This is a genomic window from Anabaena sp. UHCC 0451, assembly GCF_034931405.1.
GTDB lineage: Bacteria > Cyanobacteriota > Cyanobacteriia > Cyanobacteriales > Nostocaceae > RDYJ01.
Genome location: NZ_JAYGHA010000013.1, coordinates 92,976 through 139,014, shown reverse-complemented (window position 1 = coordinate 139,014; position 46,039 = coordinate 92,976). Strand labels below are relative to the sequence as shown.

Below are 46,039 nucleotides of genomic sequence, written 5' to 3'. Positions count from 1 at the left end.
GATTTTTTCAAAATTCAAATATGAGTCCTATAGTCAAGGGTGATAACTGAAAATTGAATTCAAAACTATTATTTTTAAGTAAAAATCCTGAAATTATCTAAAATTTTAAGTACCAGTACATAATCACTTTAAAAAGTCTCTTATCTGCTCTGATAAGTACAACATCTTGCAAGTAGATAAAGTTTAAAATTTAGTAGCAAAGTCATGTTATAAAAGGGTTTTACGGCTGTTTGTCTAGTTTACCCATGTAACTAATGCTGCTGCCATCAAAAAATTTTTGTTAAATTTGTTGATCAAACAGGAAATTGGGGAATCCTAATAAGTAGAAAATAGTAACCTCTTTTCAGCGGTTACAAAACTTACAGTATCTTAGGAAGTATCAAGGTAGCAGTGGTAATGATAGAGCCGAAAAACACAGTATTTGTCGCCGATGAAGGTTGGAATTCTTTAGAAATCAAAGAACAGCAACGCATCAAAGTATTGTCGTACTTAGGTTTAAAACAACCAGAAACAATTCCGGTATTTGAAGAAGCCACTCAAACCGCTGCCCACTTTTTGGCAGCAGAAATTTCTATTTTGGGATTCATAGATCAAGAAATTCATTGGTTCAAATCATCGGTGGGTTTATCAAGATTAGGACTCATGAATGATTTGGCACAAAGCCGTCAATTGTTGCGGAGTGATTCCTTCTGTACTCAGGTGGTAGAAAGTTCACAAGTATTAGTTATTAATGATACTAAAGATACCAGAAATATACAAGTATCTACCAGTAAGTTGGTGAAAAATTATGGCATTCGCTCCTACTTAGGCGCACCATTAATGGATGCTTCTGGCTACTGCTTAGGTGCATTGGCAGTGATGGATCGCAAGCCACGTAATTTCACAGAGCAAGAGATTGAGTTTCTGCAAATTATTGCTCGTTGGAGCATGAGTGAATTTGAGCGCAACCTATTGTTGCAAGATAAATTACGGAACAACACTATTAGAAGCATTCCTAACTTACCATTTCCTGAAAAACAGGCAATTGACTTGAAAATTTCTCCACCCATTCTAGAAAAAGCTTCTAATCCTACTCAGCATCTGAAACTAGAACTACTAGGCCAGCTAACTCAAGAATTACGTACACCCTTAACATCTGTACTAGGTATGGCTGGTGTTCTAGCACGTGAAATTTATGGACCTTTAACAACTAAGCAGCGAGAATATTTAGAGATTATCCAACACAGTGGACGCTATTTACTTTCTTTAGTCAATGAAATTACTGAACTAGGAGTAATTAGTGCTAATTCAAATGTGCTGAACTTAGCTCCTGTAAATGTAGAAATGCTGTGTCAGCAAGCTATCAACACTCTCTCAGAAGTAGCTGTCCGTCGGGATCAAGATATTCGCTTGTCTATAGAACCAGGACACAATCGCATTTGGCCTTTAGATAAAGATAAGGTGCGACAAATTTTGTATCACTTGTTGTTTAGCATCGTTCAACTTTCTGCTACAGGTAGCATTATTCGTGTTCACATTTCTTACAAAGAAGATACACTCTGCATTACTATTTGGGTTTCCCATCCCTGGTTAGGAGATGGTATCTCTGAGGTTGACCCTTACTTACGCCTCGATTCTTTGTCCATCTTAGAAGTATTGAGTGAATCAGAAAAGTACGATATTTATTCAGAAAATCCAGAGAATGTGCCAAGAATATTGGAAAAGTCACCAAGTTTGAGAGAAGAGCAATTAGGAATATTTGTTGATGCTTTAGACCAGCATTTAGCTGATGAATCCACTAATCTGTCTCGTGAAAGAGTAGGTTTGTTACTTAGCTGTCAGCTAGCAGAACTACACGGTGGGCAAATTTCTATCCAAGGTTTACCAGAATCAGGATACCGCTATGTGATTTCTTTACCACTGCAAACGGTGAATCCCTCGCCAAACATCAATAATGATGTCTAGTAACAAGCGCCTAAATTCTCAATTTTTAATCTTGGTTGTTATCTTTGATAGCGACTCGAATTATGATTAAGGCCAAGTTCTGTATATTGGGCGCTAGTTGATAAAAACATTGTTTATGAATTTAGTTTGGCAAAGATTTACTTTATCCTCTCTACCGCTAAAAGAATATCTAGATAGCAGTTATCTGCACCATTTTCTAGTCGGGATTTTACGTCCTTGGCGGCAAACTAGTCTCTTAATGCAGTGGGGAGATACAATAGCGGCTGCTCTACTCAGCCTGATTTATGCTCTTGCACCTTTTGTTTCTAGTACCCTGTTAGGGTTGTTGCTAGTCGCTGGTGTTGGTTTTTGGTTGCTATTGACTTTATCTGATGAAAAAAGTCTGGCAAATGCCGCTTCAGTTACGCCAATTCACTTGGTAGTATTGCTCTATTGGGGTGTTGCTGTCTTGGCTACAGCTTTATCACCAGTGAAAAAGGCCGCGTTAAATGATTTGGTAACGTTAACACTCTATCTTTTGCTTTTTACTCTATGTGCTAGGGTGCTGAGAATTTCCCGTCTGCGGTCTTGGCTGATTACTCTTTACCTACACGTATCTCTGATTGTCAGTGTATATGGAATTCGGCAATGGTTTTTTGGCGCTAAAGCATTGGCTACTTGGGTAGACCCAGAATCAAGTTTGGCCAAGACAACCAGGGTTTACAGTTATTTAGGTAATCCCAATTTATTGGCTGGATATCTAGTTCCAGCAGTGGTTTTAAGTTTAGTGGCTATTTTTGCTTGGCAGGGCTGGATTAGGAAAGCTTTAGCTGGGACAATGTTGGTTGCAAATACTGCCTCCTTAGTTCTCACTTTTAGTCGTGGTGGCTGGATTGCTTTGGTGGTAGGACTTTTCGCAGCGATGGTATTGTTAGTTTATTGGTGGAGTGTGGAAATGCCCCCATTTTGGCGCACTTGGTCACTGACAATTATTGTAGGCGGTTTGATTGGGGTATTGCTGCTGGCTGTGATTTTTGTCGAACCTGTGCGCCTGAGAGTTGTCAGTATTTTTGCAGACCGCCAGGATAGCAGTAATAATTTTCGTCGTAATGTCTGGGATGCTGTTTTTGAAATGATCCGCGATCGCCCAATTATTGGTATTGGTCCTGGTCACAACTCTTTTAATAAAATATACCCTCTCTACCAACGTCCTCGTTATACGGCTTTGAGTGCTTATTCAATTTTCCTGGAAATAGCTGTAGAAATGGGTTTTATGGGTTTAGCTTGTTTTCTCTGGCTAGTAATTGTTACCTTAAATACGGCATTTATGCAAATGCACCGTTTCCTAGAATCGAGAAGCACAGATGGACTTTGGTTAATTGGGGCGATCGCAACTTTGCTAGGTATGCTCGCTCACGGTACAGTAGATACTGTCTGGTATCGTCCTGAAGTTAATACCCTCTGGTGGCTAATGGTTGCTTTGGTTGCCAGCTACTGGACACCTTTAACTCAACAAAGAAATCAATCTCAGCCAGAACCGACAGTGATCTAGTACAATTTTGGATTTTAGATGGTCAAAGACTTACTCCTCATCTAAAATCCAAAATCCAAAATCCAAAATCTAAACTTGATATTAGTCTCTGTAACCAGCAGTCCCTGGTGCATTGGGGTCTCGATAACGGGTTGGTTCTTCTTCACGCTTTTTACCAGCTAACCCAGCTAGACCAAATAGACCAATTAATCCTAGCCAACCCCAATTAGAATCGTTACGATCATCATAAATAGTCCTGTCGGGTGCAACATCTGTTCGGGGTTGATTAATTTGGGCTTGTAAGGGTAAATTTAAGGGTAAAATTCCCATAATCAACGTTAGCACTCCAGCGCCAACAGTTTTGGTGAAACTAATTTTCATGGTGAAAGTGCCTTATTCTGACTCAGATATTCACCAGTGTATCTAGGGTTTGCTGAGAAAGTCTTTCCGTGAGGGCAGGGAACAGGGAACAGGGAACAGGGAACAGTTTCAAGAGTTGGATGGGAGCGATTTTTCCTTTGAGTAGCAATTAAATGCAAGGTTTTTAAGTTTCCACCTCGTAAAAGCTTGCACTTTTTTTTACTTGAAAACGGCTTAAACCCTTTACCCGTAATCTTTTCATGTTTATTCAGCAAGCCCTATCTATTTCTCAAATTAGCCAAATCAATCTGCGGCCATAAACTAGATTTTGTCTTAAATCAGGCTGAGGTTATATTTGTCTCTGTTTTTTGGAACTATTACCCAATTAAGTATTAAGTATTATAACTTTTCATCGCTCTTTGAATATCGCGCTGATCTTGACGGCGTTTGAGGTCTTCTCGCTTGTCGTGAATTTTCTTACCTTTACATAAACCAATACTGATTTTTACCCAGCCACGTTTAAGGTACATCTTCAACGGGACTAAGGTTAAACCTTGTTGTTCTACTTTACCAATTAGCTTGCGGAGTTCTTGGCGATGCAGCAGCAACTTACGAGTACGCCGTGGTTCATGATTGAAATATTGTCCACTGGAACTGTAAGGAGAAATATGTACATTTATTAACCATGCTTCACCATTGCGAAGCAACGCATAGCCATCTTGAAGATTTACTTTACCCGCACGTATTGACTTTACTTCTGTTCCCGCCAGCTGAATTCCCGCTTCGTAAGTTTCTAGGATTTCATACAAATAACGGGCTTGGCGATTATCGGTGATAACTTTATAGCCTTCGTTCTTGTCACTCATTGAAAATTAGGTTTGTGTTAAATATGCTTTTTTGTGGGCTTGTAATTTGAATAAGAAGTGGAAACTAACTTAAGTTACATTTAATTCGATCTACTATCATAGCATTATTAATTGATTAAATAATGTTAATATTTATGAAGAGTTGCTAAATATTTAAGATTTTCTTTATAAATCATCTCTAATCCAGTCATTAGTAGGTAATCCTGTCATAGTATGAAACATAAGAACACTATTACTGCCAGTGTCTGTTGATGGTGTTCATAACAGTAAAATATTGAGTAACAAAAATGCTAGGGGTGTACTATCCATGCCCTTGAAAATCCTTGTAGTGGATGACGACCTCGGCACTCGTCTGTCTATTGGTGATTATCTTGAACTGTCCGGGTATTTGGTGATCATGGCCAATGACGGTCAAGATGCTTTGTCTATGGTGGAAGAAAACCATCCTGATTTGATGGTGACAGATATTGTCATGCCACGAATGAACGGCTATGAACTGGTGCGTCGAGTGCGTCAACAATTGGAGTTTAGGTTGTTACCTGTAATTTTGTTAACAGCGCGAACCAAAACCCAAGAAAGAATTCTCGGCTACCAATCTGGATGCGATTTGTATTTGCCTAAACCTTTTGAATTAGAAGAGTTGTCCGCAGCTATTCGTAATTTACTAGAGCGATCGCAAATTATTCAATCAGAATACCGCTTTTATTATCAAGAAAATTTAGACGGTTCTAACTTCATCAAAGCAATAGATGGACAAAATTGTGTATCGACTCAAATTGCTAATTCTCAGTTACTCTCATCACTAACTACAAGAGAACAGGAGGTACTAGAACTATTGACTCACGGGTTTTCTAATGCTGACATGGGTAATCAACTACACCTGAGTCCGCGCACAGTCGAGAAATATGTCAGCAGTTTGTTGAGAAAAACTTCTACTAGTAATCGAGCAGAACTAGTCCGTTTTGCCATCAAGCATGGTCTTGTGGAGTAAAAGCATTTTTATGAGAATTGCTGACTTTTAACATGGTCAAGCAGACCTTCACAAGCATCCATGAGGAGGTCAATCACCTGGTTAAATCCCTCTGTTCCGCCATAATAGGGATCTGGAACTTCTTTGAGAGAGTGTCGGGAACAAAAATCACACATCAGGCGGACTTTATGGTGATATTCTCCAGAACGGTCAACAGCCAGGATATTTTCGTAATTTTCCTGATCCATTGCCAAAATCAAATCAAACTCCTGAAAGTCTGATTTTTGAAATTGACGACCTTGACCACGTAGTTTAATGCCTAGTTTAGCAAATGCAGATGCACTCATGCGTCTATCTGGTGGACTACCGATATGATAGCTAGAAGTCCCAGCAGAATCGCAATAAATCTGATTGCTCAAAGCAGCTTGGTCAATGAGATGATTCATGATATTTTCTGCTGATGGCGATCGGCAAATATTACCAAGGCAGACAAATAGTAATTTGTAGGACATTGTTTTGGGGTGAATCCTTTTAGGATTAAAGAAATTGGAATTACACTATACTAAATATAAAAATGAACTTCTTGATAAAAAAGGACAACTTAACCCTGATTTTCTGAATAAGCAGCAGCGATGGAATAACACTCTATCATGTTGGGGTATTAAACGGGCTTTATTGGTTACTCATGATGCTCAAGTGAACAGTCCAAACAATCTACTCAAGTTAGCTGATGTTATGCTAAAAGAGAGTAGCGATGCCTACGGCGAGCGAAGCTATCGCCAAAATAATTTTATTACTGTTATACCCTTCCCTGGATAGTATTATGACTAACGATGTAAAGATTTATAATCAGTCCAGTTCTGAGATAGATTGGAAGTATCTGGAAGCATCCCGACAGTTGCAGCTAGATAAGCAAAATTATGGTGCTGATTATATTCATCTTTATGTTGATGATATAGAAGGTGATTGGCTGGCAAATTGGGATTGGGAAGATGATTTAACAGATTATATTGATGCTTTTTATCATCATTGTGAACAGGGAAATTATCAATTTGCTTTTGATACTTTAAAGGCTGGTGATGATTTGTTGAATCAACCGAAAAATCAGGAAAAGGGTTTAGAGATTTATGGTTATTTGGTTGAAAGGTTAGAAGTAGACTCTACACAAGAGATAAATATCAATAATCAAGAGATTTTCAAAGAAGCAAAGGAGCGTATTTTTATATTACAAAATAATGGACAATGTGAAATATGCCAGATTATGATATAATGTGCAATTATTAGTAAACAAGGAAAATTTATTTTATGTCCTATAAAGTTAGTATTGTCATTGAAAAAGACGAACATGGATATTATGCTTATTGTCCTGAACTTCCTGGTTGTCAATCTGAAGGTGATTCTTTAGAAACAGTACAGGCAAATATTAAGGAAGCTGTTGAATTATATATAGAAACATTATCAGAATTTGAGAAGATGTTTTAAATTTATTTTTGTCTGAATCAGGATTTCCAGGATTTAAGGATTTTCAGGATGGGAATTTTATGAATAATAATCTAGATATGTTTGCTAAAAGTACAAACCCAGTAAATTATGGAGTTAATCGAGAAGAAGCAGAAAGTATTATCGAGAGATTCTTAGATAATGAAAATTATAGAGTTTTAGCTGTTAAGGGTAAATGGGGTGTTGGCAAAACACATTTAGTAAGGAGTGTTTTAGACGAACATCAGAAAAATGATTATTTGTATACTTCTGTTTTTGGTATTTCTTCAATTGAACATTTGAAAGCAAGAATATTTGCTAATTATCAAAGAAATATAAAACCTAATATTAAACCAATTAATAATGTTTTTGAATTTATTAACCGCAATTTCGGAAGGGTAGAAAAAACTCCAAAAATACTAGAATTTCCAAAACTACACTTTGGATTATCAGGTTCATTGCTTGCTATAGGTGGTGATTTGTTACTGGAGATATTTTTTAATTTAAACATTAATGGTAATTCAATTATCTGTATTGATGATCTAGAAAGAAAATCTCAGCTTCCATTAAAAGATATATTTGGATTTGTTGAGTATTTGGTTCAAGATTTTAAATGCAAAATTATTCTCATTTATAATGAAGATAATCTCGATAAAGATTCACAAACTGATTTAGAAAGCTATCGTGAAAAAGTAATTGATAAAGAATTTTATCTAAATCCAACAGTCGAAGAAAATTTAGATTTTATATTTAAAGACTATCCTCATATAGATATAATAGATGTAATTAAAGAAGTATTCAAAAAATCTGGCACGAATAATATTCGAGTTATCCGCAAAACTATATGGCTTATTGATGAGCTTGTTCCCTTAATGAAAGATTGGGAAGAGAGTTTACGTCATCAAATTATCACAAATGTTATTGTTATTAATATAGCAAAATTAGATACTGAATTTTGTAAAAGATTTTCTATTAATGGTGTAGATTCTATGGATACTATATTATCAATGTCCCATAATGCACAAAAATATTATGATCAATATAAAGAGGAAGATGATAAAACCGCTAAGGAAATATTTAAATTGAGGCTAAAAATAGGAGAAATAGGGTATATAAATTTAGAGAGATTAGATACAATTATACTTAAATTTATCGAAACATCTTTATTAAAGGATGAAGAGTTTATTAAAGAAGGGCAGATTTTCAACAAAAAAGAACAAAGAGATCAAATTATTAAAAAACTTGATGAGCTTTCCAATCATCTTTATAGATTTAAATGCTATAATTCATTTGCAGATAATGAGCAAGAGATTACTGATGGAATCCTTAGTTTCATGGAAGAGAATCATCTTCAATTAAGTTGGTCACAATTTGCAGATATTAAAAGATTTGCTTCAATGTTAGAACTTGATATTTCTATTTATGAAAAATCCCTGTTGGAAACAATATTAAAAGAAATTTCAGAAAACCGCCCTTATGATTTAATTGAACTAAGAAACACACTCAGTAAATATCCTGATTTAGAAGCCTCTTTAAACGAAAAAATTAAGGAATATTACCAAACATTAGATATTACTACAACTTTGGAAAATATAATTAATGATGATTCATATTCAAAAATACAAGAATATATTGATTTTTTAAGAAACCGTACTGTTAATGAATACTGTGAGTGGCTAGAAAAAGGTCATCCTAATTTAATTAACATGATTGAATGGTTACTAAATTCTGGTTATCAACCAGCATCCCAAAACTTAGAAACAGCTATATGCATATTAGCTGAATGTAGTAGAATAAATAAAATTAGAGCAAAGTACCTTTACAATATAGATATAGATAATCAACCCCATCCTGAAAATCCTTAAATCCTGGACATCCTGATTCAGACAAAAAAATATTAACAAAATCGAATAATTGTTATATTTATTTACCTGAATAAAACATATATAATTATATTAGTTATTCCATTAAAAAAATACTTGAACTATGGTAACAATAAAATCTCAACGGAAAGTGCTATTATCTCATGGTGAAGATGGGTATTTTGTTGTCGAAGTCCCAAGTTTACCCGGTTGTATAAGTCAGGGTAAAACTCGTGATGAGGCTTTAGCTAATATTGAAGAAGCAATATCTCTCTACATTGAAGTTTTGCAAGACAGAAATGAACCTATTCCAGAAGATACGGTTGAGGTAGTGCTGGTGTGAGTAAATTACCTATTATCTCAGGTTTAGAGTGTGTGAAAGCACTAGAAAAAATCGGCTTTTTTGTAGATAGACAAAGAGGAAGTCACATTATATTGGTTCGTGAAGAACCTAGAACCATAATATCCGTACCAGATCACAAAGAATTAGATAGAGGTACTTTGCGGGGAATTATTCGACAAGCGGGTTTGAGTGTAGATGAATTTATTGAATTATTGTGACACAGCAACAAAGGCATGATCTCTGGTGCAACTCCATGTAAAATACATATTCCGGTCTGTATTTCCTCAACAACATGGGTAGCACATTTGGTCATCTTTTCCGAATTACGACATTTGGCGAATCTCACGGCGGCGGTGTGGGTGTTATCATTGATGGTTGTCCCCCACTATTGGAAATTTCCCCCGAAGAAATTCAATTTGAACTAGACAGAAGACGGCCAGGACAAAGTAAAATCACAACTCCTCGCAAAGAAGCGGACACCTGTGAGATATTATCAGGGGTATTTGAAGGTAAAACCCTGGGAACACCTATTTCTATCTTAGTCAGAAATAAAGATACCCGTTCCCAAGATTACGATGAGATGGCGCAAAAATACCGTCCTTCCCATGCAGATGCTACCTATGATGCAAAATATGGGTTTAGAAATTGGCAAGGTGGTGGAAGATCGTCAGCGCGTGAGACAATAGGTAGGGTAGCTGCTGGTGCGATCGCCAAAAAAATTCTCCGTCAAGTCGCAGGTGTAGAAATTATTGCTTATGTTAAACGCATCAAAGACTTAGAAGGAACTGTTAATACAAACACCGTCACCTTGGAAGATGTAGAAAGCAATATCGTCCGTTGTCCAGATGGTGAAATTGCCAACCAAATGATAGAATTAATTGAAAAAACTGGTAGAGATGGTAATTCTATCGGTGGTTTAGTTGAATGTGTGGTGCGGAATGTTCCCAAAGGTTTAGGAGAACCTGTTTTTGATAAATTAGAAGCAGACTTAGCAAAAGCGGTAATGTCACTTCCTGCAAGTAAAGGTTTTGAAATAGGTTCAGGTTTTGACGGAACATTATTAACAGGTTTTGAACATAACGACGAATTTTATATTGATGAAAACGGCGAAATTAGAACAATAACCAACCGTTCTGGTGGTGTTCAAGGCGGAATTTCCAACGGCGAAAATATTATTATCAGAGTTGCTTTCAAACCAACTGCAACTATTAGGAAAGAACAAAAAACCGTAACTAAGGAAGGTGAAGAAACGGTTTTAGCAGGAAAGGGAAGACATGATCCTTGTGTTTTACCCCGTGCTGTTCCTATGGTTGATGCGATGGTAGCTTTGGTTTTATGCGATCATCTATTAAGACATCATGGACAGTGTAAAATATTGTAGAGATTTGGAAATTCAGAACTTACAAAATAACTGCAAATCTCTCTAAAACTTTCTTCTCTTCGCTTCCTTCGTGTCTTCGTGGTTCAATAAAATAAAATATAAGAAAACGAACCACAGAGGCACAGAGAACACAGAGAAATAAGAAAAGAGGAGAGTTGTTTATTTTTAATTTTGTCGTTTTTCAACAATCTAAAATCCAAAATCTAAAATCTAAAATATGATGATTGTATGTCTAAAATCATTTTACCTCCTCCTTTAAAACCAGGTGATTTATTGCGGGTTATTGCTCCTAGTGGTGCGTTACGGGAGTTTGCAGCTTTTGAACAAAGTTTGGAAATTTGGAAAGCGCATGGCTACAATATCCAAGTTAGCGATCGCATAGAAAGTAGACATGGTTATCTTGCTGGTACTGATGATCACCGTCGTCAACAGTTAGCAGCAGCATGGCATGATCCCGAATGTCGCGGTATTATCTGCGCTAGGGGTGGTTTTGGTAGTACCCGCATTTTGGAAGATTGGACTTGGGAACAAAAGACGACAGATCCTAAATGGTTGATCGGTTTTTCTGATATCACAGCCCTGCTTTGGAGTCTCTATAAGGCTGGTATTTCCGGTGTACATGGTCCCGTCCTCACTACCCTGATAGATGAGCCAGAATGGTCACTAAAGCGGTTATTTGATATTTTAGCAGGTCGAGCGATCGCACCTTTAAAGGGTAAGGGTTGGGGTGGTGGAACAGTCACAGGTGTGTTACTTCCTGGTAATCTCACAGTGGCTACTCATCTTTTAGGTACACCGCTTTTACCGGATCTAGATGGTGTCATCTTAGCTTGGGAAGATGTCACAGAACCACCCTATCGTATTGATCGGATGTTAACTCAATGGCGGTTAAGTGGTATGCTATCCAAAGTTCGCGGTATTGCTTTGGGAGGTTTTACCAAGTGTGAAGCACCTCCGAATATACCAAGTTTGAGTATAGAGGAAGTTTTGAGGGAACGGTTGGGTGATTTAAATATTCCCATTGTTTCTGATTTACCCTTTGGCCATGATAACCCGAATGCAGCTTTACCCGTTGGAGTACAAGCAACATTAGATCCAGACCAGGGAATATTAGAAATTAAACCATAAATTGATTAGGAAAAACTTATTATCTATGGATAAAAATTTAATAATAGATGTTGGTGTTCATCAGGGTGAAGACACTGAATACTATTTAAAAAAAGGTTTTCGAGTCATTGGGATAGAGGCAGATCCTCAGCTTTATGAAACTACAAAAAAGCGACTACAATCCTATATAAATGATGGTCAACTCCAACTTCTTAATCTGGCCATAGCCCCACAAAATGGCGAAATTACTTTCTATACTAACCTAAATCATAGTGTTTGGGGGACAATTTCTCCAGATTGGGTGAAGAGAAATGAGGAATTTGGGACAAGTTCCCTGGGAATTACCGTAAAAGGTTCTAAATTTGAAAACATTTTGCAAGAATTTGGCATTCCCTACTATCTGAAAATAGATATTGAAGGTGCAGATTTGTTGTGTGTAGAAGCATTAAGGCATTTTGACAGCAAACCACAGTTTCTATCCATAGAATCAGCAAAAACTTCTTGGAATAACTTGCTAGAAGAATTTAAGTTATTAAAAGAACTGGGTTATCAAAAATTTAAAGTTATTAGCCAACAGAATATATCAGAACAAATTTGTCCCTTTCCAGAACGAGAAGGCAAATATATTGAACATCAATTTGAATTTGGTTCTAGCGGACTTTTTGGAGAAGAAACAGCAGGAACTTGGCTTTCCCAAAGTGAAGCAATCAATCTCTACAAACGCATTTTTTGGTACTATAAAATATTTAGATTGAATGGGTTTATTTATGATATTCCTCTAGGTAAGAGGCTCTTAGAAACACTCAAGATTATAGAACCGTGGTATGATACCCATGCCAGTCTGTGAATATCTGATAGGTGAAAAACTATAAACACAGACTATTGACATCCAGATCCCCGACTTCTTTTATTTATGATCTCCATAAATGATAAATTGATCTCAGAAGTCGGGGATCTTATAGCCATTCCCATTCAAGTGAGGTACAAACATTAATAATTGAACGCAGATGGACGCAGATAAACGCAGATAATTTTGTACTTCATTAGGCTGGGAAACGCTATATCTCCTCGAATGCAGAAGGTAAGAAAGCTTGTTTTATCAGCTTTTTCACCTTTTTAAATTGGATAGTTATTTTCTCTCCAAGCTGCACTAGGTCAACAACTAAATTTTCAGATTTTAAACTAACTTACGGTAACAACGAGATGTTATTTGGTAAGGGTGAAAAATTTCTAAGAACTTACTTTGAAGTGTGCGATAGAAAATATCTACTAAATAAGGATCATCAAGATGAAAAGGATGTTCTTGATTAACACCTTTAAAGAAACACCAATTCAGGATAATTTTACCCTCATCTGTCAGAACTTGATGGAATTTTAACAACTGCTGGCTAGGGTCTGGTAAATGTTCTAAAACATCAAAAGAAATAATAGTGTCAAAGGTTTCGTTAGCAGCTATCTCCTGACAAAAAACGATTTTTTGACTCAAACCCATCTGTTCAGCCCGATATTTCACAAAATCACGATTAATCGGATTAATATCACAATATACAACTTGCTCAACCTGCGGACACAGCGCAGTACCCAGAGTATGTGTCCCAATTCCACCACCAAAATCCAAAACTCGACCTTGAGCATGATTTGAAATCAGCAACAAGGTATCTTCAATATATTCATGACTTGCTAAATGCCAAGCTCCCAAATCAAATAAGTAAAATTCTCCTACCTTGTCACGATAAAAAGCTGTTGCTTCTTCCCAATCAAAATCTTTATGACCTAACTCAGCCATCTGCTGCTGACTTGTCTCTAACCTATTCTCTACTATTTCTGAATCCAAATGCAAAAATTCCTGTATATGGTGCTTTAAATTAAATGAAGCTGTATAGTAAGAGCTTAAGGAAGAAGGAAGTGGTAATCTAGGCATAAAGGGGATTTATTTTTATTAATTTACTCAACACGTTAACAAGATTACCAAATTTCATGTAGATAAACTTGCATTTAATAAAATTTTTATTTTGTTAACTGACTAACTGATTTTTTAAGATCACCTCCTCAATAATATCAACAGCACGACCTACTCCTCCTGCTTGATTCATTGCCATTTTTAGTCTCAAAGCATTCTTTTTGTAAGATGGTTGCGTCAATACTTCTTGAATAGCTTGACGTAATCTAGGAGTAGTTAACCGAGAAGTGGAAATAAACTTTCCTGTACCAGACCAGACAATACGTGCGGCTACTCCTGGTTGGTCATTAGTAATAGGAATAGTTACCAAAGGTACACCATAAAACAATGACTCTAAGACAGTATTAGTTCCGGCATGACAAATAGTTAAACTTGCTTTTTGGAGCAGTTCTAACTGTGGTGCATATTTCACAACTATGGGATTTCCTGGTAAGTTTGGTAAGTCTTGAGGTTCTAGTCCACCTCCCAGGGCAAGAACTAATTGAGCATCTAGACCTACACAACTTTCCGCAATATGATGGAAAATATTATGCAGCCGATTTTGTAATGTTCCCATCGAAGCATAAATAAGAGGCTGTCCATTTAATTTTTCAAAGGGGAAATCAACGGATTTTCTAGCTGTAGCATCAAAATGAGGTCCTGTAAAATGAAGTAATCCAGCTAAATTCGGTCTTGGGTACTCAAACTCGGCTACTTGTTGACTAATAATTGCTAATTTGGAAACAGAGTAAAAATCATTAATATTAGTACAAGGTGGTAAATTCCATTCACGACGAAATTTTGAAATTACCTGTCGGATAGGTTTACTAAAACTCAACAACATTAACTCATAACCTGCACGATTTCTTAACCTTGCCCACCATGCTGGGTTATATTGCCAAGTTTTAAAATATGGCGGAATAGAATGATCAAAACCATTGACTAGGGCGGAACAAACCGTCACAAAAGGTATATTCACAAAGTCGGCTACTGTGCTTCCTCCAAATATACATTCATCAATTATTAGTGCCTCTATTCCAGCATCTTGAATAACTTGTGGTGCATCCCGCAAAAATAAAGCCGTGGTTTGTTCTGATAAAGAAGTTGTGTAACGTAATGCTGCTAACCCATTAAGTTTGCCCAACTCCTCATAAAATTTAGCTGTTGTTCCCACCGGCAATTCATCCCCAGAAATAGGACGAAATTCCAAGCCAGCAGCTTTGGCATTGGGTTCTGCATCAGCCATCCCCAAAACAGTGACACGATGACCTCGTTTTTTGAGTTCGCGTCCTAAAGCAGTCATTGTGTTTAAGTGACCAGTAGCGGTGGGGCAAATCGTACCAAAATGAGTCATAAGCTGAAAAAATATATTTAATTAATATTGAACTAAGGGACTTCCAAAAAATAAATTATCCGGATTAACTAACCGCAGAGGCGCAGAGAACGCAGAGGAATGAGGGTTTGAGAGATTTTTTGCTTTAGGTGGTTGAGTGTTGTTTATTTGGAAGTCCCTAACTGTAAAATGTTTTAGCAGATTGCTTTTGACTGCATTCTGAGGTTTGTAAATATTGCAGAATATTAGTTATCATTGTTACTAAGTATTTAAGGTAATGATCACTAACTTAGTCATGTTACCATGTTATGCGATACTAGATATTAGTTGATACGCCATTAACCTACCTTTTATCTGTAAATAACTCACTATGAGTCCTATCGCTTTTGATATCAGCCCAGAAATTAGCATTATTGTCTGTACCTATAACCGCGCTCATTACTTAAATAAAGGTATTGATAGTGTCCTCAATCAAACTTTTACAAATTGGGAACTTTTAATAGTAGATGATGGTAGCAGTGATAATACATTTGAAATTGTCAATCCCTATCTTGGTAAATACAATAATATCCGTTATTTAAAGCATCAAAATAAAAAACAATGTTATGCCAAAAATGCAGGGATACAGGCATCATTTGGTAAATATATCACATTGCTTGATAGTGACGATTCATATAAACCCAATCATTTAGAGTCGCGATTAGAATATATGAAAGCTAATCCAGAAATTGACTTGATTGAAGGGGGATTTTTCAGTGAAGAAGAAATTTTAGTTGCAGATTATTTTCAACCAGGCAAATTAATCAATTTGCGTGAATGTGTTTTGGGTCCTACATTTTTTGGCAAAAGAAAGGTATTTTTTGAATTACAGGGATTTAATCACATGACTTATGGAGAAGATACAGATTTATGGGAACGAGCCGAAAAAATATTCAAAACACAAAAAATAAAAGAGCCAGAAACTTATGTTTATACGAGAGCAGAAACTAGCGTTAGTAAGAATTTTACTACTAATTTCTCCTCATCTATGTAATTGATTGACATGAAAATCCCCTTTTTTTTCAAACCAATCAGAAGTTTTTGCCGTCAGTTATTTAATTCTGCTGGGCAAATTTCACTTTTAATCCTTGTATTTGGTCTTTGTGTCATATTTTTATCTAGTTGTCAAGAAGCTGCACATAAAGACAAAGAAGTAGTTCATTTATCACTTTGGCAAGGAATTAATCCCCCTAAAAATCGAGATGTTTTTAATAAGTTAGTAGACAAATTTAATCAGACTCATCCTGATATTCAAGTAGAGTCTATTTATGCAGAAGGATTGCCTAAAATATTAACAGCAGTTGTGGGTAATGCACCTCCAGATATTCTCGCATTTGATCCACAACTTACTGGTCAATTTGCAGAACTAGGGGCAATTGTACCTTTAGAAGATTGGTTAGATAAATCACCTGTTAAATCAGAGGTTAGCCCGAATTTATTTGAGCAATTAACATTAGATAATCACATTTGGTCAATCCCATTTTACACCAGCAATATCGGCATTTTTTACCGTTCTGATTTGTTTGAAAAAGCGGGAATTACTCAGACTCCTAAAACTTGGCAAGAATTGAGAGAAGTTGCTAAAAAATTAACTGTTGATAAAAATGGCGACAAGCGACCAGAACAATATGGAATGTTACTACCTTTAGGTAAGCAAGAATGGACTGTCTTTACTTGGTTTCCCTTTTTATTGAGTGCTGGAGGTGAAATAGTAACTAATAACAGTCCAAATTTAACTAACACAGGAGCTATTACCGCTTTAAAATTTTGGGAAGATTTAATTAAAGATGGTTCAGCAACTCTTTCTCCCCCCGAAAGAGGTTATGAAGAAGATGCTTTTTTTGAAGGTCGTGCAGCAATGCAACTCACAGGTCCTTGGACTTATATTACTAAGTCTAAAGTTGATTATCAGGTATTTCCCATTCCGGCTAATGTTACTCAATCTACAGTCGCAGGTACTGGTGGTTTTTTTGTGATGAAAACAACCCCAGAAAGAGAAAAAGCTGCATTCAAGTTTTTAGAATTTGTGCTGAGTCAAGAATTCCAAACAGAATGGAGTATAGGTACAGGTTTTTTACCTGTTAATTTCAAATCTGCCGCAAGTCAAGAATATAAAAAATATCTCAGTGACAAACCTTGGTTAAAAGTGTTTGTAGAACAAATTCCCGTAGCTGGATCTCGTCCAATTATAGCTGGATATAGTCGCATTTCTGATAGTTTGGGTAGAGCAATTGAAGCCACGTTATTAGGTAAATCTTCTGCTGAATCTGCTTTAAAAGAAGCTCAGGAACGGTTAGAAGTGATTTGGGGGGAAAACAGGTGATTGGTGACTGGTGACTGGTGACTCGGTTATTAGTTTCCCCTACTTCTTCCTGACTCCTGACTCCTGAACTCCTCAATTTTAACGTTTTATTAAGTTAGGTAACGCAATCCTAAGAGCTTTTGAGATGTGTTGATAAAGCGTAATCTGAGGATGATAAGCTAAACAGTGAAATATGAAAGTGACTTAGGATGAAGTGTTAAATGGGTGTTTCCTCAACGGCTCCTCTCCTCCTTCGGGCTGCACGCGGTGAACAAGTAGATCGTCCCCCTGTATGGATGATGCGACAAGCGGGACGCTATATGAAAGCGTATCGGGACTTACGGGAGAAATATCCTTCTTTTCGGGAACGCTCAGAAATTCCAGAAGTAGCGATCGAAGTTTCCCTCCAACCCTGGAGAGCTTTCCAACCCGACGGAGTAATTTTGTTTTCCGATATTGTCACCCCCCTACCAGGGATGGGAATTGACATGGATATTGCGGAAGGGAAGGGACCGATTATTTTTTCGCCCATACGCACTCAAGAGCAAATTGAAAAACTGCGTCCCCTAGATCCAGAGGCTTCTTTGCCATTTATTAAAACGATTTTGGGATCGTTACGGGAAGAAGTAAAAAATGAATCAACGGTGTTAGGCTTTGTAGGCGCACCTTGGACATTAGCGGCCTATGCGGTGGAAGGTAAAGGTTCTAAAACCTATTCCATCATCAAAAACATGGCCTTCTCAGATCCGACTATTCTGCATCAGCTATTAACTAAATTAGCTGAGTCCATTGCCGATTATGTGCGCTATCAAATTGATTGTGGCGCTCAAGTGGTGCAGATGTTTGATTCTTGGGCGGGACAATTAAGCCCTCAAGATTATGATACCTTTGCTTTACCTTACCAAAAAATGGTGTTTGAGAAAGTCAAAAAAACTCATCCTGACACACCATTAATTTTGTTGGTGACAGGTAGTGCGGGACTTTTAGAAAGAATGCCTGCTTCTGGTGCAGATATCATTACTGTAGACTGGGCAGTAGATATGGCAGATGCCAGAGCAAGATTAGGTAAGCACGTGAAAGTACAGGGTAATCTTGATCCGGGTGTGTTATTTGGTTCTAAAGAATTTATCCGCGATCGCGTTTTGGACACCGTTCGCAAAGCCGGTAACTGGGGACATATCCTCAACCTGGGACATGGTGTATTACCAGAAACACCAGAAGAAAACGTTGCTTTCTTCTTTGAAACTGCGAAAAATCTCAACGCTTTGGTTTAATTTGTTGGGTGGGTTTTTTACCCACCTGATCATTATTGATAAACTTTTGATAATTGCACGTAGTTGCTGATCATAAACCTATATTTTGTTATGATTATTTTTAAAGGTTGAAGGAAAAACCATGCAATTTACTTTAGATATTCCTGAAGAATTGGTAACTAGACTGCAATTATTTGAGCATCAACTCCCACAAATTTTAGAATTAGGAATCAGAGAATTAAATGCTGCATCTCAACCTGGTTTTGCAGGTATAGCAGAAGTGTTAGAATTTTTAGCACAGTTACCAACATCAGCAGAAATTATCGCTTTACGTCCATCAGCAGAATTACAAACCCAGATTAGTAGTTTATTAGAAAAAAATCGCACTCAAGGTTTAACTGCTGCGGAAGAAATGATTTGGGAACAATATCAATATTTAGAGAATTTGGTGAGGATAGCAAAAGCCAAAGCTTTATTAAAATTACAAGCAGGGGAATAAATAATTTAATCAAAAAATACAGATGTTTGTTTTCTCTCTGTGTCCTCTGCGTCTCTGCGGTTCGTTAAAAAAAATATATAACTTAACTAACACCCAGATCCCCCACTTCCTTAATAAATATGGGATCTATATCCTCAAATCATGCTATAATTATACACCGTTATCAACCATCCCCAAAAACCCCAACATCAAACATCAATGACTAAACAACGAATTTTAATCACAGGTGCAAGTGGCTGTATCGGTCATTATATCAGCGAAACATTAATAAAAAACACTGAACACGAACTTTATCTATTAGTCAGAAACCCCAACAAACTACAAATTAACACCGCAGAACGTCCAGGAATCACCATTTTACAAGGTGATATGCAGGAAATTGGTAAATTTTCCAATTTACTTAAAACCATTGATATCGCTGTTTTAACAGCTACTTCCTGGGGTGGTGAGGGTATTTTTGATATCAATGTTTCCAAAACTCTAGAATTAATGAGTTTGTTAAATCCTGAAAGATGTGAACAGGTAATTTATTTCTCGACAGCCAGTGTTTTAAATCATGGAAATCAACCACTCAAAGAAGCGGGAGAAATCGGTACAGATTATATCCGTTCTAAATATGATTGTTTACATAAAATCGAAAAGTTAGATATTTTTCCCAAAATTACCACCGTTTTTCCGACCATTGTTTTAGGTGGTGATGACAACAAACCTTATTCCGCTGTTACAACAGGCATTCCCGAAGTTACTAACTATATTAATATCATTCGTTTTTTACAAGCAGATGGCAGTTTTCACTTTATTCATGGTAAAGATATTGCTACAGTTGTGCAGTATTTAATTGATTATCCACCACAAGCAGGAGATCCAAGAAGATTTGTATTAGGTCAATCTTCATTAACTGCTAATCAAGCAATAGAGGAAGTTTGCACTTATTTAAATAAAAAGATTTTCTTCCGCATTCCTCTATCTTTGTCATTAGCTAATGTGATTATTAAATTGTTTAATATTCAAATGGCTGCATGGGATAGATTTTGTATGAATTATCGTCATTTTAACTATGCTAATGCTATTAATCCTAGCAGCTTCAATTTACCAAATTACTGTGCAACTATGAGTGATGTTTTGAAAATTAGCGGTGTGAAATGTGGGAAATGAATATGTGAGGAGTCAGGAGTAAGAAATATGGTGATTTACCAATTGACAACAGTTGTACTACTGCCAAAATATTTTTCGGTGAAAACTTCCTCATAAATGCTTTTAGTTGCCACCCAAAGATGTTCTATGGGGTTAAATTCAGGTAAATACGGTGATAAATAAACTACCCTCGCGCCTACAGACTCGATCATTTCAATAATCCCATTCATTTTATGTGCTTTGAGATTATCCATTACCACTACTGCCCCTTTCCACAATTTTGGTAATAGCTGTCTCCCTTTTTACTTTTGCCCATTGGCAGTTATCAAAAATCATTGGTCAAAATTTAGCAGTATCTTTACTCAAAGGTGCAATTACACACAATCGAATTGTCCCCGCTTACTTGTTTGCTGGTGTTTCTCCTGGAATAGCGATCGCTCTATTTAATATTTATATTTTTCTATCAACGCTCATACTCCCAATAATATATGCAAATATCTGTATAGTATTTATAGTAAAAGAGTATTTACTGAAATAGTTATAAATAATTTTATCTATGCTGTCAGTTATCAGTTATCAGTTGCTAACGACTAATAACTAATAACTAACGACTAATAACTAACGACTAATAACTAACGACTAACGACTATAATCCTGGCAGTTCCAGTCCACTAGTCAATTCTTCCATCCGTTCCCGCATGGTAGCAGTGGACTGATTGTAGGCATCTTTCATCGCTGCTGTCACGAGATCGGAAAGTAGCTCTGGACCTTGTGCTATGGCCTCTGGGGAAATTTCCACTCGCTTCGGTTCTTGATTCCCACTGACAATTACCTTAACAAGTCCACCGCCCGATTCTCCTTGAATCTCCATTCGCTCTAATTCTTCTTGGAGAAGCTTTGCACCTTCTTGAACTTGCTGTGCTTTTTTGAAAGCGTCAGCCAGTTCTCTCATTTTTCCTAAGCCAAAGCCAAATCCCTGTCCTTTTCCTGCTGTCATAATAAATTGTCCACTTGTGCTTTGAATAACAAATCAAATTCAATTATAGTTGGGGTCGGTAATTGGTAATTGGGGATTGAGGATTGGGGATTGGGAAAGAATTTTCTCCCCTGCTCCTCTGCTCCCCTGCTCCCCTGCTCCCCTGCTCCTCTGCGCTCTTCCCAATCACCTATTAACAAAAAGCTTGAAATTCACCAATCATTTTAACTTCTGGCTCTAACCAAATTGACCAACGTTGTTGTACTTCACGTTGAATATGACTAATGAGACAGAAAATATCGCTGGCTTTAGCCCCACCACGATTAACGATAAAATTGGCATGAAGTTGGGCGACTTGCGCTCCACCAATTTGGTAGCCTTTTAATCCAGCTTGTTCAATCAACCATCCAGCAGTATAAGGTTTAGGATTGCGGAACACACTACCACAGCTAGGAAAATTGTAAGGTTGGGTAGAAAGCCGATGCTGTTTATTTTCCTTGGTTGTAGCTACAACTTGTGCGGGATCTGCACCTGGTTGGAGTTGGAAAGTAGCTTGAGTAACTATGCGATCGCCCCCTTGTAATAATGAAGTCCGATATTTGTAACCTAATTCCGCCGGAGTGAGAGTTTCTACTTTACCATCGGGAGAGAGTAATTCCGCGCTAACTAACATCTCTGCTATACAGCTATTATGCGCCCCTGCATTCATCACAACTGCACCACCAACCGTTCCAGGAATACCAACAGCCCACTCTAAACCTTGCCATCCCAATTCTGCTGCTTCCCATGCCAAGCTAGGAATAGATTCTCCTGCGGCGATAGTTAATTGACCTGTTTGTGGGTCAAAACGTTTAGAGCGGAAATGACGAGTAGCAATCACTAAGCCTGGTATACCTTGATCACTTACCAATAAATTAGAACCTGCTCCCAGTATTGTAACTGGTAAATCTAGTTCTTTGGCATACTCAATACTTGCTTGTAATGCTTTTAAGTTGCGAGGAGCAACATACAATTCAGCCTCTCCTCCAACCCGATAGGAAGTAAATGCTGATAAAGAAGCCTGGGATTTAATCACACAATCAGTACCTGGTAAGTAAATTAATTTACTATCGACTGAATTAATTGTTTGCTGTTTATTTGCAGTCAAAGCAGAAATCGTACAGACGTTTCCAGCTGCCTGGGAGGTTGTCATCGTTGCTTTAATTGGTAATTTTTTATCAACGTATTTACCGTAATATTCCGGTATTAATGAAACTATTGCTAGATGGGAAATTTGCTCACAAATAAAACCTAGCAGTGTGCTTCACTTAGGATGTAACTTTAGCTGGTTCACGAAGTGTAGCCAGGATTTCAGGAATTGCTTGATTCAAATTACCAGCACCTAAAAATAATGCCAAGTCACCAGGACGCAGGGTTGATAATAACAACTCGCACACTGAGGATAAAGTAGGTTGATAAATAACTTGTTGGTGATGCTTGGCAATTTCTGCTGCCAATTTTTCACCACTAATCTGCCCTAAATTGGGTTCTCCAGCACTGTAAATGTCAGTCAATACTACTACATCAGCATGAGCAAAAGACTCGGCAAATTCTTCTAAAAAGGTCAGTGTCCGACTGTAACGATGGGGTTGGAAGATAGCAACTACCCTTTGTCCTGGTCTAGCTTGTAAACGTGCTGCGGCAAGAGTAGCACGAATCTCACTAGGATGATGGGCATAATCATCAATGAAGGTAATACCAGCCGCTTCACCCCGGAACTCAAAGCGCCGTCTTGCACCTTCAAAGGTGGCAATACCTTTGGCAATTTCTCCAAATTCTAAACCCAGAGAGCGTCCTACAGCTACTGCTGCTAGAGCATTACTGAGGTTATGCCGACTCAAAAGTTGTACATTCAACACACCCAAGGCTTTACCTTTTTCCCACACCAACGCTGTTGTCCCATCAGCACGATAGTCAATGTTAGTAACAGTGTAGTCAGCGCCCGTATCTGGGTGTAAACTATAGCTGATTGTTGGTTTTAGACGTTCTCGCACTGTTTCACAATCAATGCTGCCGATCAGAATTTGGCAACTTTGAGCAAATTTTTGGAAAATCTCTACTACTTCTTCTAATGTTTCATAGTGGTCGGGATGATCGAGTTCAATATTGGTAATAATTCCAATTGCTGGGGCGTGTTTAATCAAAGAACCATCCGATTCATCGGCTTCAGCTACTAGATACTTACTTTCCCCTAATCGAGCATTCCCTTCCCAAGCGTTGACTTCTCCACCCACCAAAATTGTTGGGTCAAGTCCCGCTTGCAATAGCATATAACCTATCATACTACTAGTTGTAGTTTTACCATGAGTTCCTGCTACAGCAATGCTATAGTAATCAGCAATCAAAGCCGCTAGGACATCGGAACGATGTAAAATTGGGCAGCCTAATTCAATAGCTGCTTTGTATTCCAAGTTACTAGTGTTAATAGCTGTTGAACAAATTACTTGGGGTAGAATTGTCTTTTCTACAGGCAATTGTTCTGGTGAATTTAATAATGTTTCCCTAGCTAATACTTGAGGACGAAAGAACTCAAGATTGCTGGCTTCTTGTCTACTAAAAATGTGAGCGCCCAGAGATTCCAACTTACGGGTAATTTGGCTAGGTCGTAAATCAGAACCGGATACTGGTAATTGACGTTTTGTCAATACATACGCCAGAGCAGACATTCCGATACCGCCAATCCCAATGAAATGAAATGGTCTACCACTAAAATCTATATACTTATTCATCTTTTGTTCCTCTGACACCACACCACAAAATGTTCACATAAGACACGCGTATCATAACAGGATTTTGATTTTTACAGATACTGCTCCTGTAAGATTTTCATATCTGAATAAAGAGTTAATTTTTTACTTTGTTTGTGCTTGTTTAGGAAGATATTCCCTCGGTGAGAGAATAGATCTATTTCTGTTATCTTCTTATGATTATTCTGAAAACTGTAGTGACATCGGGAAAAAAATTCCTGTAATCTTAAATACATATCCTTTGTTGCTTTACTACAAGTGACTACGGAGGTGTTTGAATTGTAAATCTGATTTGAAACTGTATCTGCCCAGTTGGTGAATTGACTACAATAGTACATTGGCAGTGAAAATATTATTCAACTAGTTGCAGCATGAAGTTCCCAGACTCAACATAGTAGTCCGGGTCAAGATGTTTTAACTGGATATTTTACTGACATTTAACCGAATCCCTAATTTCTGGACTGGATGCAGCAACTTGCAATTTTTGGAGGTACATTTGACCCAGTTCACTGGGGACACCTGCTCGTAGCCAAAACGGCTTTGGCTCAATTACATCTTGAACAGGTAATTTGGATACCCTCAAAAAATCCTCCTCATAAACAAGCTTCACTGTTTGAGCATCGGGTAGCAATGCTAAAATTAGCCACGAGAAATGACCCAGCCTTTACTGTCTCACTCATGGAGAGTGAACGCTCTGGGACTTCTTACGCTATCAACACCCTGATCAACTTATCTGCTTGTTATCCAAATACTCATTGGTACTGGATTGTAGGTTTGGATACTTTCCAAACTTTGCCCCGTTGGTATCGTGGCTATGAACTAGCGCAAATGTGTGATTGGCTAATTGCACCCCGACTAGTAGGTGGTGAGACTATAGCTCAAAGTGAGATAATCTGCAAGCAAGTTGAAAAAAAATTTAGAGAAAAATCTCATATCATTCATTGGCAATTACTGCATACACCTTTAGTTAGAGTTTCGTCAAGTATTATCCGTGAACTTTGTCGTCTAGGCCATTCAACTGATGATTTATTGCCAGAACAGGTTGGACTTTACATAGCCACTCACAACCTGTACTCAAATAATTCTGAATAAATTCTGTGTTTTTTTTTGGATCTAACACTTTATAGTTATAAACACTCCCCCCCTTTGCGATATGATTGGGGTCAACGATATCAACTTATAGGCATAAATACAGAGGGCAAGACACTGTGATTAGAGTTGCAATCAACGGTTTCGGGCGCATTGGACGGAACTTCGCACGCTGCTGGGTAGGTAGAGAGAATAGCCAAATTGAGCTTGTGGCTATCAATGACACCTCCGACCCTAGAACCAATGCTCACCTCCTTAGATATGATTCCATGCTAGGGCGGTTACAAAATGCCGACATTAGTGCTGATGATAATTCCATCACCGTTAACGGTAATACCATTAAATGCGTATCTGATCGCAACCCAGATAACTTGCCCTGGAAAGAGTGGGACATTGACCTGATTATTGAATCAACTGGTGTTTTTACCAGCAAAGAAGGGGCAATGAGGCACGTCAATGCTGGTGCTAAGAAGGTTCTGATTACTGCCCCTGGTAAAAATGAAGATGGTACTTTTGTGATGGGTGTGAATCATCATGATTATGATCACAACCTACATAACATCATTAGTAATGCCAGCTGTACTACTAACTGTTTGGCTCCCATTGCTAAGGTGTTAAATGAGAAATTTGGCATCATCAAAGGCACAATGACTACTACCCACAGCTATACTGGAGACCAGCGTTTATTAGACGCTTCTCACCGTGATTTGCGTCGGGCAAGAGCAGCAGCTATTAACATTGTTCCTACTTCTACTGGTGCAGCAAAAGCAGTAGCTTTGGTATTACCAGATTTAAAGGGTAAGTTGAACGGTGTGGCTTTACGGGTACCTACCCCTAATGTGTCAATGGTGGATTTTGTCGTTCAGACCGAGAAGCGCACTATTACTGAAGAAGTTAACCAAGCTTTGAAAGATGCTGCTGAAGGTCCACTTAAAGGCATTTTAGGATATAGCGAACTTCAACTTGTATCTTCTGATTATCAAGGTACAAATGAGTCTTCTATTGTTGATGCCAACTTAACTATAGTCATGGGTAATGACATGGTAAAAGTCATGGCATGGTATGACAATGAATGGGGTTATAGCCAACGCGTTCTGGACTTGGCTGAATTAGTAGCTTCCAAGTGGGCGTAGTTAGGTGACAGGTGACAGTAAGAAGGCAAAAGGCAAGAGGCGAAAGGCAAAAGACACTCATGCCAGAGTTTATTCTTAGCAATTACCAATTACCAATTACCCATTACCCATTACCTATTACCTAAGTAAAATGTTGAAATCCCTGACTGAGACTTAATCCTTGGTCGGGGATTTCTTCATTTTTATGGTGTAATATTACCGCTGATCCTGATATAATTGTGCCGATAATAGCTGCACCTGTACCTAATTTCTGAACTAATATTAATGCGGCTTCTGGTGGTAAACACAGGACTAATTCAAAATCTTCACCACCGTATAGGGCATAATGTAGCGATCGCTCTGGTGTGAGCCATTGATGAAAAACTGATGGTAAAGGGATTTTGCTTGGTTCTAAAATAGCGCCTACTTTACTCGCACAGCAAATTTGTAATACAGCATCGGCTAAACCATCGCTGCTGTCCATACCAGCAATTTTAGATTTTAGATTTTGGATTTTGGATTGAGATTCTACGATTTCCCACAAGATAGGTATGACATCTAAACGGGGGTTGGGGCGCTGGTGTGCTGTGATTAAAGCCGTCTTTTCTGCGGTTGTGAGGTTCTGACCTATTTCCGGCTGTAAGAGCAATTCTAAGCCCCCACGGGAAGCTCCATGAATACCTGTGACGACAATGGCATCTCCGACTTGAGCAGTGGCACGACGGATAATAAAATTGGGGTTGACTTGACCAAAGGCAGTAATTGCTAAAGTTGTGATAGGCGATCGCACAATATCACCACCAACTATTGGCACATTGTACTTTTGCAAACATTCTGTCATTCCTTGATACAGTCTTTCCACCCATTGAACGGTAACATCTCCAGGTAAACCCAGTCCGACGGTGATACCCAAAGGAAAAGCACCCATAGCCGCTAAATCTGATAAATTCGCTGCTGCTGCACGCCAACCAGCATCCTCTGGGGAAGTGGTGACATCACTAAAATGCACACCATCAACCAACATATCCGTGGTGACTACCAAAGATTGTTCTGATTTTGTCACCAAAACTGCTGCATCATCACCAATCACCTCTGAAGGACAGAAGTGTTGTAATCTCTCTAAAAGACCTTGTTCGCCAATATCTCGGACTCGTAAATGTTCTGCTGGTAAGTTAGACATCATTTTGTATTAATTAAAGAGGCAGTAGGCAGGATTTCTGAATTTTGGATTTTGGATTTTCTTTAATTAGTTCCAATCTAAAATCTAAAATCTAAAATTTTCTTCCCCTGTTCCCTGTTCCCTGTTCCCTGTTCCCTGTTCCCTGTTCCCACTGATAAAAATGCGAACCATTGCCGAAATTAATGAAAAAATCAGCCAGAAACGTGCCGTAGTGTGGACGGTTGAAGACTTAAAAACACGAGTAACAGAAATCGGTGTCACCAAAGCTGCAAAAGAAGTTGATGTTATTACTACTGGCACCTTTGAACCCATGGAATCAAGCGGTGCAATTATTAATTTAGGACATACAGACCCACCTATTAAAATTCGGCGTTGCTGGTTAGATGGTGTGCCAGCATACTCTGGTTTTGGGGCGGTAGATTTATACTTGGGTGCTAGTTGTGCTGTAGAAACGATGGATGGGGAAGAACTGCGAGAACGTGGTGGTGGCCATGTGATCGAGGATTTAATTGCTGGTAAACCTGTACAAGTACGAGCTTTAGGACAAGTTACCGATTGTTACCCCAGGGCAACTTTTGAAACCAGTGTGACTCGTGATACCATCAATCAGTTTTATTTATTTAATCCGCGCAATCTTTATCAAAATTTTATTATTGGGGTCAATGGAGGCGAGCGCCCACTTCATACCTATCTAGGACCGCTCCAACCCCGCTTAGGTAATGCAGTTTACTCAAACCCTGGTGCAATTTCCCCCTTATTCAATGACCCCGATTTACAACTGATCGGCATTGGCACAAAAATATTCTTAGGTGGTGGAATTGGTTATGTAGCTTGGGAAGGTACGCAACACTTCCCCTTACAAAAGCGGTTAGCCAATCGCACACCCATTGGACCTTCTGCCACTTTAGCCTTAATTGGTGATGCTAAACAAATGGATGCTCGTTGGGTACGGGGTTGCTACTTCAAAAGTTATGGACCTGCTTTAATGTTGGGTGTCGGTGTACCACTTCCAGTTTTAAATGAAACCGTAATTGAACATTGTGCTGTCCTAGATAAAGACTTAGTAGCGCCAATAGTAGACTTTTCCATTCCTCGACGCGTTCGTCCTACCTTTGGTTTAGTCAGTTATGCTCAACTCAAATCGGGAAAGATCACCATAGAGGGTAAAGCTGTGCGTGTTGCTCCTTTAGCCAGTATGTTTCTCTCACGGCAAGTTGCTTTAGAGTTGAAACAGTGGATAGAAGCAGGCACATTTACCCTCACAGAGCCAGTTTCCCCCATTCCAATGGATCGTGCTTTTTTACCCCAAGACCGTTGGACTGACTTTTAATGGGGATTGGGGATTGGTGATTGGGGATTGGTGATTGGTGATTGGGGATTGATTGGGAAAGATAAAATTGATTACCCAGTCCCCAGTTCCCAGTTCCCAGTTCCCAGTTCCCAGTTCCCAGTCCCCAGTCCCCAGTCCCCAGTCCCTACTCCTGGGGTTTCGGCTTCTTCACTGGCTTGGGAGCAGGGGCTTTTGGTAAAGGTTTAGAAACCGCAACGGGTTCACCACCTATTTTCTTGATCGGACGTGGAGTTTCTTCCCCACTGCGTCTGGGAGGGAATGGCCTTCTCGAAGGACCACCACCAGATCGAGGACCACTTCTGAATGGAGGTTTACGTTTTTTGGGCAAATCAGCGATCGCTTCCGCATTTTCTACCACTAATACATCAGCTTCGCGCTTAACTTTGAAATCCCAAAACTTGCCTACCGCTTTGGTAGCCAGCACACCCCGCATTTTCAACTTAAAATATTTAGGTTTGTCAGTTGGTTTCCGTGCAGCCTGTTTAATTTTAACCACCAAACTTCTAGCGTCAAAAGATTGGTAGACTACCTCACCACGCACGGAAAAGTCACCATCAGGAAGTTCTGATGATGTTTTTGGGGGTTGGGAAATTTCTTCTTTAGCTGGCTTTTGGCGAGCAGATTTCTTAGCGATACCATTTTCGGGTCTCTCTAAAACTTGTGAACCCGAATTTTTGCCATCCTCGTCTGGAGAATTTTTAGCCAGATTTTCTGGCTCCCAAACTCCGACGATTTGGATGTGCAGTGAGTCATTTTCTTGTCTAGTACGGGGATAAACTACCCATAGATGTTCTTTTTCCAGGTCTAGGTGATTTTTGACCAAACTCATAATTCGACCTAAAAGGACGGCATTGAGTTCTACACCATCAGCAGTTATCAATGTTCCTTGGGTAAATTGTTCACTGCTGGCAGAGTAGCGCCCCCGGACTAACCCGATTGCTCGATACTGCATTGGTTCGCTGGGAGGTGGAATCGGTTGTTGCCGACTGGCTAAATTCCCATTGGTATCAGTCTCGCTAGGGTTAACGGGTGAACGATCAGGTTTCGATGACCTATCTGTTAAGTCAATTTTAGTTGGAGCCTGGTTAGAGGCTGTAGAATTAGCGGATTCAGGAGACGGCATCAGGTCGGAATTCATAAAACTCCTTGAGGCGGAGACACATCCCATTATTGTGGGATTTTACAAAGGCAGATGGAAAGAGCGTTTGTATGGCTGAATAAAAGTATATTTCCTTTCAATCTAGCCATTCTAGAGTGCGCTGTGCGAACACAAAGGCGCGAAATTTCGCATTTAGAGACTAAATGTGTCATTTAACGCCTTTACACTAGTTTCGGAAGCATAGCATAGCTACAATTCTGAATGCTCCTCCTAAAGTCATCACTTACTTTAGCAGTCTAGATAGTTATTTGTTATAAAATTCACAGTCAAATAACCGTATTCCGCAAAGTTTTGGAAAATTTTAACTTTGTGATTTGTGTAAATATTGATTTCGATACATCTTGTTCAAATTTATCAAAAGGGAAAAAACTGTGTCTCAACCTCGTAATCGGTGGATAATTCAGGTTGTCTTAGTTCTGGCAGTTGCCGCTTTTATTGGGGTTTCTCTGATACCCATAATTGGGGCTTTCAATGATTCCCAACAACAAGTAGGGCAAAATACGACCAGCAACCCTACTAATTCTAGTTCATCTGAGCAAAAGTCAAAATTGGCAGATGAAGTTCGGGGTTATGAACTGGTTTTGCAACGAGAACCAGAAAATCAAGCCGCACTCAAGGGACTTTTACAAGCACGGTTACAATTACTCAGTCAAAAAGGCAGAGGTGAAGTTAAACCCGCTGATATTCAAGCGGTAATTGAACCTTTAGAGAAGTTGGCTAAATTGAATCCACAACAGTCGGAGTATGCTGTGTTACTGGCGCAAGCAAAGCAGCAAATTGGCGACAAGGAAGGAGCAGCACAAACTTATCGCTCGATTTTAGCAACAAAACCTGGTGATCTCAAAGCTTTACAGGGAATGGTGAATTTACAACTCAATCAGGAACGCCCAGAAGCTGCTATTGGCTTGTTGCAGGAAACTCTATCTACTGCTGCCCAAGCCAATACAATTCAGCCTGGAAGTGTTGATATAGTTGCTGTACAAGTGCTTTTGGGTAGTGTGTACGCTTTACAGAAAAACGATACTCAAGCTATTTCTATATATGAACAAGCAATTAAGAAAGATCCCCAGGATTTTCGTCCCGTGTTAGCAAAGGCTATGCTTTTAAAAGAACAGGGTAAGGTTGATGAAGCAAAACCTTTATTTGATAGCGCCACAGCTTTAGCTCCTGCTCAGTATAAAGATGAAATTAATAAAGCAGCTGCAATACCTACTCCTACTCCCACAGCTTCACCAACAAGTACACCGTAAATCTATGAAGGTGGGGAGATGGGGAGATGGGGAGGAAATTTAATTCTACCTCCTGCCTTCTGCCTCCTAGCTTCCTTCTATGGCGGCGATGATACCGAAGATAATAAATAAAATGCCTCCCAGGAGGGTTATTTGTTTTTCGGAAATTTTACCTGCAATTAATTTACCACCGATGACGGCGATCGCTGTACAAATTGCGTGTCCTAAAGTTGCTCCTAACGTTACACCAATGGGGTTGTTACTAGCTGCTAGGGCAATGGTGGCTATTTGTGTGCGATCGCCCCACTCTGCTATAAATGTCAATACAAACGATTTAAGTAATATTGACCATAAGCTTTTCTGCTGACTGTCTAATTCTGCCTTTTCTACTGCTTCTTTTGCTTCTTCTATGACTTCTTTTTCAGCTTTAGCGGTCATTTTACTGGCATCATAGAGCAGTTTTAAGCCAAAGGCTATAAATAAAACTATTTTGGCATAATGAACATAAATTTCTGAACCCTGTGTTAAAGCTGACAGAATCTGCCCAAATATCACTGATAAAACTGTCATTGCTGCTAATGCTGCTGTCACACCAGCAAACACTACCCGTCGTGGGTGCTGCATTGACAAAATTACAGCGATAAAAAAGGTTTTATCACCTAACTCGGAAATGGTAATTAAAACTAAACCTGCCGTAAATGCTGTTAACACTCTCTCTAGCTCCTGTAGGATTTTTTACCTGTGTGGAGCTTCTAATGAGTGTTTTATGACCTCACTGAAGCTCACACACTCTTTTTGTGTGAACTCAGTGAAGGTCTCGCTTTCAAATACTTTGTTATTCGCCATCTGAACCAGGCTCATCGCCAGTATGTTGATTCAAATGTACTGGCTTTTTTGCCAGCAGCTACTCCCCTTCTATTCGATGCTTATTATACTTTGATGTTCGTTGGGTGTCAAGATTTTGGAATAACGAACCGCAGAGGCGCAGAGGACGCAGAGAAAAGAGGGTTTGAGAGAGATTTTTCGTGAGTCATAAATAAATGGAAAAATTACCTCTTGACATTTCACTCTCAAAATGAGAGGATAATTACACCCGCTAAGGAGAAAAATCACATGAATTTAGGAATCACAATAAACAGGACGTATATCAATGCATTTAATTCACATTCGCGACCTCCGCGATGAAGCAGCTAAGTATCCCAATATCAAAAAACAAATTGAAGATTGGAATGCAATTGTTAAGAAAGCAGAATGGCAAACTTTAGATGATGTTAAGAAAATTTACCGTGATGCTGAAGCAGTTGGTAATTTTACCGTCTTTAACATCAAAGGTAATAATTACCGTCTCATTGTAGCAATAGATTATGAAGATCAAACGGTGTACTACAAATACTTGTTAACTCACGCCGAATATAGTAAAAATAAGTGGAAAAATGACCCTTACTTTTGATACTGATGCTTATATTCAATTACTAGCAGAAATCGTTCCTAAAGTAATTGAAACAGAAGAGGAGTATGAACGTTTTTTAAAAGTTGCCGAATTTCTAACTTTTAAAAATAATCTTACTCCAGAGGAGCGACTTTTAGACAAATTGATTGTCAAACTAATTGAAGATTATGAGGAAGAAAATTATCCTATGGATAAATCTACTCCTCATGAAATTTTGCAACACATCATGGAATCTAGCGGAATTCGTCAAGCTGATTTAGTACGTATTCTTGGTTCTAGCAGCGGTGTGATTTCAGAAGTTGTCAACGGTAAACGTTCAATTAGTAAAGCACAAGCAAAAGCTTTGGGAGAATATTTTAAAGTTTCTCCAAGTTTGTTTATTTGAATTGGTTAAGGAGATTTTAAAAATACGGTTTTTTAAGGGTTTAGCATTGCTAAACCCTGTTTGATAAAAATAAATTACACGGCTTTCAAAATCTCATCATCTACGGAAAAATCAACTTCTATTTTATCTGCACCACTGGCTAAAAAGTCATTTTGCCAAGAATCTTGTAAACCGGAAATTAAATCATATTTCGGTTGCCAATTTAATTCTGTCATGGCTTTATTTACTGATGCAAAAAAGTGTTGTACGCGCATGGGGAAAGCTTTACGTTTGCCGAAATCAAACTTTTTCGGATCGTAATGGACGATTTTCAGATCATCGGCAGATTTACCAGCAGCAACAGCACAAGCACGGGCTAAACCATCGAAAGTGACAAAGCGATTGCCTGAAATATTATAAATCTGTCCAATGGCTTTTTCATTACCAATTACCTGCACCATGGCCTGTGCTAAATCCTGAACATGACCTAGTTGGGTAAAGTGCATCCCATTTCCAGGAATCGGAATTGGGCGATCGCGGACAATTCTATCAAAAAACCAGCTTTCTAAAGGATTATAATTCTGTGGTCCGTAAATATAAGTCGGACGAATCGAAGTAAAAGGTATTCCCAACTGTTGTAAGTAAGCTTCCGTCTCATGCTTACCCTTGTGACGACTCTTCGGATCAACAGTATCACCTTCAATATGGGGCATTTGATCAGATTTCAGATATACCCCCGCCGAACTCATATAAACAAAATGTTTTACCCGTCCGTGAAAAATTTCCGCCAACGGTTGAGTATCAGCAAGTTCCCGACCATTATTGTCAAAAATGACATCAAAGGTTTCTTGTGATAACTTGGCTTTTAATTGGCTAGAGTCAGTGCGATCGCCTATAATTTGTCCTACACCATCAGGTGCTGGATGATTACCACGGTTGAACAACACCACCTCATGTCCAGCTTCCACCAGTAGCTGAGTCAAGTAGACACCAATAAACCGAGTTCCACCAATAACCAGAATACGCATAAAATCCCAATTCCTCAGTAACTTGGGTGGCAAAATCACCCTTGTCTTTGAGGTTATCAGGTTGCAGTATCATCGTGGAACATCTTTTGGTAGGATAGCTTCTCCTACTTAATCAAGAACAACAGGGAATTGGTGATTGGTGATACAATTTTGGATTTTGGATTTTGGATTTTGGATTTTGGATTGTATTTCACGAACTCCAATCTAAAATCTAAAATCTAAAATTTTTGTCCCCAGTCCCCAGTCCCCAATCCCCAATCCCCAGTCCCCAGTCCCCGTAAACTTAGTTGTGCCTTTGAAATATGCTTTAGTTCATGAGTGGCTTACACCCAAAGCCACAGGAGGTTCAGAACTCGTAGTCAGAGAAATTTTAAATCACATTGATGCTGATTTATATGCCCTGATAGATTTTGAATCCAGCAATCCTGAAAGTTATCTCTACAAGCGTCAGATTGGTAAGACCTTTCTTCAGCATTTACCATTAGCCCGCCAAGGTGTACAAAAATACCTACCTTTGTTGCCATTGGCAATTGAACAACTAGATTTGCGCCAATATGATGTCATTCTGTCTTCATCCCATGCAGTAGCCAAAGGCATTCTGACCAATCCTGATCAACTGCATATCTGTTACTGCCATAGTCCAATGCGTTATGCTTGGGACTTGACCTTTGATTATCTCAACCAAAGCAAACTAGGAAAAGGCGGGATGGGATGGATAACAAGATATTTGTTGCACAGTTTACGTCAATGGGATGTATTGAGCGCCAACCGCGTTGATTACTTTATTGCCAACTCCCAGCATACAGCCCGGCGGATTTGGCGTTGTTATCGACGAGCAGCAAAAGTCATTTACCCACCAGTAAATATCGAAAACTTGCCGTTTTCCCCTGACAAGGAAGATTTTTATCTGATCGTTTCCCGATTAGTTAGTTACAAACAAGTATCCTTGATTGTCCAGGCTTTTAATCAGCTAAAACGACCATTGGTTGTGATTGGTACAGGACCGGAAATGAAAAATCTGCAAGCGATCGCAAATCCTCATATCCAAATACTTGGATGGCAACCAGAGAATGTGGTAAAAACATATATGTCTCATGCTAAAGCTTTCATATATGCAGCCTGTGAGGATTTTGGCATTGCTTTGGTAGAAGCACAAGCTTGTGGCACTCCAGTTATTGCTTACGGTGCTGGTGGTGCTTTAGAAACCGTGCGAGATATTCGTACTTGTATGGAGACAGGAACAGGTATATTCTTTAAAGAACAAACCGTAACAGCTTTAGTTGATGCGGTAGAAAAATTTGAAGCCTATCAGGATTGTTTAAAATATGAGTATATAAAATTGCACGCAACTCAGTTTTCTACACAGGTTTTTGCAGATCGCTATCTAGATTTTCTTAATCAGTGTCAAGAAGAAAGACCTTCCCTGAGGTAATAGTCAGGATTTTTGGATTTATTTTCCAGGCTTTTGGGAATTTTACCCCAGAATCACTGCCTTTTAGCTTTAAGATCGGGACTATGTGTGGTGTGGATTATTAAGGAGTATGATGACTGCCCAGAGTTCACTCCTCTCCGGCAAGCGATATCCACGTAAAGATGCTAGTGCCTCAACGCGTACTTTAGCAAAACGTGGACAAAAACCTAAACCTCCCCAGTTACAACCTAGAGGTTTGGTTTTACAAGGTTTAAACGGAGAGTTTGCCAAACGACTGTTCGATATTGCGTTTTCACTGTCGGTTTTGATCTTGTTTTTCCCGATATACATAATCTTGGCCTTACTGATTGCTATCAGTTCAGAAGGTCCGATTTTTTATATCCAAGAACGGGTTGGTAAAAACTATCGCCGTTTTAAATGCATTAAATTCCGCACAATGGTGACTAATGCAGACGAAATCCTTGCTCAAATGATGGAAACATCCCCGGAGTTGCGCCAGGAATTTACCACCACTTTTAAACTCAAACAAGACCCTCGAATTACTAAAATAGGTCACTTCCTACGAATTACCAGTTTAGATGAATTTCCTCAGTTTTGGAACGTTTTAAAAGGGGATATGAGTGTTGTTGGCCCACGCCCTTTAGTATCTGAAGAATTACCAAAATATGGCTGTCACATTGATGAAATTTTAACCATTCGTCCAGGAATTACTGGATTGTGGCAAGTTTCTGGACGTAATGATATTCCTTACCCCCGGCGAGTTCAAATAGACCTACAATATGTCAAATTCAGGAATTTTGGGCTGGATTTACGGATTATCCTGAAAACAATAGATGTAGTCATCATACCTAAAAATAACGGAGCATATTGATAGAGTATGGCTTACGCCACGCTCCGCTATCAGGAGTATGGCTTACGCCACGCTCCGCTATCAGGAGTTCAGTCTTTCCTCCGGCTTTCTTTTTCTAAGGACTACTGACTGCTGGCTTCTGTTGTAAATTTTATGGAATCTTCATAAAAATCTATAATTAATGAAATTTGGGACAAAATTCAGAATAATTATCAAATTATACTAATAATTTTGATTTAGATAATCAGAAGCTTACTTGTTAAAGTGCTTTTTATTCAGTATATTGGTTTACATTTAAGTTTCGATAGCAATTAAGGCTTGTATATTTATCATCAGGCAATTTTAGTAATGACTTGCTGATTTGCCTGAGATAGTCTGTAAATTTTACAACATCAAAATCAAGGAATAATTAGATATGACTGAACAAAAACGAGCCTTGATTACTGGTATCACCGGTCAAGATGGTTCATATTTGAGTGAATTTTTACTAGAAAACGGTTATGAAGTTCACGGGATTATTCGCCGTACCTCCACATTTAATACAGACCGCATTGACCATATTTACGAAGATCCTCATAAAGAGGGTGTAAAATTGTTACTTCACTATGGTGACTTGACAGACGGTACTACACTGCGCCGGATTTTAGAAGAAGTTAAGCCTACAGAAATTTATAACCTGGGCGCTCAATCTCATGTCAGAGTCAGCTTTGATTCACCAGAATATACAGTAGATGCGGTAGGCATGGGAACTCTACGCTTATTAGAAGCTATCCGTGACTATCAACAACGCACAGGGATTCAAGTCAAATTTTACCAAGCCGGTTCTTCAGAAATGTATGGCTTAGTGCAAGCAGTACCCCAAAATGAAACCACACCTTTTTATCCCCGCAGTCCTTACGCGTGTGCTAAAGTTTACGCTCACTGGCAAACAATCAATTATCGAGAATCTTACAATTTGTTTGCTTGTAATGGCATTCTTTTTAATCATGAATCTCCCCGACGTGGTGAAACATTTGTGACTCGAAAAATCACTAGAGCAGTTGCGCGTATTGTCGCTGGTAAACAGAAAAGTATTTATATGGGCAATCTGGATTCCAAGCGGGACTGGGGTTATGCCAAAGATTACGTCAAAGCCATGTGGCTGATGTTGCAACAAGAACAGCCAGATGATTACGTGGTTGCTACTGGTGAAACTCACTCAGTTAAGGAGTTTCTGGAATTAGCATTTGGTTATGTGAATCTCAACTGGGAAGATTATGTGGAATTTGATCAACGGTATTTAAGACCGGCGGAAGTAGATTTGTTAATTGGTGATCCTACTAAGGTACAGCAAAAGTTAGGCTGGAAACCTTCAGTAACCTTTAAAGAACTGGTAGCATTGATGGTAGAAGCTGACTTACAGGCATTGGGTCACACTTCGCCTAATGGCAATGGTTCACTACAACCCCAAGATATTGCTACTATCCGTCAGGAATTAGGCGCTCTCCACTTTTGATTTAAACCACCAGGGGTAAAACTATGATTGATAGTTCATTGATGTTAATCAACCCCTCTAACTTCCGCAGAATGAATCCAAAATCTAAAATCCAAAATCGAATGACTGGCTTAGAGCTAAAAAATAAACGCATTCTTGTCACTGGTGGTTCAGGCTTTCTAGGCCGTCAAGTGATAGATCAACTATCCAAAGCTGGGGCTGACCGTGATAAAATTACAGTCACGCGATCGCATGATTGTGATTTGCGAGTTTGGGAAAATTGCCAACGTGCAGTTGACCAACAAGATATTGTCATTCACTTAGCTGCCCATGTCGGTGGAATTGGTCTAAACCGCGCAAAACCCGCAGAGTTGTTTTACGATAACTTGATGATGGGAACTCAGCTAATTCATGCTGCCTATCAAGCAGGTTTAGAAAAATTCGTCTGTGTTGGTACTATCTGCGCTTATCCTAAATTTACCCCAGTCCCTTTTAAAGAAGAAGACCTGTGGAATGGCTATCCAGAAGAAACTAATGCTCCCTATGGAGTAGCTAAGAAGGCTCTTTTAGTACAACTGCAATCTTACCGTCAGCAGTACGGTTTTAATGGTATTTATCTACTACCTGTGAACCTATACGGTCCTGAAGATAACTTTAACCCCAGTAGTTCTCATGTTATTCCAGCTTTGATCCGCAAGGTTCACGAAGCGCAAGTTAAGGGAGATAAGCAACTTCCTGTTTGGGGTGATGGTTCTCCTACCCGCGAGTTTCTCTATTCTACAGATGCTGCACGGGGTATTGTTATGGGTACGACTTCCTATAACGACTCTGAACCAATTAATTTGGGGACAGGTTATGAAATCTCGATCAAGGATTTGATTAATCTGATTTGTGATTTGATGGAGTATGAAGGGGAAATTGTTTGGGAAACCGACAAACCCAACGGACAACCACGACGCTGTTTAGATACTGAGAAAGCTAAGGAAGCTTTTGGTTTTACTGCTCAGGTAAGCTTTGAAGAAGGGCTAAAAAATACCATTGAGTGGTATCGTCAAAACGCTGCTTAGTTCAATATATCTCGTTATCTCGTTCCCAGTCTCCGACTGGGAATGTCATCACAGAGGCTCTGACTCTGGTATTATCAAAGGCAGAGCCTTGAGAATTCATTCCCATACAGAGTATGGGAACGAGATATATAGCAGATATTAAAAACATCGAAAACTTCACATTGCTAAAAATAGATTCACAACTAAACAAAACGGAACTTCGCCGTAAGTTGCTCAAAACACGTCAATCTATGACTGTTCAAGAATGGAAACAAAAGAGCGATCGCATTTCTGAACAACTCCAAAATTCACTTTTATTTACCCAAGCAACCACCATACTGGCCTATTTCAGCTTTCGTCAAGAACCTGATCTTAGTCCCGTGTTTACCGACTCTCAGCGTCGTTGGGGTTTTCCCCGTTGTGTTGGTAAGTCTCTATCCTGGCACTTATGGCAACCTGATGATATACTTCACATTGGTGATTATGGTATTACTGAACCACACCCAGAAGCACCAATTATAGACCCTACAGAAGTCGATTTAATTCTTGTTCCCTGTGTGGCTTGCGATCGCCAAGGATACCGTTTAGGTTATGGTGGTGGATATTATGACCGTTTATTGAGTTCTCCCGCTTGGTCTAAAATACCAACGATGGGAGTAGTTTTTGATTTTGCGTATTTCGCCCAACTACCCTGTGATAATTGGGATAAACCATTACAGGGTGTTGTCACTGAAACAATTCTTTATTAATTTTCCAAATCGGAGCGGCGGGATTCGAACCCACGACCTCCACTACCCCAAAGTGGCGCGCTACCAAGCTGCGCTACGCCCCGTTCACTTAATTTTTAGATTCTCAATTTTAGGTTTTAGATTGGGGATTTTCTCCAAATTTGTGAATCTAAACTTAATTAAGTCACTCTTACGAGAATAACACAAGGTTCTAAAAAATAGCAAGCCTTTTATCAAAAAACTTTCAGCATTCCTGTAGCTTGCACTAAACCCGGTATAGCATTAGCATCCCATTGTCCTTCTGCACATCGCCCTGTATTAACGATGAAACGCAGACTATAGGAGTGGGGATAGCCTTCTACCTCCATCCATAATAAATCGCTTTCGGCTTCACAGGCGATTTTTTCTTCATCCATTAATTCTGCGGACAAATGCTTCATGGTATCTGCAAGCTGATTTAATAAGCGGCAAAAGTCGTTTAATTCAATTTCGGTTAATTCAATTGCCCAACTATCTGTACCAACTAAACCTTTAAATTCTGGTGCGTCTGGGTTCCACCCTATACGCCAACCAGTTCCGCTTTTAATCACTTTTTGCATTAGTTATTAGTCATTAGTCATTAGTCATTAGTTATTAGTCATTAGTTATTAGTTATTAGTCATTAGCTATTCTCCCCCAGTCACCTGTTCCCTGTTCCCTGTTCCTTGTTCCCTGTGTTAAATATATCAACCAAGGTTTGTACCAGGTTATTGCGTTGATTGCGAGTAAGTTTTTTTATGGTGGTGCGATCGCCGTCTAGCGGATTTTGCTTTAAAGAATCATTACCAGGATAAGATGCTTCATATATTGTTTCATTTGCATCCAAATAATCAGCCAAAGTTAGTTTCCAATCTAAGCGATATATAGGGGATCTACCTTTAACATAAATGTGATAGCGAATCAATCGACTAGCTAGGGTGTTATTTTCGGCAACCTTCCCAGTATCTTTACTGCTATATTGGTTTTGTTTTGGTAAGTCTGGTAACTGCTGATACACTAATCGCCAAACATCACTAGGGCTAATTCTTTGCGCTACAGCAGGTGGAATGCTATGAAAATGTGAGTTTCCTAAACCCAAAACTATTACACTCACTGTTATTAAGGTGATGATCAGTCCTAAATTGAAGCGTAAAAATAAAAGTTTTTTCTTTTTCATTTTTTTATACTAAATACGGTTAGGACTTGGACTTTTCTAAAATTAGGAAAACCCTGGATGTGTAGGGGTAATTCATGAATTACCCCTACCTATAGAATCAAATGATTAAGCCGTTTGGAGTATAACCATCAAGAAGCTAGGAACTGGAAATTAATACCCAATTCCCAGCATCAATAAATTACAATTCTCCGATAATTTCTGGCTGAGTTAGTTCATCAGACATTTCAATAATTGCTCTGAGTACAGGTTTCATCATGCCATCTTCATTATTTTCAAAGTCTTCATAACGCCGACGCTTGGCACGATTTGCTACTTGAACTGTAATCCGATAGCGATTTGATGCGGCGCTAATAAGCTCCTCGGATTTGTGCATTATCTGAGACTGTGTTGTCTCGAATTTAGAGCGTTTCAGCATAATTAGTGATTGTTGGGATTCTACAACAGTTTAGCAGTATATCTAGTTAGCTATCAGAAATCAGCATTTTCAAAGTCCTCAAAACAAAGTCCACCACCTTTATAGAAAAAAGGATATACAGGACTGACGCAACTGGCATATTGGTATGGTGCGTCAGATATCAAAAATAAGTTTATTTGTAGGATTTATGCAGTCTGACGCACCCTACAACAGATTTTTGGTGTGGCACTTGCGTAAGTCCTAATATAAATCAAATATATTATAAATACATACAATAGTTTTTTCAAATTTACTTATGTCTAGAAACAAGCTCATTACTCCCCAGCAATCCCTGTCACTAACACTCAGTTTGACTCTAGCTGCTTTTTCTATGTTACCCATCCTAGCCTCACGGGCTGATGAAAATATACCCCTTCCTTCCAATGCACCACTAGAACTAAATTTATTAACTCAGCCCAAAGGTTCTGTAATCACAGCTAATACTATTAACCCAGAAACTTTAACCATCCCTAGTTTATGGTGGGCAAAAGAAACCTCTGAAAACAAACTTTTAGATAACTGGATAGCATATCCAACTTCTAAACAAGAATTAGCTCGTGTGGACTTGATCGTGAATCAGCAAATTTGGAGTTTATTAGATTACCTGGAAAGGTATAGATTTGTCAACCGCTTAGGTCTCACAGCTAGGAACTTCGGCTATAATATCCGAGTTTTCAATTATCAAAAAGAAATGTTAGCAACTTACACTTGTAATCTGGATATAATGCCAGATTTATGCAATATCCAAATGAGTAATCAGAGTAAAATAGGTTTACGTCAAACTCTAGATAAATTTGGTAATTAAAAATCAGTTTTTAGCAGCATTAGGCTGGATTTTTCATTTTTGCAAATAAAGATTCATATTGCTTTATTGCTGTTGCTGATAATGGTAAGATAAATTCACTTTTATCAAACAATTCCTGATTAGTTAATAAGAGGTTTTGTAAGGGTTCTGAAATATCAGAAGCAGTAATATTTGTGACAATTGGCGTATTAGTTTTAGTCAAGATAGTAATTTCCTTAGCTGTTTTTGGTTGCCAGCAAAAATTGACCCATTCAGATAGTAAATTATTTTTATCAACTCCTGCCGGTCGTACCCATAAGTCTGCCCAAATTGCTGTTCCTGATTGGGGAATTACTGCACTAAGTTTGGGATAACGACTGAGTGCAGGTATAACATCATTTGACCAACCCACTGCTAACCAAGTATCTCCAAGGATGAGAGGTTCTAGGTAGGTAGTAGAATCATAAAATTTTACTTGTTCATTTAATGTTTGTAATTCCGTTTCTAAGGAAGTAATTTCAGCAAGATTTTCTGTATTATAGGATTTTCCGAGTTTCTTTAAAACCAAACCAATTACTTCTCTGGGGTGATTGAGAAGAGAAATTCGCGATCGCAACTCACTCCGCCATAAATCATCCCAATCTTTTAACTGCCAATCAAATTTTTGCAACTTTTCGCGATTATAAACAATGACTGTATTACCCCAGCGATAAGGTGCAGCCCAAACTTGTCCTTGAGGATTTAAATTACCTTGCTCATCCCGTTTTACTAGTTGTTGCCACTTTTGATTTAAAGCCGACCATTGTTTAATTTGTTCTGTTTCTAGTGGTTGAATTAGTTTCTGTTCAATAGCTGCTTTTAACCAATAATCTCCCAATGTCACCAAGTCAGATTTAGATACTTTTTGATTTTGACTAAGTGGAATAAAACTCCTCCATCCTTCTTTACTATTAGCTGCTGGTTGTTGCCAAGTTTGTAACTGTTTAAATAAATCATCAATCTGATTAATGGGGACAAACTTTAAATTTAATTCTGATTGCAAACTTTTACGAAACTGATTAACCACATGACCAGGTATCGAACCTTTTAATAACTTGACATTGAATGCTATCTGTTTATTACCAGCACATCCAATCAGCATTTGAGAAATAGCTAGTCCGCTTGTACCCAGTAAAAAAGATCGTCGATCCATTGATGTTTAATTGTCAAACGATTCATATCTTGCCCCACTATTTTATTGTACTTATTGCCAAAATTACATTTCCAAAACTTGCTTATTTCCGAGCAGGGGGCTATGCTTGATCTAACTTATTAAGGGATAATGAAGGACGGGGCTTTAAACCCAGTTTTTTGGTAATACTTTTACCATTTATAAATTTCTATACATAACATATAGAGGGATAATATTTGATTTATGAAACGATACGTAGGGTGCGTCAGATATAACAAATCTGTTTATTGATAGAATTTATGCAGTCTGACGCACCCTACAAATACTTAGATTTTTTCAAAATTCAAATATGAGTCCTATATAATAATTAATAATTTATTGAGCATCTCAGCAAAAAAATATGAAAGATTAAATAAATCATAAGTATTTTTAACATTAGCAGTAAATTGAATAACATAGAGAAACTATTTTAGAATCAAGGTATTAAATGGAGTCACTACAAAAACAAATACTGACTTTAACAGATAAAGTAGATGCTCTATATCATGTGATTGAAAACCTTGACAGGAAACTGTCTCAGGGTTTATCTGACTGCTTTTTAGAGCAAAAACAACTAGCAGATAACTATCCCGAAAATCTTGAAATTGAACCTTTAAACTTAAAACATCCGCTGAGGTTCACTTCTGATTTAGAGCATAAGGATGTCTTAATGGATGGGATTTATCCAGAGATGAATCTGCAAGCTGGAGATAAGCAAATAACGCCAGAAATTCAACTCCAACGACTAACAGCGCAATTAACAGCAGCATATAATCGCATTGCGGCTTTAGAAGAACAATTAATGCGACAAAGAATTAATTAATTCTTTAAATTGCGATTCGATAGCTGTTAAAAGTTGTTCTTGCTGCCAATTTTGACTTAGATAGGCGGCTATACAGGCTGATCCTGCACCAACACCTTCTTTAACAAAACCCTGCTCATAAGCTTGAAGTTGGGGATAACGAGAATTAGCAAAACTTAACTGTGTAGCTAGTAGGGGCGGAGTTTCTTGACCTCGAATCATGCTATTTGTGCCTAAGCTGAGGGCTAAATCAACCGTAGCTCCAGTAGTGTCTTCTGCTACCCAACGAGTTGTACCAATAACTATTGCTTCTGGTTGCCAAGATAAATCGTAAGCTTGAGCGATCGCTTGCAATAAAGCATAAACAGCCAGCATTTGTGTGCCACCAGCCAGCAAAACTCCACAACGACGACTAGCCGCGATCGCCATTCCAGCTACCACAACTTGCATAGGATCACCTACCGCTGCCACAAGTTCCAGAGGATTAGTAAACCTGTTAAATTTTTCCAGACCAGCTTGTACTACAGAAAGTTTCTGTACATGATTACAAACAGCATGACTGCTGTTAACTTTTCCTGCGGCATCAATACCTAACCCAGTTAAAATTGCCAAAGCCGTTGTAGTCCCACCGACAACGCACTCACTTAAAATTAGATATCCCTGTGGATTATTAGCACTGAGTTGAGAACCCCAAAGTAAACCTTGTTCTAGCAAATGTTTTACCGTGCCTATTTCCATAGCTGCACCTGTACTTAAACACCTAGCCACCGTGCCACCCAAATCAATTAATGGTACAGATGGAATTGAGGCTAAACCCGCATTAAATAAATAAACAGGTATATTTAGTTCTGCTACCACAGCACGAGAAATTAGCACCGGGGAAGCGCCAGCAGTCAAAGGTGGCAGGGGATATTGAGGCTGATGTGCTGCACCATAATACAAAAACTCCGCATCAGCACAAGCTGTATATTTTCGATCATCTGGAGTCAAACCAGCTGCGGAAATACCTGGAATTAAACAAGTTTCTGTAAAACCTAAAACACAAGCAAACACAGGTAAACTACCACGATAACGTCTTACCCATGCTTCACCCTGTGCAAGTTGTGTATAAATCTTAATCATAGGGGATTGGGGATTGGGGATTGGGAATCGGGAATCGGGAATCGGGAATCGGGAATCGGGAATCGGGAATCGGGTGAAAGTTATTCACCCCAGTACCCAGTACCCAGTACCCAGTCCCCAGTCACTAACCTTCATAATCCATAAGCACTTGTACCCAGCGTGGGGGGCGGGGAATGGGATTTCCCAGACGATCTAAAAGCAACCATGCTACCAGATGTACGACAAACAAGTAAATCAAGTTGTTAAATGCAATCAAGAGCATTGCCCCTACTTGAATAAAAAACACACTTGGAGTTGCCAATATTTGCAATTTTAGAAATAACCATTCAATAATTTCTGTCACCTGGTTAATCACATAAACCCACAAATCTTCACCAGATAGCACCGACAGTAACCATAAACGGAAAAACACACCTAAAGTCCCCAAAAGCATACCTAAAGTAATTGATGCTATCCACGGTACACGACGATGCCACGTTGCTCCCAATAGCACACCCATCAAGCCAAAAGGCATCACAAACAACATACTACGAACTGGTCCCATCAGTACAGCCAACAGTAACCCAGAAGTAATAGCAGCCATCCATGCAGCACGTTTACCCCAGCGCAAGTAAACTAAAGCGATGGGGACTGGAAAAAATATTCGTAGCACTGGGCCAAAAGGAAAATAGAAATTAATGAACCAAATCAAGCTGGCCGTACTGGCTAAAAAAGCCGTTTCCACCATTCTCAACGGTGTCTCAACCTTAAGTTGGGAGTGCTTTAATTGTTTTTGTGGTTCTAACTGATGACTAAGATTTGATGATTCAGGGGATGGATCTTCTTCCGGTTCATCTGGCAGAGAATCTAAAATACTCATATCATGTTTGTTTAAACACCTATCATGTCTGTTTTGGC

The 46,039-nt window shown here is 38.7% G+C and carries 49 protein-coding genes and 1 tRNA gene; 30 read left to right on the top strand and 20 right to left on the bottom strand.

Translation table 11 applies throughout. The annotated features are described in order from the left end of the window. Window positions 1–396 precede the first annotated feature (396 nt). Together VB694_RS11225 and VB694_RS11220 are read left to right on the top strand one after the other, a co-directional pair. Window positions 397–1,944: a GAF domain-containing sensor histidine kinase gene (locus tag VB694_RS11225; RefSeq protein ID WP_323360394.1), complete on the top strand. Its 1,548-nt coding sequence runs from the start codon at window positions 397–399 to the stop codon at window positions 1,942–1,944. 115 nt (window positions 1,945–2,059) lie between these two features. Further along, complete coding sequence (locus VB694_RS11220; RefSeq protein ID WP_323360393.1) at window positions 2,060–3,475, top strand: IctB family putative bicarbonate transporter; 1,416 nt, start codon at window positions 2,060–2,062, stop codon at window positions 3,473–3,475. Between the two features lie 81 nt (window positions 3,476–3,556). Here the strand turns inward: VB694_RS11220 and VB694_RS11215 are convergent, their stop codons facing one another. Continuing rightward, window positions 3,557–3,835, bottom strand: coding sequence for a WGxxGxxG family protein (locus VB694_RS11215; RefSeq protein WP_323360392.1), 279 nt, complete (start codon window positions 3,833–3,835; stop codon window positions 3,557–3,559). 371 nt (window positions 3,836–4,206) lie between these two features. After that, the gene (gene smpB / locus VB694_RS11210; protein WP_323360391.1) at window positions 4,207–4,680 is read right to left on the bottom strand and encodes an SsrA-binding protein SmpB; all 474 of its coding nucleotides are present in this window, start codon (window positions 4,678–4,680) and stop codon (window positions 4,207–4,209) included. A gap of 307 nt (window positions 4,681–4,987) precedes the next feature. Between smpB and VB694_RS11205 the strand changes: the two genes are divergently transcribed. After that, window positions 4,988–5,671 carry a response regulator transcription factor gene (locus VB694_RS11205; RefSeq protein ID WP_323360390.1) on the top strand — a complete coding sequence of 228 codons (684 nt, stop codon included), beginning with the start codon at window positions 4,988–4,990 and terminating at the stop codon, window positions 5,669–5,671. An 8-nt stretch (window positions 5,672–5,679) separates the two neighbouring features. On the opposite strand, the gene VB694_RS11200 is transcribed toward VB694_RS11205, so the two are convergent. Then, on the bottom strand, window positions 5,680–6,162 hold the full coding sequence (locus tag VB694_RS11200; RefSeq protein WP_323360389.1) for a low molecular weight protein-tyrosine-phosphatase: 483 nt from the start codon (window positions 6,160–6,162) through the stop codon (window positions 5,680–5,682). Between the two features lie 34 nt (window positions 6,163–6,196). On the opposite strand from VB694_RS11200, the gene VB694_RS11195 reads away from it, so the two are divergent. The 9 genes from VB694_RS11195 (at window position 6,197) to VB694_RS11155 (ending at window position 12,669) form a co-directional block, all read left to right on the top strand. Continuing rightward, window positions 6,197–6,469 (top strand): hypothetical protein, encoded by a 273-nt coding sequence (locus VB694_RS11195; protein WP_323360388.1) that lies wholly within the window; start codon window positions 6,197–6,199, stop codon window positions 6,467–6,469. Window positions 6,470–6,473: 4 nt separating this feature from the next. Then, entirely contained in the window at window positions 6,474–6,920 is a 447-nt protein-coding gene (locus VB694_RS11190; protein ID WP_323360387.1) for a hypothetical protein, read from the top strand. A gap of 35 nt (window positions 6,921–6,955) precedes the next feature. Next, window positions 6,956–7,132 carry a type II toxin-antitoxin system HicB family antitoxin gene (locus VB694_RS11185; RefSeq protein ID WP_323360386.1) on the top strand — a complete coding sequence of 59 codons (177 nt, stop codon included), beginning with the start codon at window positions 6,956–6,958 and terminating at the stop codon, window positions 7,130–7,132. A 59-nt stretch (window positions 7,133–7,191) separates the two neighbouring features. After that, entirely contained in the window at window positions 7,192–8,994 is a 1,803-nt protein-coding gene (locus VB694_RS11180; protein ID WP_323360385.1) for a P-loop NTPase fold protein, read from the top strand. Window positions 8,995–9,115: 121 nt separating this feature from the next. Continuing rightward, window positions 9,116–9,334, top strand: a complete 219-nt coding sequence (locus VB694_RS11175) for a type II toxin-antitoxin system HicB family antitoxin (RefSeq protein ID WP_323360384.1) — start codon at window positions 9,116–9,118, stop codon at window positions 9,332–9,334. Beyond that, window positions 9,331–9,552 carry a type II toxin-antitoxin system HicA family toxin gene (locus VB694_RS11170; RefSeq protein ID WP_323360383.1) on the top strand — a complete coding sequence of 74 codons (222 nt, stop codon included), beginning with the start codon at window positions 9,331–9,333 and terminating at the stop codon, window positions 9,550–9,552. Before VB694_RS11175 ends, VB694_RS11170 begins: the two co-directional genes overlap by 4 nt. Before the next feature lie 74 nt (window positions 9,553–9,626). Next, window positions 9,627–10,715: a chorismate synthase gene (aroC, locus tag VB694_RS11165; protein WP_323360382.1), complete on the top strand. Its 1,089-nt coding sequence runs from the start codon at window positions 9,627–9,629 to the stop codon at window positions 10,713–10,715. Between the two features lie 228 nt (window positions 10,716–10,943). After that, on the top strand, window positions 10,944–11,843 hold the full coding sequence (locus VB694_RS11160; RefSeq protein WP_323360381.1) for an LD-carboxypeptidase: 900 nt from the start codon (window positions 10,944–10,946) through the stop codon (window positions 11,841–11,843). Window positions 11,844–11,868: 25 nt separating this feature from the next. Next, entirely contained in the window at window positions 11,869–12,669 is an 801-nt protein-coding gene (locus VB694_RS11155; protein ID WP_323360380.1) for an FkbM family methyltransferase, read from the top strand. Window positions 12,670–12,999: 330 nt separating this feature from the next. Here VB694_RS11155 and VB694_RS11150 read toward each other — a convergent pair whose 3' ends face one another. Further along, window positions 13,000–13,743, bottom strand: coding sequence for a class I SAM-dependent methyltransferase (locus tag VB694_RS11150; RefSeq protein ID WP_323360379.1), 744 nt, complete (start codon window positions 13,741–13,743; stop codon window positions 13,000–13,002). Between the two features lie 94 nt (window positions 13,744–13,837). Beyond that, entirely contained in the window at window positions 13,838–15,115 is a 1,278-nt protein-coding gene (locus tag VB694_RS11145; RefSeq protein WP_323360378.1) for a glycosyltransferase, read from the bottom strand. 349 nt (window positions 15,116–15,464) lie between these two features. Here VB694_RS11145 and VB694_RS11140 point away from each other — a divergent pair, with 349 nt between their 5' ends. The 5 genes from VB694_RS11140 to VB694_RS11120 all read left to right on the top strand — a co-directional run bounded on the left by VB694_RS11140 (window position 15,465) and on the right by VB694_RS11120 (window position 20,342). Then, entirely contained in the window at window positions 15,465–16,127 is a 663-nt protein-coding gene (locus VB694_RS11140; RefSeq protein ID WP_323360377.1) for a glycosyltransferase family 2 protein, read from the top strand. 9 nt (window positions 16,128–16,136) lie between these two features. After that, complete coding sequence (locus tag VB694_RS11135) at window positions 16,137–17,456, top strand: ABC transporter substrate-binding protein (RefSeq protein ID WP_323360376.1); 1,320 nt, start codon at window positions 16,137–16,139, stop codon at window positions 17,454–17,456. 200 nt (window positions 17,457–17,656) lie between these two features. Next, window positions 17,657–18,709 carry a uroporphyrinogen decarboxylase gene (gene hemE / locus VB694_RS11130; RefSeq protein WP_323360375.1) on the top strand — a complete coding sequence of 351 codons (1,053 nt, stop codon included), beginning with the start codon at window positions 17,657–17,659 and terminating at the stop codon, window positions 18,707–18,709. A 121-nt stretch (window positions 18,710–18,830) separates the two neighbouring features. Next, entirely contained in the window at window positions 18,831–19,187 is a 357-nt protein-coding gene (locus VB694_RS11125) for a hypothetical protein (RefSeq protein ID WP_323360374.1), read from the top strand. Between the two features lie 198 nt (window positions 19,188–19,385). Continuing rightward, complete coding sequence (locus VB694_RS11120; RefSeq protein WP_323360373.1) at window positions 19,386–20,342, top strand: NAD(P)-dependent oxidoreductase; 957 nt, start codon at window positions 19,386–19,388, stop codon at window positions 20,340–20,342. A 35-nt stretch (window positions 20,343–20,377) separates the two neighbouring features. Here VB694_RS11120 and VB694_RS11115 read toward each other — a convergent pair whose 3' ends face one another. The 4 genes from VB694_RS11115 to murC all read right to left on the bottom strand — a co-directional run bounded on the left by VB694_RS11115 (window position 20,378) and on the right by murC (window position 24,065). Next, window positions 20,378–20,599 (bottom strand): transposase, encoded by a 222-nt coding sequence (locus tag VB694_RS11115; RefSeq protein ID WP_323360372.1) that lies wholly within the window; start codon window positions 20,597–20,599, stop codon window positions 20,378–20,380. Window positions 20,600–20,967: 368 nt separating this feature from the next. After that, complete coding sequence (locus VB694_RS11110) at window positions 20,968–21,318, bottom strand: YbaB/EbfC family nucleoid-associated protein (protein ID WP_323360371.1); 351 nt, start codon at window positions 21,316–21,318, stop codon at window positions 20,968–20,970. Window positions 21,319–21,490: 172 nt separating this feature from the next. Beyond that, window positions 21,491–22,489 carry a UDP-N-acetylmuramate dehydrogenase gene (murB, locus tag VB694_RS11105; protein ID WP_323360370.1) on the bottom strand — a complete coding sequence of 333 codons (999 nt, stop codon included), beginning with the start codon at window positions 22,487–22,489 and terminating at the stop codon, window positions 21,491–21,493. Between the two features lie 115 nt (window positions 22,490–22,604). Then, window positions 22,605–24,065 (bottom strand): UDP-N-acetylmuramate--L-alanine ligase, encoded by a 1,461-nt coding sequence (gene murC, locus VB694_RS11100; protein ID WP_323360369.1) that lies wholly within the window; start codon window positions 24,063–24,065, stop codon window positions 22,605–22,607. Window positions 24,066–24,548: 483 nt separating this feature from the next. On the opposite strand from murC, the gene nadD reads away from it, so the two are divergent. Continuing rightward, window positions 24,549–25,175: a nicotinate (nicotinamide) nucleotide adenylyltransferase gene (nadD, locus tag VB694_RS11095; RefSeq protein WP_323360368.1), complete on the top strand. Its 627-nt coding sequence runs from the start codon at window positions 24,549–24,551 to the stop codon at window positions 25,173–25,175. A gap of 116 nt (window positions 25,176–25,291) precedes the next feature. After that, complete coding sequence (locus tag VB694_RS11090) at window positions 25,292–26,305, top strand: type I glyceraldehyde-3-phosphate dehydrogenase (RefSeq protein ID WP_323360367.1); 1,014 nt, start codon at window positions 25,292–25,294, stop codon at window positions 26,303–26,305. 121 nt (window positions 26,306–26,426) lie between these two features. On the opposite strand, the gene thiL is transcribed toward VB694_RS11090, so the two are convergent. Next, entirely contained in the window at window positions 26,427–27,467 is a 1,041-nt protein-coding gene (gene thiL, locus VB694_RS11085; protein ID WP_323360366.1) for a thiamine-phosphate kinase, read from the bottom strand. Between the two features lie 157 nt (window positions 27,468–27,624). On the opposite strand from thiL, the gene VB694_RS11080 reads away from it, so the two are divergent. Then, entirely contained in the window at window positions 27,625–28,794 is a 1,170-nt protein-coding gene (locus VB694_RS11080) for a homocysteine biosynthesis protein (protein ID WP_323360365.1), read from the top strand. 145 nt (window positions 28,795–28,939) lie between these two features. Here VB694_RS11080 and VB694_RS11075 read toward each other — a convergent pair whose 3' ends face one another. Beyond that, window positions 28,940–29,953: a hypothetical protein gene (locus tag VB694_RS11075; protein WP_323360364.1), complete on the bottom strand. Its 1,014-nt coding sequence runs from the start codon at window positions 29,951–29,953 to the stop codon at window positions 28,940–28,942. Between the two features lie 392 nt (window positions 29,954–30,345). On the opposite strand from VB694_RS11075, the gene VB694_RS11070 reads away from it, so the two are divergent. Further along, window positions 30,346–31,224, top strand: a complete 879-nt coding sequence (locus VB694_RS11070) for a tetratricopeptide repeat protein (protein ID WP_323360363.1) — start codon at window positions 30,346–30,348, stop codon at window positions 31,222–31,224. 66 nt (window positions 31,225–31,290) lie between these two features. On the opposite strand, the gene VB694_RS11065 is transcribed toward VB694_RS11070, so the two are convergent. Next, window positions 31,291–31,914 (bottom strand): TMEM165/GDT1 family protein, encoded by a 624-nt coding sequence (locus VB694_RS11065; RefSeq protein ID WP_323360362.1) that lies wholly within the window; start codon window positions 31,912–31,914, stop codon window positions 31,291–31,293. 439 nt (window positions 31,915–32,353) lie between these two features. Here VB694_RS11065 and VB694_RS11060 point away from each other — a divergent pair, with 439 nt between their 5' ends. Both VB694_RS11060 and VB694_RS11055 read left to right on the top strand, forming a co-directional pair. Beyond that, entirely contained in the window at window positions 32,354–32,653 is a 300-nt protein-coding gene (locus tag VB694_RS11060; RefSeq protein ID WP_323360361.1) for a type II toxin-antitoxin system HigB family toxin, read from the top strand. Continuing rightward, window positions 32,637–33,038, top strand: coding sequence for a helix-turn-helix domain-containing protein (locus VB694_RS11055; RefSeq protein WP_323360360.1), 402 nt, complete (start codon window positions 32,637–32,639; stop codon window positions 33,036–33,038). The genes VB694_RS11060 and VB694_RS11055 overlap by 17 nt, the downstream gene beginning before the upstream one ends. A 74-nt stretch (window positions 33,039–33,112) precedes the next feature. On the opposite strand, the gene VB694_RS11050 is transcribed toward VB694_RS11055, so the two are convergent. After that, window positions 33,113–34,045 (bottom strand): NAD-dependent epimerase/dehydratase family protein, encoded by a 933-nt coding sequence (locus VB694_RS11050; protein ID WP_323360359.1) that lies wholly within the window; start codon window positions 34,043–34,045, stop codon window positions 33,113–33,115. 289 nt (window positions 34,046–34,334) lie between these two features. On the opposite strand from VB694_RS11050, the gene VB694_RS11045 reads away from it, so the two are divergent. The 5 genes from VB694_RS11045 (at window position 34,335) to VB694_RS11025 (ending at window position 39,596) form a co-directional block, all read left to right on the top strand. Beyond that, a complete protein-coding gene (locus tag VB694_RS11045; RefSeq protein WP_323360358.1) occupies window positions 34,335–35,477 on the top strand; it encodes a glycosyltransferase in 1,143 nt (380 codons plus the stop codon). Between the two features lie 112 nt (window positions 35,478–35,589). After that, window positions 35,590–36,348: a sugar transferase gene (locus VB694_RS11040; protein WP_323360411.1), complete on the top strand. Its 759-nt coding sequence runs from the start codon at window positions 35,590–35,592 to the stop codon at window positions 36,346–36,348. A gap of 394 nt (window positions 36,349–36,742) precedes the next feature. Beyond that, window positions 36,743–37,822, top strand: coding sequence for a GDP-mannose 4,6-dehydratase (gmd, locus tag VB694_RS11035; protein ID WP_323360357.1), 1,080 nt, complete (start codon window positions 36,743–36,745; stop codon window positions 37,820–37,822). Window positions 37,823–37,923: 101 nt separating this feature from the next. Next, window positions 37,924–38,868 (top strand): GDP-L-fucose synthase, encoded by a 945-nt coding sequence (locus VB694_RS11030; protein WP_323360410.1) that lies wholly within the window; start codon window positions 37,924–37,926, stop codon window positions 38,866–38,868. Between the two features lie 113 nt (window positions 38,869–38,981). Beyond that, window positions 38,982–39,596 (top strand): 5-formyltetrahydrofolate cyclo-ligase, encoded by a 615-nt coding sequence (locus VB694_RS11025; protein WP_323360356.1) that lies wholly within the window; start codon window positions 38,982–38,984, stop codon window positions 39,594–39,596. A gap of 9 nt (window positions 39,597–39,605) precedes the next feature. On the opposite strand, the gene VB694_RS11020 is transcribed toward VB694_RS11025, so the two are convergent. The 4 genes from VB694_RS11020 to VB694_RS11005 form a co-directional block, all read right to left on the bottom strand. After that, window positions 39,606–39,679: transfer RNA gene (locus VB694_RS11020), tRNA-Pro, on the bottom strand. 129 nt (window positions 39,680–39,808) lie between these two features. After that, window positions 39,809–40,174 (bottom strand): DUF1818 family protein, encoded by a 366-nt coding sequence (locus VB694_RS11015; RefSeq protein WP_323360355.1) that lies wholly within the window; start codon window positions 40,172–40,174, stop codon window positions 39,809–39,811. Between the two features lie 80 nt (window positions 40,175–40,254). After that, entirely contained in the window at window positions 40,255–40,770 is a 516-nt protein-coding gene (locus VB694_RS11010) for a hypothetical protein (protein ID WP_323360354.1), read from the bottom strand. Between the two features lie 178 nt (window positions 40,771–40,948). After that, complete coding sequence (locus VB694_RS11005; protein ID WP_323360353.1) at window positions 40,949–41,185, bottom strand: DNA-directed RNA polymerase subunit omega; 237 nt, start codon at window positions 41,183–41,185, stop codon at window positions 40,949–40,951. 295 nt (window positions 41,186–41,480) lie between these two features. On the opposite strand from VB694_RS11005, the gene VB694_RS11000 reads away from it, so the two are divergent. After that, a complete protein-coding gene (locus VB694_RS11000) occupies window positions 41,481–42,029 on the top strand; it encodes a hypothetical protein (protein WP_323360352.1) in 549 nt (182 codons plus the stop codon). 19 nt (window positions 42,030–42,048) lie between these two features. Here VB694_RS11000 and VB694_RS10995 read toward each other — a convergent pair whose 3' ends face one another. Next, a complete protein-coding gene (locus VB694_RS10995) occupies window positions 42,049–43,200 on the bottom strand; it encodes an extracellular solute-binding protein (protein ID WP_323360351.1) in 1,152 nt (383 codons plus the stop codon). Window positions 43,201–43,666: 466 nt separating this feature from the next. On the opposite strand from VB694_RS10995, the gene VB694_RS10990 reads away from it, so the two are divergent. Then, on the top strand, window positions 43,667–44,041 hold the full coding sequence (locus VB694_RS10990) for a hypothetical protein (protein WP_323360350.1): 375 nt from the start codon (window positions 43,667–43,669) through the stop codon (window positions 44,039–44,041). Here VB694_RS10990 and cobT read toward each other — a convergent pair. Both cobT and VB694_RS10980 read right to left on the bottom strand, forming a co-directional pair. Beyond that, the gene (gene cobT, locus VB694_RS10985; protein ID WP_323360349.1) at window positions 44,018–45,142 is read right to left on the bottom strand and encodes a nicotinate mononucleotide-dependent phosphoribosyltransferase CobT; all 1,125 of its coding nucleotides are present in this window, start codon (window positions 45,140–45,142) and stop codon (window positions 44,018–44,020) included. The genes VB694_RS10990 and cobT overlap by 24 nt on opposite strands. A 124-nt stretch (window positions 45,143–45,266) precedes the next feature. Continuing rightward, entirely contained in the window at window positions 45,267–46,001 is a 735-nt protein-coding gene (locus VB694_RS10980) for a DUF2232 domain-containing protein (protein WP_323360409.1), read from the bottom strand. Window positions 46,002–46,039 lie beyond the last annotated feature (38 nt).

Coding starts and splice junctions, on each gene's coding strand:
- VB694_RS11225 (WP_323360394.1), top strand. CDS start 397: ATGATAGAGCCGAAAAACACAGTATTTGTCGCCGATGAAGGTTGGAAT.
- VB694_RS11220 (WP_323360393.1), top strand. CDS start 2,060: ATGAATTTAGTTTGGCAAAGATTTACTTTATCCTCTCTACCGCTAAAA.
- VB694_RS11215 (WP_323360392.1), bottom strand. CDS start 3,835: ATGAAAATTAGTTTCACCAAAACTGTTGGCGCTGGAGTGCTAACGTTG.
- smpB (WP_323360391.1), bottom strand. CDS start 4,680: ATGAGTGACAAGAACGAAGGCTATAAAGTTATCACCGATAATCGCCAA.
- VB694_RS11205 (WP_323360390.1), top strand. CDS start 4,988: ATGCCCTTGAAAATCCTTGTAGTGGATGACGACCTCGGCACTCGTCTG.
- VB694_RS11200 (WP_323360389.1), bottom strand. CDS start 6,162: ATGTCCTACAAATTACTATTTGTCTGCCTTGGTAATATTTGCCGATCG.
- VB694_RS11190 (WP_323360387.1), top strand. CDS start 6,474: ATGACTAACGATGTAAAGATTTATAATCAGTCCAGTTCTGAGATAGAT.
- VB694_RS11185 (WP_323360386.1), top strand. CDS start 6,956: ATGTCCTATAAAGTTAGTATTGTCATTGAAAAAGACGAACATGGATAT.
- VB694_RS11180 (WP_323360385.1), top strand. CDS start 7,192: ATGAATAATAATCTAGATATGTTTGCTAAAAGTACAAACCCAGTAAAT.
- VB694_RS11175 (WP_323360384.1), top strand. CDS start 9,116: ATGGTAACAATAAAATCTCAACGGAAAGTGCTATTATCTCATGGTGAA.
- aroC (WP_323360382.1), top strand. CDS start 9,627: ATGGGTAGCACATTTGGTCATCTTTTCCGAATTACGACATTTGGCGAA.
- VB694_RS11160 (WP_323360381.1), top strand. CDS start 10,944: ATGTCTAAAATCATTTTACCTCCTCCTTTAAAACCAGGTGATTTATTG.
- VB694_RS11155 (WP_323360380.1), top strand. CDS start 11,869: ATGGATAAAAATTTAATAATAGATGTTGGTGTTCATCAGGGTGAAGAC.
- VB694_RS11150 (WP_323360379.1), bottom strand. CDS start 13,743: ATGCCTAGATTACCACTTCCTTCTTCCTTAAGCTCTTACTATACAGCT.
- VB694_RS11145 (WP_323360378.1), bottom strand. CDS start 15,115: ATGACTCATTTTGGTACGATTTGCCCCACCGCTACTGGTCACTTAAAC.
- VB694_RS11140 (WP_323360377.1), top strand. CDS start 15,465: ATGAGTCCTATCGCTTTTGATATCAGCCCAGAAATTAGCATTATTGTC.
- VB694_RS11135 (WP_323360376.1), top strand. CDS start 16,137: ATGAAAATCCCCTTTTTTTTCAAACCAATCAGAAGTTTTTGCCGTCAG.
- hemE (WP_323360375.1), top strand. CDS start 17,657: ATGGGTGTTTCCTCAACGGCTCCTCTCCTCCTTCGGGCTGCACGCGGT.
- VB694_RS11125 (WP_323360374.1), top strand. CDS start 18,831: ATGCAATTTACTTTAGATATTCCTGAAGAATTGGTAACTAGACTGCAA.
- VB694_RS11120 (WP_323360373.1), top strand. CDS start 19,386: ATGACTAAACAACGAATTTTAATCACAGGTGCAAGTGGCTGTATCGGT.
- VB694_RS11110 (WP_323360371.1), bottom strand. CDS start 21,318: ATGACAGCAGGAAAAGGACAGGGATTTGGCTTTGGCTTAGGAAAAATG.
- murB (WP_323360370.1), bottom strand. CDS start 22,489: ATGACAACCTCCCAGGCAGCTGGAAACGTCTGTACGATTTCTGCTTTG.
- murC (WP_323360369.1), bottom strand. CDS start 24,065: ATGAATAAGTATATAGATTTTAGTGGTAGACCATTTCATTTCATTGGG.
- nadD (WP_323360368.1), top strand. CDS start 24,549: ATGCAGCAACTTGCAATTTTTGGAGGTACATTTGACCCAGTTCACTGG.
- thiL (WP_323360366.1), bottom strand. CDS start 27,467: ATGATGTCTAACTTACCAGCAGAACATTTACGAGTCCGAGATATTGGC.
- VB694_RS11080 (WP_323360365.1), top strand. CDS start 27,625: ATGCGAACCATTGCCGAAATTAATGAAAAAATCAGCCAGAAACGTGCC.
- VB694_RS11075 (WP_323360364.1), bottom strand. CDS start 29,953: ATGAATTCCGACCTGATGCCGTCTCCTGAATCCGCTAATTCTACAGCC.
- VB694_RS11060 (WP_323360361.1), top strand. CDS start 32,354: ATGCATTTAATTCACATTCGCGACCTCCGCGATGAAGCAGCTAAGTAT.
- VB694_RS11055 (WP_323360360.1), top strand. CDS start 32,637: ATGACCCTTACTTTTGATACTGATGCTTATATTCAATTACTAGCAGAA.
- VB694_RS11050 (WP_323360359.1), bottom strand. CDS start 34,045: ATGCGTATTCTGGTTATTGGTGGAACTCGGTTTATTGGTGTCTACTTG.
- VB694_RS11040 (WP_323360411.1), top strand. CDS start 35,590: ATGACTGCCCAGAGTTCACTCCTCTCCGGCAAGCGATATCCACGTAAA.
- gmd (WP_323360357.1), top strand. CDS start 36,743: ATGACTGAACAAAAACGAGCCTTGATTACTGGTATCACCGGTCAAGAT.
- VB694_RS11030 (WP_323360410.1), top strand. CDS start 37,924: ATGACTGGCTTAGAGCTAAAAAATAAACGCATTCTTGTCACTGGTGGT.
- VB694_RS11025 (WP_323360356.1), top strand. CDS start 38,982: ATGGGAACGAGATATATAGCAGATATTAAAAACATCGAAAACTTCACA.
- VB694_RS11015 (WP_323360355.1), bottom strand. CDS start 40,174: ATGCAAAAAGTGATTAAAAGCGGAACTGGTTGGCGTATAGGGTGGAAC.
- VB694_RS11010 (WP_323360354.1), bottom strand. CDS start 40,770: ATGAAAAAGAAAAAACTTTTATTTTTACGCTTCAATTTAGGACTGATC.
- VB694_RS11005 (WP_323360353.1), bottom strand. CDS start 41,185: ATGCTGAAACGCTCTAAATTCGAGACAACACAGTCTCAGATAATGCAC.
- VB694_RS11000 (WP_323360352.1), top strand. CDS start 41,481: ATGTCTAGAAACAAGCTCATTACTCCCCAGCAATCCCTGTCACTAACA.
- VB694_RS10995 (WP_323360351.1), bottom strand. CDS start 43,200: ATGGATCGACGATCTTTTTTACTGGGTACAAGCGGACTAGCTATTTCT.
- VB694_RS10990 (WP_323360350.1), top strand. CDS start 43,667: ATGGAGTCACTACAAAAACAAATACTGACTTTAACAGATAAAGTAGAT.
- cobT (WP_323360349.1), bottom strand. CDS start 45,142: ATGATTAAGATTTATACACAACTTGCACAGGGTGAAGCATGGGTAAGA.
- VB694_RS10980 (WP_323360409.1), bottom strand. CDS start 46,001: ATGAGTATTTTAGATTCTCTGCCAGATGAACCGGAAGAAGATCCATCC.